The sequence below is a fragment of the Leclercia adecarboxylata genome, assembly GCF_006874705.1.
GTDB classification, from domain to species: domain Bacteria; phylum Pseudomonadota; class Gammaproteobacteria; order Enterobacterales; family Enterobacteriaceae; genus Enterobacter; species Enterobacter adecarboxylatus_C.
Genome location: NZ_CP035382.1, coordinates 4,010,914 through 4,068,584, shown reverse-complemented (window position 1 = coordinate 4,068,584; position 57,671 = coordinate 4,010,914). Strand labels below are relative to the sequence as shown.

At 55.6% G+C, this 57,671-nt stretch carries 54 protein-coding genes and 1 pseudogene (2 of these 55 only partly in view); 16 read left to right on the top strand and 39 right to left on the bottom strand.

All coding sequences use genetic code 11. The features are described from left to right. On the top strand, positions 1–1,825 hold the 3' portion of the coding sequence (locus ES815_RS20400) for a TonB-dependent receptor domain-containing protein (protein WP_142489445.1). 170 nt of this gene lie to the left of the window's left edge; 1,825 of the gene's 1,995 nt are visible here — the last part of the coding sequence; the start codon falls outside the window, past its left edge; its stop codon occupies positions 1,823–1,825. 99 nt (positions 1,826–1,924) lie between these two features. Beyond that, positions 1,925–3,106 (top strand): PLP-dependent aminotransferase family protein, encoded by a 1,182-nt coding sequence (locus ES815_RS20395; RefSeq protein WP_142489444.1) that lies wholly within the window; start codon positions 1,925–1,927, stop codon positions 3,104–3,106. Between the two features lie 40 nt (positions 3,107–3,146). Here ES815_RS20395 and ES815_RS20390 read toward each other — a convergent pair whose 3' ends face one another. Next, positions 3,147–3,983, bottom strand: a complete 837-nt coding sequence (locus ES815_RS20390) for an alpha/beta fold hydrolase (RefSeq protein ID WP_142489443.1) — start codon at positions 3,981–3,983, stop codon at positions 3,147–3,149. 91 nt (positions 3,984–4,074) lie between these two features. After that, the gene (locus ES815_RS20385) at positions 4,075–5,505 is read right to left on the bottom strand and encodes an MFS transporter (protein ID WP_142489442.1); all 1,431 of its coding nucleotides are present in this window, start codon (positions 5,503–5,505) and stop codon (positions 4,075–4,077) included. A 126-nt stretch (positions 5,506–5,631) separates the two neighbouring features. Between ES815_RS20385 and ES815_RS20380 the strand changes: the two genes are divergently transcribed. Further along, positions 5,632–6,540 (top strand): LysR family transcriptional regulator, encoded by a 909-nt coding sequence (locus ES815_RS20380; protein ID WP_142489441.1) that lies wholly within the window; start codon positions 5,632–5,634, stop codon positions 6,538–6,540. A 44-nt stretch (positions 6,541–6,584) separates the two neighbouring features. Here the strand turns inward: ES815_RS20380 and ES815_RS20375 are convergent, their stop codons facing one another. Further along, positions 6,585–7,562: an NAD(P)H-dependent flavin oxidoreductase gene (locus tag ES815_RS20375; protein ID WP_142489440.1), complete on the bottom strand. Its 978-nt coding sequence runs from the start codon at positions 7,560–7,562 to the stop codon at positions 6,585–6,587. A gap of 150 nt (positions 7,563–7,712) precedes the next feature. On the opposite strand from ES815_RS20375, the gene ES815_RS20370 reads away from it, so the two are divergent. The 3 genes from ES815_RS20370 to ES815_RS20360 all read left to right on the top strand — a co-directional run bounded on the left by ES815_RS20370 (position 7,713) and on the right by ES815_RS20360 (position 10,901). Then, positions 7,713–8,609 carry a LysR family transcriptional regulator gene (locus ES815_RS20370; RefSeq protein WP_142489439.1) on the top strand — a complete coding sequence of 299 codons (897 nt, stop codon included), beginning with the start codon at positions 7,713–7,715 and terminating at the stop codon, positions 8,607–8,609. A 21-nt stretch (positions 8,610–8,630) separates the two neighbouring features. Beyond that, on the top strand, positions 8,631–9,251 hold the full coding sequence (locus ES815_RS20365; protein WP_142489438.1) for a histidine phosphatase family protein: 621 nt from the start codon (positions 8,631–8,633) through the stop codon (positions 9,249–9,251). Positions 9,252–9,677: 426 nt separating this feature from the next. After that, a complete protein-coding gene (locus ES815_RS20360) occupies positions 9,678–10,901 on the top strand; it encodes an MFS transporter (protein ID WP_260609636.1) in 1,224 nt (407 codons plus the stop codon). Positions 10,902–10,990: 89 nt separating this feature from the next. On the opposite strand, the gene ES815_RS20355 is transcribed toward ES815_RS20360, so the two are convergent. The 6 genes from ES815_RS20355 to grxB all read right to left on the bottom strand — a co-directional run bounded on the left by ES815_RS20355 (position 10,991) and on the right by grxB (position 16,409). After that, positions 10,991–11,308: a YebG family protein gene (locus tag ES815_RS20355; RefSeq protein ID WP_142489437.1), complete on the bottom strand. Its 318-nt coding sequence runs from the start codon at positions 11,306–11,308 to the stop codon at positions 10,991–10,993. Positions 11,309–11,418: 110 nt separating this feature from the next. Further along, positions 11,419–12,672, bottom strand: coding sequence for an MFS transporter (locus ES815_RS20350; protein ID WP_142489436.1), 1,254 nt, complete (start codon positions 12,670–12,672; stop codon positions 11,419–11,421). A 248-nt stretch (positions 12,673–12,920) separates the two neighbouring features. Beyond that, positions 12,921–13,781: a diaminopimelate epimerase gene (gene dapF, locus ES815_RS20345; RefSeq protein ID WP_142489435.1), complete on the bottom strand. Its 861-nt coding sequence runs from the start codon at positions 13,779–13,781 to the stop codon at positions 12,921–12,923. A 48-nt stretch (positions 13,782–13,829) separates the two neighbouring features. Next, positions 13,830–14,897, bottom strand: coding sequence for a bifunctional transcriptional activator/DNA repair enzyme AdaA (locus tag ES815_RS20340; protein WP_142489434.1), 1,068 nt, complete (start codon positions 14,895–14,897; stop codon positions 13,830–13,832). Then, positions 14,878–15,657 carry an isocitrate lyase/phosphoenolpyruvate mutase family protein gene (locus tag ES815_RS20335; protein WP_142489433.1) on the bottom strand — a complete coding sequence of 260 codons (780 nt, stop codon included), beginning with the start codon at positions 15,655–15,657 and terminating at the stop codon, positions 14,878–14,880. Before ES815_RS20335 ends, ES815_RS20340 begins: the two co-directional genes overlap by 20 nt. A gap of 116 nt (positions 15,658–15,773) precedes the next feature. Next, entirely contained in the window at positions 15,774–16,409 is a 636-nt protein-coding gene (gene grxB, locus ES815_RS20330) for a glutaredoxin 2 (protein ID WP_142489432.1), read from the bottom strand. A 171-nt stretch (positions 16,410–16,580) separates the two neighbouring features. On the opposite strand from grxB, the gene ES815_RS20325 reads away from it, so the two are divergent. Continuing rightward, positions 16,581–17,129: a GNAT family N-acetyltransferase gene (locus tag ES815_RS20325; RefSeq protein ID WP_142489431.1), complete on the top strand. Its 549-nt coding sequence runs from the start codon at positions 16,581–16,583 to the stop codon at positions 17,127–17,129. A gap of 28 nt (positions 17,130–17,157) precedes the next feature. On the opposite strand, the gene ES815_RS20320 is transcribed toward ES815_RS20325, so the two are convergent. From ES815_RS20320 to ES815_RS20305, 4 genes are all read right to left on the bottom strand, one after another. Then, positions 17,158–18,162 carry a fimbrial protein gene (locus ES815_RS20320; protein WP_185902354.1) on the bottom strand — a complete coding sequence of 335 codons (1,005 nt, stop codon included), beginning with the start codon at positions 18,160–18,162 and terminating at the stop codon, positions 17,158–17,160. Then, positions 18,150–20,633: a fimbria/pilus outer membrane usher protein gene (locus tag ES815_RS20315; RefSeq protein WP_142489429.1), complete on the bottom strand. Its 2,484-nt coding sequence runs from the start codon at positions 20,631–20,633 to the stop codon at positions 18,150–18,152. The genes ES815_RS20320 and ES815_RS20315 overlap by 13 nt, the downstream gene beginning before the upstream one ends. A gap of 9 nt (positions 20,634–20,642) precedes the next feature. Continuing rightward, the gene (locus ES815_RS20310; RefSeq protein ID WP_142489428.1) at positions 20,643–21,338 is read right to left on the bottom strand and encodes a molecular chaperone; all 696 of its coding nucleotides are present in this window, start codon (positions 21,336–21,338) and stop codon (positions 20,643–20,645) included. A gap of 82 nt (positions 21,339–21,420) precedes the next feature. After that, a complete protein-coding gene (locus tag ES815_RS20305) occupies positions 21,421–21,978 on the bottom strand; it encodes a fimbrial protein (protein WP_142489427.1) in 558 nt (185 codons plus the stop codon). Positions 21,979–22,382: 404 nt separating this feature from the next. On the opposite strand from ES815_RS20305, the gene ES815_RS20300 reads away from it, so the two are divergent. Then, positions 22,383–22,688, top strand: a complete 306-nt coding sequence (locus ES815_RS20300) for a hypothetical protein (RefSeq protein ID WP_142489426.1) — start codon at positions 22,383–22,385, stop codon at positions 22,686–22,688. Between the two features lie 8 nt (positions 22,689–22,696). Here the strand turns inward: ES815_RS20300 and ES815_RS20295 are convergent, their stop codons facing one another. The 8 genes from ES815_RS20295 to ES815_RS20260 all read right to left on the bottom strand — a co-directional run bounded on the left by ES815_RS20295 (position 22,697) and on the right by ES815_RS20260 (position 29,795). Continuing rightward, on the bottom strand, positions 22,697–23,107 hold the full coding sequence (locus tag ES815_RS20295) for a DUF6691 family protein (protein ID WP_142489425.1): 411 nt from the start codon (positions 23,105–23,107) through the stop codon (positions 22,697–22,699). An 8-nt stretch (positions 23,108–23,115) separates the two neighbouring features. Beyond that, positions 23,116–23,547 carry a YeeE/YedE family protein gene (locus tag ES815_RS20290; protein ID WP_142489424.1) on the bottom strand — a complete coding sequence of 144 codons (432 nt, stop codon included), beginning with the start codon at positions 23,545–23,547 and terminating at the stop codon, positions 23,116–23,118. Next, entirely contained in the window at positions 23,537–23,875 is a 339-nt protein-coding gene (locus ES815_RS20285) for a metalloregulator ArsR/SmtB family transcription factor (RefSeq protein ID WP_142489423.1), read from the bottom strand. The genes ES815_RS20290 and ES815_RS20285 overlap by 11 nt, the downstream gene beginning before the upstream one ends. A gap of 123 nt (positions 23,876–23,998) precedes the next feature. Further along, positions 23,999–26,560, bottom strand: a complete 2,562-nt coding sequence (locus tag ES815_RS20280; protein WP_142489422.1) for an autotransporter domain-containing protein — start codon at positions 26,558–26,560, stop codon at positions 23,999–24,001. Positions 26,561–26,919: 359 nt separating this feature from the next. Then, a complete protein-coding gene (locus ES815_RS20275) occupies positions 26,920–27,255 on the bottom strand; it encodes a hypothetical protein (RefSeq protein ID WP_142489421.1) in 336 nt (111 codons plus the stop codon). Between the two features lie 67 nt (positions 27,256–27,322). Beyond that, positions 27,323–28,585 (bottom strand): type II toxin-antitoxin system HipA family toxin, encoded by a 1,263-nt coding sequence (locus ES815_RS20270; RefSeq protein ID WP_142489420.1) that lies wholly within the window; start codon positions 28,583–28,585, stop codon positions 27,323–27,325. Continuing rightward, on the bottom strand, positions 28,578–28,892 hold the full coding sequence (locus ES815_RS20265; RefSeq protein ID WP_197090584.1) for a helix-turn-helix transcriptional regulator: 315 nt from the start codon (positions 28,890–28,892) through the stop codon (positions 28,578–28,580). Before ES815_RS20265 ends, ES815_RS20270 begins: the two co-directional genes overlap by 8 nt. A gap of 147 nt (positions 28,893–29,039) precedes the next feature. Next, the gene (locus tag ES815_RS20260) at positions 29,040–29,795 is read right to left on the bottom strand and encodes a DeoR/GlpR family DNA-binding transcription regulator (RefSeq protein WP_142489418.1); all 756 of its coding nucleotides are present in this window, start codon (positions 29,793–29,795) and stop codon (positions 29,040–29,042) included. An 87-nt stretch (positions 29,796–29,882) separates the two neighbouring features. On the opposite strand from ES815_RS20260, the gene ES815_RS20255 reads away from it, so the two are divergent. Both ES815_RS20255 and tam read left to right on the top strand, forming a co-directional pair. Beyond that, positions 29,883–30,467 carry an NUDIX domain-containing protein gene (locus ES815_RS20255; protein ID WP_142489417.1) on the top strand — a complete coding sequence of 195 codons (585 nt, stop codon included), beginning with the start codon at positions 29,883–29,885 and terminating at the stop codon, positions 30,465–30,467. 87 nt (positions 30,468–30,554) lie between these two features. Next, positions 30,555–31,313: a trans-aconitate 2-methyltransferase gene (gene tam, locus ES815_RS20250; RefSeq protein ID WP_142489416.1), complete on the top strand. Its 759-nt coding sequence runs from the start codon at positions 30,555–30,557 to the stop codon at positions 31,311–31,313. On the opposite strand, the gene ES815_RS20245 is transcribed toward tam, so the two are convergent. The 14 genes and pseudogenes from ES815_RS20245 to sad form a co-directional block, all read right to left on the bottom strand. Then, the gene (locus ES815_RS20245) at positions 31,314–32,504 is read right to left on the bottom strand and encodes a cytochrome c biogenesis protein/redoxin (RefSeq protein WP_142489415.1); all 1,191 of its coding nucleotides are present in this window, start codon (positions 32,502–32,504) and stop codon (positions 31,314–31,316) included. 240 nt (positions 32,505–32,744) lie between these two features. Continuing rightward, complete coding sequence (locus ES815_RS20240; protein ID WP_142489414.1) at positions 32,745–34,046, bottom strand: ATP-binding protein; 1,302 nt, start codon at positions 34,044–34,046, stop codon at positions 32,745–32,747. Next, positions 34,043–34,783: a response regulator gene (locus tag ES815_RS20235; protein ID WP_142489413.1), complete on the bottom strand. Its 741-nt coding sequence runs from the start codon at positions 34,781–34,783 to the stop codon at positions 34,043–34,045. Before ES815_RS20235 ends, ES815_RS20240 begins: the two co-directional genes overlap by 4 nt. Positions 34,784–34,830: 47 nt before the next feature. Continuing rightward, positions 34,831–35,826, bottom strand: a complete 996-nt coding sequence (locus tag ES815_RS20230) for an alpha/beta fold hydrolase (protein ID WP_142489412.1) — start codon at positions 35,824–35,826, stop codon at positions 34,831–34,833. Positions 35,827–35,958: 132 nt separating this feature from the next. Continuing rightward, positions 35,959–36,873 carry a bestrophin family protein gene (locus tag ES815_RS20225; RefSeq protein WP_142489411.1) on the bottom strand — a complete coding sequence of 305 codons (915 nt, stop codon included), beginning with the start codon at positions 36,871–36,873 and terminating at the stop codon, positions 35,959–35,961. A 230-nt stretch (positions 36,874–37,103) separates the two neighbouring features. Next, positions 37,104–38,555 (bottom strand): tagaturonate reductase, encoded by a 1,452-nt coding sequence (locus ES815_RS20220; protein WP_142489410.1) that lies wholly within the window; start codon positions 38,553–38,555, stop codon positions 37,104–37,106. A 118-nt stretch (positions 38,556–38,673) separates the two neighbouring features. Continuing rightward, on the bottom strand, positions 38,674–39,201 hold the full coding sequence (locus ES815_RS20215; protein ID WP_142489409.1) for a GNAT family N-acetyltransferase: 528 nt from the start codon (positions 39,199–39,201) through the stop codon (positions 38,674–38,676). 81 nt (positions 39,202–39,282) lie between these two features. Further along, on the bottom strand, positions 39,283–40,248 hold the full coding sequence (locus tag ES815_RS20210) for a sensor domain-containing diguanylate cyclase (protein ID WP_142489408.1): 966 nt from the start codon (positions 40,246–40,248) through the stop codon (positions 39,283–39,285). 52 nt (positions 40,249–40,300) lie between these two features. Next, a pseudogene (locus tag ES815_RS20205) lies at positions 40,301–41,294 on the bottom strand (diguanylate cyclase). Between the two features lie 181 nt (positions 41,295–41,475). After that, the gene (locus ES815_RS20200; protein WP_142489407.1) at positions 41,476–42,927 is read right to left on the bottom strand and encodes a GGDEF domain-containing protein; all 1,452 of its coding nucleotides are present in this window, start codon (positions 42,925–42,927) and stop codon (positions 41,476–41,478) included. Between the two features lie 162 nt (positions 42,928–43,089). Continuing rightward, positions 43,090–44,016, bottom strand: coding sequence for a glutaminase B (gene glsB, locus ES815_RS20195; protein ID WP_142489406.1), 927 nt, complete (start codon positions 44,014–44,016; stop codon positions 43,090–43,092). Between the two features lie 63 nt (positions 44,017–44,079). Beyond that, positions 44,080–45,657, bottom strand: coding sequence for a methyl-accepting chemotaxis protein (locus ES815_RS20190; protein ID WP_142490095.1), 1,578 nt, complete (start codon positions 45,655–45,657; stop codon positions 44,080–44,082). Between the two features lie 120 nt (positions 45,658–45,777). Then, the gene (gene fic, locus ES815_RS20185; protein ID WP_142489405.1) at positions 45,778–46,854 is read right to left on the bottom strand and encodes a protein adenylyltransferase Fic; all 1,077 of its coding nucleotides are present in this window, start codon (positions 46,852–46,854) and stop codon (positions 45,778–45,780) included. A gap of 214 nt (positions 46,855–47,068) precedes the next feature. Continuing rightward, positions 47,069–48,451 (bottom strand): succinate-semialdehyde dehydrogenase, encoded by a 1,383-nt coding sequence (gene sad / locus ES815_RS20180; protein ID WP_142489404.1) that lies wholly within the window; start codon positions 48,449–48,451, stop codon positions 47,069–47,071. Between the two features lie 99 nt (positions 48,452–48,550). On the opposite strand from sad, the gene ptrR reads away from it, so the two are divergent. Next, the gene (ptrR, locus tag ES815_RS20175) at positions 48,551–49,429 is read left to right on the top strand and encodes a putrescine utilization regulator PtrR (protein ID WP_142489403.1); all 879 of its coding nucleotides are present in this window, start codon (positions 48,551–48,553) and stop codon (positions 49,427–49,429) included. Here the strand turns inward: ptrR and ES815_RS20170 are convergent. Next, the gene (locus ES815_RS20170) at positions 49,383–49,865 is read right to left on the bottom strand and encodes a GNAT family N-acetyltransferase (RefSeq protein ID WP_142489402.1); all 483 of its coding nucleotides are present in this window, start codon (positions 49,863–49,865) and stop codon (positions 49,383–49,385) included. The genes ptrR and ES815_RS20170 overlap by 47 nt on opposite strands. Positions 49,866–50,016: 151 nt before the next feature. Between ES815_RS20170 and ES815_RS20165 the strand changes: the two genes are divergently transcribed. Further along, a complete protein-coding gene (locus tag ES815_RS20165; RefSeq protein WP_142489401.1) occupies positions 50,017–50,961 on the top strand; it encodes an L-lactate dehydrogenase in 945 nt (314 codons plus the stop codon). 4 nt (positions 50,962–50,965) lie between these two features. On the opposite strand, the gene ES815_RS20160 is transcribed toward ES815_RS20165, so the two are convergent. The 3 genes from ES815_RS20160 to dtnK are packed head-to-tail and all read right to left on the bottom strand — an operon-like array spanning position 50,966 to position 53,922. After that, a complete protein-coding gene (locus ES815_RS20160; protein ID WP_142489400.1) occupies positions 50,966–51,727 on the bottom strand; it encodes a DeoR/GlpR family DNA-binding transcription regulator in 762 nt (253 codons plus the stop codon). 1 nt (position 51,728) lies between these two features. Then, positions 51,729–52,715: a D-threonate 4-phosphate dehydrogenase gene (locus tag ES815_RS20155; protein WP_142489399.1), complete on the bottom strand. Its 987-nt coding sequence runs from the start codon at positions 52,713–52,715 to the stop codon at positions 51,729–51,731. Next, positions 52,708–53,922 carry a D-threonate kinase gene (gene dtnK, locus ES815_RS20150; protein ID WP_142489398.1) on the bottom strand — a complete coding sequence of 405 codons (1,215 nt, stop codon included), beginning with the start codon at positions 53,920–53,922 and terminating at the stop codon, positions 52,708–52,710. Before dtnK ends, ES815_RS20155 begins: the two co-directional genes overlap by 8 nt. A 174-nt stretch (positions 53,923–54,096) precedes the next feature. Here dtnK and ES815_RS20145 point away from each other — a divergent pair, with 174 nt between their 5' ends. The 4 genes from ES815_RS20145 to ES815_RS20130 form a co-directional block, all read left to right on the top strand. Continuing rightward, the gene (locus ES815_RS20145; protein WP_142489397.1) at positions 54,097–55,242 is read left to right on the top strand and encodes an iron-containing alcohol dehydrogenase; all 1,146 of its coding nucleotides are present in this window, start codon (positions 54,097–54,099) and stop codon (positions 55,240–55,242) included. Positions 55,243–55,259: 17 nt separating this feature from the next. Beyond that, positions 55,260–56,144, top strand: a complete 885-nt coding sequence (locus tag ES815_RS20140; RefSeq protein WP_142489396.1) for a dihydrodipicolinate synthase family protein — start codon at positions 55,260–55,262, stop codon at positions 56,142–56,144. A gap of 77 nt (positions 56,145–56,221) precedes the next feature. Then, positions 56,222–57,634 carry a sodium:solute symporter family protein gene (locus ES815_RS20135; protein WP_142489395.1) on the top strand — a complete coding sequence of 471 codons (1,413 nt, stop codon included), beginning with the start codon at positions 56,222–56,224 and terminating at the stop codon, positions 57,632–57,634. Between the two features lies 1 nt (position 57,635). Further along, positions 57,636–57,671 carry the 5' portion of a sialidase family protein gene (locus tag ES815_RS20130; protein ID WP_142489394.1) on the top strand. The gene runs 1,134 nt beyond the window's last position, so only the first 36 of its 1,170 coding nucleotides appear in the window; the start codon lies at positions 57,636–57,638; the stop codon falls past the right edge of the window.

The window sequence follows — 57,671 nt, the reverse complement described above, 5'->3', positions numbered from 1 at the left end:
TGAAAAAGAGCTGAACACCCGCTCGAATCAGAACGTTACCGAAGCCCTGCGCGAGATGCCGGGCGTGCTGGTCGGTAACGGCCACGGCAGCCTGGCAACAGGCGATGTGCAGATGCGCGGGATGGACTCCACCTATACCTCGTACATGGTAAACGGCATCAAGCAGGCGACCCGCGAATCCCGCCCTTATGGACACCATATCGGCACCGAAGCGGCCTTTATGCCGCCGCTTGCCGCCATCGAGCGGATCGAGGTGATCCGCGGGCCAATGTCCTCCCTGTATGGCTCTGACTCCATCGGCGGCGTGGTCAACGTGATCACTAAGAAGGCCTATAACCTGGAGAAGTGGACCGGGGTTCTGGAGGATAACTACTTCCTGCAGGAGAAGAGCGAGTACGGCAATACCAACCAGACGAATGCCTTTGTGATGGGACCGGTGATCCCGGGCAAGCTTGGGGTGAGCCTGGCCGCGGACTATCTCGATCGCCGCGACGATGACAGCATCAACGATGAGCGTTTTGTGAAGCATCAGTCCGGGAATCTGGATGCGACGATCTCCATGTCGCCGACCGATACCCAGCTCTGGGATCTGAATGCCACTAAAGGCAACCAGGAGAAAACCCATAACGACAAGCAGTGGTACTGGGGCTTCGATCGCGATGCGGCATCGCTGTCGCAACATGCCTGGTATGGCGACATCCTGGAAGTAAAGAACTTCGTCAGCTACGAAAAAGCCAAAACCGAGTACCGCGTTCCGGGAATGTCATCGCAGTTTATTACCCAGAAGAACTACGAAGCCAACAGCGCCAACACCTTTACCCTGGGCGATCACAAGCTGACCCTGGGGGTGAACTTTACGCGCAACGAGCTGGATGATGAGTTCGGCATTAAGGATAAGGAAGCGCCGGGCGTCACGCCGGTCAGCGAAATTACGCGCGACGGCTGGGCAGTGTTTGCCGAAGACGCCTGGATGATCGTGCCGGACTTCACCCTGACCACCTCGGCGCGTCTGGATCATGACAGCTATTTTGGTTACCACGTCACGCCTAAGCTCTACGGCAACTGGACCATCGATGAAAACTGGGCGCTGAAGGGCGGTGTCTCTGCTGGCTATAAGAAGCCGGATCTGCGCCAGAATAACCAAGGCTTCACCAGCGTGTACGGCGCTTATCCGTATTCGGAAATCGGCATCGGTAATGACGATCTGAAGCCGGAAGAGAGCGTCAACACCGAGCTGGGCATCTACTGGCAGCAGGACGCGCTGGCGCTGGATGCAACCCTCTTCTACACCAAATTTAAGGACAAAATCAGCGACCATCTCATTTGTACCGCGTCGGACACGCAGAAGTGTACCTACAACGGGTATGTCGCGGATACCGTCTTCCAGTACGCCAACGTCAGCGATGCGGAGATCTACGGTCTGGAGCTGAACGGCGACTGGCAGGTCACGTCCTCCCTGAGAGCCAACGCCAACTATACGTACACCCACAGCGAACAGCAGAGCGGGGAGTATAAAGGGTATGCGCTGAGCGATTTCCCGGAAAGCATGGCCAACGTCTCCCTGACCTGGAACGCGGTAAATGACCTGGAGCTGTGGACCAAAGCCAGCTGGCGCAGCACGTCGCCGGACATTGGTAAATCCAGCGAAACGGAAGCCTATGCCCTGGTCGACCTGGGCGCGCGTTATCATCTGAACAAGAACGTGACGCTGATGACCGGCATCTATAACCTGTTCGATGCCAACCCGATCTACCGCACCTCTTACAACCAGTCTTCAATGCTGGAAGGTCGCCGCTATAACTTTGGCGCCCGTATCGAGTTCTGATATCTCTGCCGGGGCCTGCGGGCTCCGGTCTCTTCGGCTGGTTAAAACGTTCTACTTGTGATACTTAACCTGGGATACAACAAACCAGGATAATAAAAGATGTCGCAGAACAAAATTGCCCACAAAGTACAAAACCTCCAGTCATCCGCGATCAGAGAATTATTAAAACACAGCAAGATGGAAGGGGTGATTTCACTTGGCGGGGGCATTCCCAACCCGGATCTTTTCGATCGCGAAGGGCTGGAGCTGGCTATGGAGAAGGTGCTTTCCAGCACCTGGAAAGAGGCGTTTCAGTACGGTCTGAGCGAGGGCAGCCCGGAGCTGCGCGGGGCCATCTGTCAGCTGCTGAGCGGCAGGGGGATTACCTGCGGCGTGGATGACGTGGTGGTGACCTCCGGCTCCCAGCAGTCGCTGGATATTCTGGCGCGGGCGCTGATTAACCCGGGCGACATCGTGGTCGTCGAACGTCCGACCTATCTCGCTGCGCTGCAGGTTCTGCAGTTAGCGGAGGCTAACCTGATGTCGGTGGGTACCGACGGCGACGGGATGATCATCGATGAGCTGGAAGCCCTGGTTAAGACCACGCCGGTGAAAGCCGTCTATATTGTACCGACGTTCGGCAACCCGGGCGGCGTTACCCTGGCAGAGCAGCGCCGCAAGCAGTTAGTGGCCTTATCCCAGCGCTACGATTTCGTCATCATCGAGGACGATCCCTATGGCGAAATCAACTTCACCGACCAAACCTTCACGCCACTCAAGGCCTGGGCGGCAGAAATGGGCTGTGGCGATAACGTGATTTATACCTCCACCTTTTCCAAAATCCTCGCGCCGGGCGCAAGGGTTGGCTGGTTAGTACTGCCGGACTGGATAAAGCGTCAGGTGGTGATCCTCAAGCAGGCGACCGATCTGCACACCAGCTCGTTATCGCAGTCGCTGACGTATCACTACCTGGAGAGCGGCCGCCTGGCCGGGCAAATCGACCTGATCCGCGAAGCCTATAAACACAAGTGCCAGATCCTGTGCCAGCACGTGGAAAACGAACTGAGCGAACATTTGACCTTCCATAAACCGATGGGCGGCATGTTCCTGTGGGCCAAATTTAAATACGAGATGAATACCACGGCGTGGTTGAAAAAGACGCTCAGCAACGGCGTAGTCTATGTGCCTGGGGAGTTCTTCTACTGCAACGAGCCGGATCATGCCACGCTGCGCATGTCGTACGTCAGCGTCACGGATGAGAACCTGAAAGAAGCGGTGGCGCGGTTAAAAGCCTCGCTGTAAGTTCCCGGAACGGGTGGCACAAGCCACCCGTTTTTAGTTATCAGCTGCGAATAAATTCCAGTAAATCTTTGTTGATGGTATCAGGGTGAGTGGTGTGCATCCCGTGAGGATACCCCGGATAGACTTTCAGGGTGCTGTTGCTGAGAAGTTCATCCTGGAGCAGGCTGGCGTTCTTATAAGGCACCACCTGATCGTCATCGCCCTGCAAAATAAGCACCGGCAGGGTGATCGCTTTCAGATCGGCGGTCTGGTCCGTTTCTGAAAACGCCTTAATGCCTTCATAGTGCGCCTTCGCGCTGCCAATCATCCCTTGTCGCCACCAGTTCTGGATGGTGCCCTGCGAAATTTCAGCCCCGTCACGATTGAAGCCGTAGAACGGACCGGTCGCCACGTCGAGATAGAACTGAGCCCGGTTTGCGGCCAGCGCTTTCCGGAATCCATCAAACACTTCTATTGGTGTACCGCCTGGATTGTCGGGCGTTTTCACCATCAAAGGCGGTACGGCGCTGATCAACACGGCTTTCGCCACGCGACCCTGCGGTTGTCCGTATTGCGCCACGTATCGCGCTACCTGTCCGCCGCCGGTAGAGTGACCGACATGCACCACATTGTGCAGGTCCAGATGTTCAACGATGGCGGAGACATCGGCGGCGTAGTGGTCCATATCATGGCCGTCGCTGACCTGATCGGAGCGGCCATGACCACGACGGTCCGAGGCGATGACACGGAAACCTTCCGCTAAAAAGAACAGTAACTGGTTATCCCAGTCATCCGCGCTTAATGGCCAGCCGTGATGGAAGAAGACAGGTTGTGCATCTTTGGGACCCCAGTCTTTATAGAAGATACTGACATTATCTTTTGTGGTGACAAATGACATGGTGAACCTCTCGGGGAGTGAAAGAACCTGAGTGAGATGAGTGAGTCAATAGGTGACGATGTACAGCCGCTTAGAAGTCTAGTTGAGATAATTAACGGCTGCCTCCAAAAGAGAACGTAACCGTTTTGCGAAGCCGGCTCAGGCTAAACAGCATCGACGCGACAGAGGCTGCGACGGCGACCCACAGGGCAATATGGACGGCATGTTCATTGAACGTCTGGCCGGATTCAGTCGACATGACGGAAAGCAGGATACCCACCACGGCGGCGCCCAGGCATTGCCCAAACGTCCGCGCGATAGACAAGATCCCGGAGCCATAGCTGGCGTACTCACGAGAAACATTAGACAGCATCTCCCGGTTGTTGGGGCTCTGGAAGCAGCCAAACCCGATGCCGCACACCAGGCTGCGCAGGCAGATATCCCACACCGCAGGCGTGGCGGGCAGCATCGCCAGCAGGATCAATCCCACAACAAAAATAGCCAGCCCGATGGTGGAGATCAGCGGCGCAGAAAGGGTATCGGCCCAACGGCCGGCATGGGGCGCAATCAGTACAATGCCAATCGGCCAGGGAATAAACAGCAGGGCGGACATGACAGGGCTATAGCCATACACGCTCTGAAAAAGGAAAGGCAACGCAATAAAGGTAATGCCCTGGCTGATAAAAGAGGCCAGCGAGGTTAAGGCTGCCAGGGTAAAACGTCCATTTTTGAAAATGGCAGGCGGCAGTAAGGGGGCCCGGACACGGCGGATATGCCAGATAAACGTCATAATGCTGATGATGGCGAGGAGCCCCCAGCTGACGGTCTCGTGGTGGCTCGCAGTCTGATGGCTGGAAAGGCTATTCGCCGCCATGATGGTTGAACCTAACAGCGTCGCCGACAGCACCGCCCCGAGCGTATCTAACGCAGCGTTGCCGGAGGTTGGTTTTCCGGGTAATGCCTTGCCAGCCAGCACCAGTGCGAGCGTTCCCGGAGTCAGGTTAATGGCAAACAGCCATTGCCAGCTGAAAGTGTCCAGAATTGTGCCGCCCAGTACGGGAGCAATAGCCGTACTGGAAGCAATCAACAGGGCATGCAGTCCCAGAACGCGCCCGAGCAGTCGTCCCGGGAAAACGGATCGCAGGATCGCCGGGGCAATACTCAATGTGGCCGCGCCGCCGATCCCCTGCAAAATACGCATTCCGATCAGCGTCTCCGGCGTTTTTGCCAGCGCGCAGCCCAGGGATGTCAGCGTAAACGTAGCCAGTCCTCCCAGAAAAATGGGGCGCGTTCCGTATCGGGCCGCGAGTGAGGCGAAGATCAGTAACGTCATGGCAGCCGAAAGCAGATAGCCGTTGGCGAACCAGACAGCAATATTGGCGGGCACCCGCATCGCTTGCGCCATGGAGGGCAGGGCAATGTTGATCATGGTGCCATCGAATACCCCCATCAACGTGGTGATCATCACTGCGATCATAACCCTGGCGCGTTCCTGACCTGGCAGCCCTTCGTCACCGGGTTGGTTTGAAAATAATGTATTCATCCTGACTCCTGGGGATGGTGTTTTGATGAAGAAACTATAATCATGGGGCATAGAGTGCGGAAGACGCATCGTCCACACTGAATCATTGCACCGAACGCCTTATCTGATTTCGCCTCGAGGTTAATCATGTCTGACCCTGATTTTAACTTGCTTGTCGCGCTGGACATCCTGCTGGCAGAGGCCAGCGTTGCAGGGGCCGCGCGACGCTTAAACCTGAGTACATCAGCCATGAGCCGAACGCTCAGCAGGCTACGGGAAGTAACGGGCGATCCGATCCTGGTGCGGGCCGGACGCAACATGGTGCTGACGCCCTGGGCTGAAGCGTCCCGGGACCGCGCCCGGAACGCGGTGCATGAGGCGAGGGCGGTACTGCAACCCTCACTGGAGACGCTCAAGGTGGAAAATCTGGCGCGGCTTTTCACCATCAGAGCCAACGATGGATTTGTTGTCGCGTTCGGTCCGGCGCTGATTGCCGCCGTAGCTGAGGCCGCTCCTGACGTGTGTATCCGCTTTGCGCCGAAGCCTGAAAAAACGTCGCGCTATCTGCGTGAGGGCCTGGTCGACCTGGAGATTGGCGTACAGAGCAACATGGGCCCTGAAATTCGCCTTCAGCGGCTTTTCCAGGACAGATTTGTGGGTGCGGTCCGTAAGGCGCATCCGCTGGCGACGTTACCGCAGATCGGCGTAGAGGATTATACCGCCTGGGGCCATGTGGTGGCCGCGCCCGACGGTTCCTTACACGGCTTTGTGGATGACGCGCTGGCAGAGTCAGGCATGAAACGTAAGGTGGCAAGCGTGGTGCCTGGCTTTCCAACGGCGTTATCCGTAGCGCTTGCATCCGATCTTATCGCCATGGTGCCGGCGCTCTATTTAATTAATCAGCAGATGACAGAGCAGTTGCACGTTTTTGAACTGCCATTTAAAACCCGGACCATAACGGTTTCGCAGATGTGGCATCCCAGAATGGAAAAGGATCCCGGCCATCGCTGGCTGAGAGAGAAGATTAAAGCGGTGTGTCAGACGGCGGGTAGGTGAAACTGCGCTCCGAATGGCAACCAGGCAATCCGGAGCGCTATCCTTTATACGTGCAGTTCTGCGACGACCTCGGCAACGCTTTTCACGCGGCGAATGCTGCCGATGCCTGTGCCGAGAGAGATATAGCCCTCGTCAGTATTGCCTTCAAGCATTCCCAGGCGCAGACCGCGTAATCCGCCCATCACCTTCGCCAGCTCTTCCTTACTGGCACCCGCTTTATCCAACGCAACCAGTTTATCGGCGAGCTTACCCGGCAACGAACGGTAGTAATCGGGAAGGGTGCGGAACAGGCACATATCCAGCCCGTTCGCGGCGATAATTTTGTCTTTTACTGATTGCGGTACGCGGCTTTCAAGCGTGCTGATAAATACCGAGCCGGCAAACACACCCTGTGCGCCCAGGGCATGTGCGGCTCTGGCGGTTCGGTTGTCGGTTATCCCGCCCGCAGCCATAACCGGGACATTTTTCACCGCGTCGGCGATCAGCGGCACAATGGAGAAAGTGCCCAATGTGACGCCGGGCAAGGTGCCGCCTTCATCAAACCCCGTCGCCACAATAATATCGGCCCCGGCGGCTTCCGCGAGTCGGGTGTTTTCCGGAGAAGGGTTGATATCCCGGAAGATGATTTTGATCCCTGCGGTTTTCAGCTCATCAAACAGGGCAGGGATAATGGAACCTTCGCCGTAGCCGGTGTAAACCACTGCATGCACAGCTTCCTCTTTGATGACGTTGAGGATGGACGGTGTCCAAATGTCATTTTCTGCCGTCGGGATCAGATTGACGCCAAAAGGTTTCTCGGTGAGCATTTTGGTTTTGCGGATCTCTTCGCGCATTTTCTCGGCTGTCGCTTCCGGCGTTGAGACCGCTGTTTCGGCCGTTAATCCGGCATTGGGTCCGAGTACCCCGAGACCTCCGGCGTTACTTACCGCCGCCACCAGACGGGCATCGGTGAGCCATGACAGAGGCCCCTGAATGACATTTTTTTCGATACCCAGAATATAACTAACACTCTGATTTTGCATGAGACATTTCCTTTAACTAAGACGGTTCGTAGACCGGAATAGGCTGAGTCTACTCGCCGCTTTTGTTCTGAAAAATAGCGAATATCCTTCATCACTTTTACAAAATCAGTAACAATGGGCGTGTTATCTATTTCGGGATGAAGGCGTGCTATGCAAATCAACGTGTATGAACTGATGCGGATCTTTATTGAGATCGTCGAGTCGGGCAGTTTTTCCCAGACGTCAGAAAACCTGCAAATTCACCGGCCCGCAGTGACCAGAGCCATCAAACAGCTGGAGCAGCACACGGGGGTGCGTTTGCTGCACCGTACAACCCGGCGAATCACGCTGACACCCGAAGGGGAAGAGTTTTACCGCAGCAGTAAGCCCTTGCTGGAACAAACCGATGCTTTATTAGGCTCTTTTGTCGCGGGCCGTTCATTATGCGGGCAGCTGCGTGTGGATATGCCCGTATCGATTGCCGCAATGCTGGTTGTACCCAGGTTGCCGGATTTCTATCGCCATTATCCCGGAATTGAAGTGGTGCTCAGCAGCTCCGACAGGCGTAAAGATATGCTGCGTGACGGCCTGGACTGCATCGTCCGTGTCGGTCCGCTGGAAGACGGTGACTATGTGGCTCGCTCGCTGGGTAAGATTCAACTGGTCACCTGTGCCAGCCCGGCATACCTTGCGGAGTATGGCGTGCCTGAAACGCTGGACGATCTGCAGAATCACCAGGGCGTGAACTGGTTTAACATTAACAGCCGACAAATTATGCCGTGGGTGTTTCAGTCGCCGTCTGGCATTGAGGAACTTAATCTGGCAGGCAAACTGGTGCTGGATAATTCAGAAGTCTATATTGCGGCGGGTCTGGCCGGGCTTGGGTTATTGCAGGGCATGGATTTCTTTTTACGCCCGTACATCAATGACGGACGTCTGGTAGAAGTGTTGCCTGGTCATCCGGTTCCGGCGCGACAGTTGTCCGTGCTTTATCCGCACCGGCATATTTCCCCGAAAGTGCGGGTCTTTACGCAGTGGCTGGAGACGGTTTTGAAGGCGTATACCTAAAATTGGGGCAGGGTGGACTGAATGAAAGTGATACTGGTGCGGCACGCGGAAACAGAGTGGAATGTGCGGGGAATTATTCAGGGGCACAGTGATAGTGCGTTGACCCGTCGGGGATTGCATGAAACATCGGCCTTACTGGCCGCGCTTGCAGCAAGTGATTACCGTATCGAAGGTGTTTACGCATCTCCGCTTGGCCGTGCATGGCAAATGGGCCAGAGCCTGGCTAAGGGCTTTCGCTGCCCATTGACAGCAGAACCAGCTCTTAAAGAACAAGCCTTTGGTCAGTTTGAAGGAGTGTCATCAGAGCTGCTCATCCAAAACTATCCAAACGATGCCCGTGCATTATTCGAACTTGATGCAGCGTATTGCCCACCAGGTGGTGAATCTCTCGCGCAGGCTTCTCAGCGGGTTATGCATTTTTTACATCACCTGGAATCAACGTCACATCATCAAACAATTTGTATTGTGACACACGGGCATGTCAGTCAGGGCGTTCTGGCGATTCTTAAAGATGGGGTAATCGATTATTTCCCACGATATGCACAACCCAACGCGAGTTACTCCGTGTTCGATCTGATAAACGGGAAATGTACTGATGTCAGATGGGGAATTGCCACACACTTGCTTCAACTTCGTTGGTGAACAACACGAGAATGAAAACTCCTCTGTGATAAATGGCTGGATAGGAAAGGGAAGGTTGTGGTGCACGCGTATTGGGTTATCTGCATAAGGATAAGGAACAGGATGGTGTAGGTCTATATATTGCATTTAACATAATATACATTATGCGCATTAAGGTAGTAACAGCACAATTATCAGATTTAGTTCAGGCTAGACCTCATCTTTGTGGGATTCTGATAACGACACATGCCGCGGGTTTTTAACGGTGAATGACGGTCATCGGCCTTAACTCATCTAAGCCACAAGACTATCGTGAAAGACATCGCGTTCTGGCGCCACTCTTTCATCACCAAAGGAAAAAGATTGCTTTTGCAGGCAGCGTGAAGCTACGTTGAATACTTTGATTTCTGGATGTGGCCTTCTCTTATAAATACGGAAAACCTCCAAATGACTGATGCACATCAGGATGGCGCAATGATTAACCGGTCTGCCAGAAATAGCTGGTTGATCATTTCCGCCCGTTTTATCTCTGACTTCGGCGCTTTTCTAAACATGGTGGCGTTATCCACCTATGTTTACTTGCTAAGCCAAAGCGTGACGCAAGTAAGTATTTTTCTGGCCTGTCGCGTCACCGGGGGAATCTTAGCAAGCCTGTTTGGCGTCCCTTACTTCAGACGCTTTACCGGGCGCTTGCCCCTGGTAATACTGGATATTCTTCGCGCTGCGCTGCTGGCATTATTGTTAATTTTCCCTTCTTCCGTACAACTTTATCTTTTACCTTTTATCGCTCTGGGAATTGGTATAGGTAATTCCATGTTCGCAATTGGGTTAAACAGCCAGTTGCCCTCTTGGGTGGATGATTCCCGCCGGGTTGCAACGAATGCCTGGTTGACGTCGGCCTCTGCGACAGGTGCTGTGACGGGCAGTATGGTGTCAGGTATATTGCTGGCTACAAACGGTTATGAGCTGGTATTCGTCACCAATATTGTCACTTATCTCCTGGCCGGTTTATGTATTCTGCCTTTACGCTTTCTGATTATCCCGGCGGGAGCCGAGATAAAAAATCAGCGTAAAGAGTGGCGTGATCTTGTTAAGGGGCTACGGGCGGCACCGCTGATGGCTGGAATGTTGCTGATAACAATGGCTGATACTCTCGGTAGTGCTGCCCATAACGTCGGCTTTCCAGTCATTTCAGAGCTTCTGACGTCGGCATCTCCAGGCAAAACCATGGGTCTTCTGCTGGCGGTCTGGGCCGGTGGGAAATTTGCAGGTGCAAGATCGTCGAATTATTTTCTGCTTAAGCGAGGGATACCAGCTGAGAGTCTATTTTTTTATGGTGTGGCCTTAATGTCCCTGGGATTTATTTTAACTTTCCAACAAAATACCGTTTCTCTGGCATTATTTTTTATTTTATTTGCGGGTATTGGAGATGGACTTGCGGATGTGAGTCTGATTTCACGAATTCAAAGTGAAGTTGAATCTTTACGGCTACCTGTTTTTAGTTTGATGACTCTGTTACAGATGACAGGTTTCGGTGTTGGAATGCTGATAGTCGCCCCCTTTTATATCTGGTTAGCCCCCTCGTTGGTCATTATTATTTTTCATGGCATCCCATTACTGACGTTGATCTTCGTATGGCTATACAGCCGACGTGGACACGCCTCACGTTAGACAGGAATTGCCAGCGACACTGAACAATAAAAAGCCGTAAGCAGCTTCCCGCTTACGGCGACAGGATCGGTGATAACCTGTTATGGCAATCAGGCAGCCTTAACTGCTCTGATTTTTTTACTGCCATCTGCATCTGACTCTGCTTTATCTGTTGCAGTTGCGGCATTAAGATCAGGGACCTTGCTGGTACGCAGAATATGCTGCACGGCCTCTTTCTGCTCGGCAAGAAACAGCCCAAGATTCTCAGCCTGCGTTTCATCCATCTGCATTTCGCTTTGCAACAGCCAGTCGGTGAACGCTTCTGCCATGTCCAGCAGTTTGTCGTGAGCGTCAGCCTCTTTCTTACTGGCAAATGTCATTTTCTCTTCACCTTTTCTTACGACAACAAATTTTGTTTCAACAGCCATCATATGCCCCCTATACTGTAATTATATACAGTATAGCAGTTTCGGATGAGTGTTGCAGCCAAAATGTGCTCACGTATGACGGCATGGTGCGACTCCCGGTCGCAGGATTATTATGAATCCTGCAAGCGTGCCAACATTCTGACCCGGCAGGCATAAATAATCGCGCACAACAGCAGACTCAGTAATGCGGTGCAGATAAATACCCCCGCTCCGGTCATGGCCAACATCACGCCACCGATTAACGGCCCGGCAGCGATCCCTAGCGTCGTCAAGGTCGAGGCCCCCAGATAGGCACCGCGATGCTCTGCCGGTGCCAACTGATCGAGCAGAATGTTCAGGTTCGGCATCAGAATCGCCTCCCCCATGCTGAACACGGCGGTCACCGTCAGCCAGGCCCAAACTTCCGTCGAACGGGTGGCAAACATGCAGAGCTGCGACAAAGCGAAAATTAATCCCCCTATAAGAATGCGTCCCGGCAGGCCGATCTGCGCCAGAAACCGCATAATAAAGCTCTGGAACACCAGCACGGTACAGGCATTGGTAACCAGTATCAGGGTAATCAGCTTAACCGCCGCATTGCTATCCAGTAACATCAGGTACTGGGGTAATACGGCTTCGTAATGGATGAAAACAATGCTGCACAATATGCTGCACAGCAGTGCCGCAATGTAGATTCTGTCCCTGGCGATAATTCCCATTACCTGGTGCAGTTTAACCGCCGGCGCGTCACCGCCCTGCTGTTCGCCCAGCAGTTTTCCCGCCGGGATAAACAGCAGCACGTAGACAAAAAACGGCAGATAGGTCAGTCCGGTGATCAGAAACGTCCCCTTCTGAGATGTCAGACCAAAGACTAACCCCACCAGCGGGCCAAACACTGCCGCGACGTTGATCAGGTAGTAGCGCATCTGGAGCGCAAGCGCGCGGCGGCGGCGATCGCCCAGCAAATCACTCATGAGTGCACGCACAGGAGGATCAACCCATGCAAAGCAAACGCCGATGATCATCAGGCCGGTAATAAACAGCCCCATCCCGGTAGCCTGCGCCAGCGTGATATAACCCACGGCGGAAAAACCACAGCCCAGCAAAAGAATTATCCGGCGTCCCAGCCGGTCCGAAATCTGCCCGCCATACATACCGAGTACCACCGACAACAGCGCGCTGCTGGTCATCGCCACGCCAATAGCAATCGGCGACATATGATAATTCTGCGTCATGATTACGGCGATAAAGGGCCATGCCATAAAATAGCTGAAGCGGATAACGAAGGTAAAAAAGAGCAGCGCATGAACAGTCGCCGGGAAGGTTTTAAGCGTCTGAAATAGACCCGGTGCCGCACTAACTTCAGCGGCGGGTTTTATCGTCATAAGTCATCCTAATGATTATATTCATTAACATATAAAATCGCTATGCACTATAAGTGACTAAATATTAATATGATTTTTTGACGACAACCGCAACGCAAATGTTAAATAAATGTTTAATTTACCAACTTATGACGTGAGGTCTATTTGTCGCAGAGAAATATAAGGGAAAGAAGGATTGAGGAGACAGAATGCGAAAGTTAATACTAAAATCACCGGCAGCTCGTTGCAGGCTGCCGGTCTGAGAAGCTTTAAAATCTGCTGGCGTCGTCCCCACCAGCAAAACAGTCTTCGTCCAGCGTCAGGCTACCTATTTTATGCACCGGGCCACACATGCTGACCTGAAACTCATCACCGAAGGTGATTTGCAGTTGCCCACCCGGCATATTCACGCTGACAGCGTTATCAACCCGACCTAATTTGCGCATGACGCTGGCCGCCGCGCAGCTGCTGCTACCGGATGCCATAGTAAAACCGGCGCCCCGCTCCCAGATGCCAATACGCAGCGTATTGCGATCAACAACCTCCACCAGCTGAACATTGGTGCGTTTGGGAAACAAGGGATGATTTTCAATCTGCGGCCCTAAACGGTGAACCAGCGCCAGATCGAGCTTATCCACCAGCACAACACAGTGAGGATTGCCCATAGAGACCAGCGAGACCAGAAGGGTTTCGTCCGCCAGCTTCAGGGGATAATTCAGCGCTTCGGGTTGTTCAATCAGGGCAGGCAATGCTGCCGGACTGAAGTTAGCCCGTCCCATCTCCACCGTGATTTGATGGGGATCTTCATGGACCCTGCAATGTACGTCCCCGCCCGCGGTGTGCACTAAAAATGGCGCGTGTCCGACGCGGCTGATATCAAAAAGATAACGGGCATAGATGCGCAGACCGTTACCACTTTTTTCGGCTTCTGAACCATCGGGATTGATAATTCGCAATGTGGGATCGTGCCGATCGCCACTGTCAACAAGCAGACCGTCAGATCCTAACCCATAGTGGCGATGGCATATGAGACGAACCTGCTCGATGCTCAACTGCTCTGCGACAGAACGATGGCACACCAGGTAATCATTACCGAGTCCGTGATATTTATGGAATAACAAAGAAGTCATGGATTGCGTTCTGAATTTGATTATTTAACAAATACATTACCGTATTTTTCATTCCGCAGGACAAAAAAGTGAACGCTGTTTTCGTTCATGTTCAATAAGCCATTCTTTACGTGCAATCCCTCCCCCGTAACCGGTCATCGCCCCCTCTTTGCCAATAATCCGGTGGCATGGAATAACAATAGCTATTCGGTTGGCACCGTTTGCTGCGGCCACCGCGCGTACGGCAGCGGGTTTCCCAATCTGCCCGGCAAGAGACTGATACCAGGAGGTTTGCCCGTAAGGAACCTCGCGTAGTGCCTGCCAGACAGCACGCTGGAAATCAGTGCCGGGCATATCCAGCGAGAGATCAAAAAGTTGGCGCGTACCGGAAAAATACTCATTCATCTCCTTCTCCGCCTGGCGGGTATGGTGATTTTCCCCGGACATGATCCGCGCCTTCAACAGACGCTGGAGATCGCGAAACTCCGTCTCCAGCATACGCCGATCGGTAAATTCCAGCAGACAGACGCCCCGCTCCGTGGCGCACACAAACATGGGGCCAAGCGTAGTCGTAAAACGATGAATAACGATCACCCTACTCTGCTCGGTTGGCGCGACGCCGGTAAGACGCTTACAGCTATAGCCAAAACCGCTTAATGACTCGTAACCACTATCAAAAGCAACATCGGTCGCGTTACGCCCGCCTTTTAACTCCTGCAGGGCAATATTCACCCGCTGCATTCGCTGAAATGCCTGAAAGGTAATCCCGTGATTTTGCAGGAACCAGCGTCGCACCCGCTCGGGGCTGATATTATGCTGACGTAACGTTGTATCGCTTATTCGGGTTTTCGGATCTGCGCGAACAAGTTCAAGCGCCTGTTCAATGAACGACGGAGCACTGTGCGCATTTTCAGTTGGTCGGCACACTTTGCAGGGGCGGTAACCGGCATCCAGAGCAGATTTAAAATCTTTATAAAACTCGACGTTCTCACGTTTTGGTTTACGCGCCCGGCATACCGAAATACAGAATACGCCTGTCGTTTTGACCCCAACATAAAATACCCCCGTATACCCGGAATCACGTTCAAGTAAGGCCTGATACCAGAGATCGCACTGCTTAATATCGAGCACTTTCATCAACAAAGACCCCGGCAAATGACTGTTGCGACTGGATGCGTTGCAGCACATTTTTCAGCTTCGACTGAATGGCCGAATGCACAACGTTTCCCATTGAAATACGGCTTACACCTGCTTTTTTCAGCCTCCCGAAGGTGGTGAGGTCGGGCATACACATGACGTTCAACGGCAGGTTCAACGCTTCAGAAATGATCTCTATATCCTGTTCTGACGTCAGACATGGAACAAAAAGTCCGTCTGCGCCCACCGCTTCGTAGAGCCGACCCCGGAAGAGCGTTTCCTGCAACGCTTGCTCATGATTAAGCAGGTAGGTATCGGTACGGATATTTAGAAATAATTGATGATTACCGGCGTTCAACCGGGTGCGGATCGCTTTTAAGGTTCTGGAAAATGCCAGCGCATCATCAAGCCGTCTGACTCCGTTGACGACTTTACTGTCCTCAAGGTTTATCCCCACCACACCCGTCTCTGCAAGTCGCTTAAGATGCTCAGCTATCTCATCCGCGTTAGTGCTAAACCCGGCTTCGACATCAACACTTAACGGCAGATTACTTACGGACCCGATCCGCGTGACAATATAGAGCAATTCGTCAAAAGACATTGCTTCTCCGTCTTCGTAACCCAGCATTGCGGCCATGGCTGCACTTGAGGTCCCCAGTGCCTGATAACCTGCCTGTTGCGCCGCTATCGCACTGGCCGCATCCCAGACATTAGCGATAAGCAAAGGTGTGTTTTGATGGTGAAGTTCAGCGAAGGTCATGATTATCTCCTGTAATAAGCTACAGGGTGAAACTAGAGCATTCGATGGTTCCCTCACAACCGAAAATCGGACAACCATTTTTTCAGCACGATTAAGGGGCCCAGGCCCCCTGATCGTTACAATGCCTTATCGGTAAACAGCGGTACGTTGCAGGATGTGGAAATATGATCCAAATAGCCGCGCAGCGCCTCTGTATACGGAAAACCTTTCACAATCGTCAGCGAATTGAGAACCGGGAAGAGATAAAAATCCGTGATGCTGACAGGATTGCGAGCGCTCATATACGCCTCGATGTTACTGAGCGCCCCCGACAGCGTATCGATGTACGTCTGGCTATTGGCCATTAACGCATCCAAATCGCCAAACGCCTTAATCTCGCGCTGGGTATAGGCTTCTCGCGCGGCTGGCGTGGCGAGTTCTTTAAAATCGGCGCGGGTGAAACGCGGGATCGCAAGGTTAAATACGGCGCGGGTATTCTCTTTGCACCAGGCTTCAATCGCCGGGTCGCATTCCCCTTCAATAACCGGAGCGCCGTCAAGCTGGTCAACGTAATGAACGATATCCATGCTTTCCGGCATGTAGACGCCCTCTTCTTTCTGCAGGATCGGCACCACCTTTCTACCCACCATGCGGGTTGGCGTTTCGGCGTCGCCTTCCATAATCACACCCAGCTCGACAGGCACCTTTTTAAGACCAAAGATCATTCGCGCACGGATACAGAACGGGCAATGCTCATACACATATAGTTTCATGGCACTCTCTTTTCAGAACAGTTCAATAACGGGATGACTCATACCATAGCATCTGGCAAACAGAGTCACGTTTTCCAGCCTAACTTTAGTAGGTTAATGTCAGAAGCCTGCTGGAAATCAACTTCATAATCAGTACAATCCTTGTGACAATATTGTTAATGAGATTTAGATATGAAGTTATTTTCCACCGCGCGTACGGATGTGTTGCTGCTGACTACGGATCTGGCTGACAACCTCCAGCTTTTCCTGCTGGAGAACCGGGCGTATTTCGCGCCCTTTGAGCCATTGCGTAATGAGGACTATTTCACGCTAAACAGTATTACTCAAAGAATTGAAAGTGCGCAGAGCGATTACGACGCGAGAAAATGTCTGCAATTGGTTTTCACTTTAAAAGACGAACATAAGATCATCGGCAGTATCAATTTCACTAACTTCATCTTTGGCGTTTTCCATGCGTGCTATCTCGGATTCTCGCTCGATCCTGCTTATCAGGGAAAAGGACTAATGCACGAGGCGCTGAAGGCATCGCTGAACTATGTGCAGGCGAATTATGGTTTTCATCGGATTATGGCAAACCATCTTCCTGATAACGCCCGCAGCAGTAAGACTCTGGCCAGGCTCGGGTTTGTGAAGGAGGGATATGCGCACTCCTATCTCAAAATAAACGGGGTCTGGCAGGACCATGTGCTCAATTCACTTGTTCTGCCAGAAGTAGAGTGAGTGGCCTCTGTCACTGAAACACGCATCACTAATAATACGTCAGCGTATAAGTCGCCACCGCGTTAACCTCCCCGGCCTCTACGCGGCGTTGCGTCTGGTAATAACGTGCCAGCAGAGGGATCGCATATTGTCCCTCTGCTGCGGTTCCCATATCCATTTCTTTGTGGAACATTACCGGCGCATTCTGGTAAAGCAGCTGAACCCCAATACCGCGCGCCTGATTATGACGGGCATCGTTTTTTAGCACGCCCTTGTCTTTGATGGATGCGGATTCATTACCCTCCAGGCGCAGCTTCACTCCCACAGCGCTATTGCAGTCGAGCTGTAAAGCAAACGGCATATCACCTGCGGTATCGCCTACTCGCTCAAATTTATTCAGGTTGGTCGGGGGGAGTTGGACCGTGGTAGGCGTGGATGCGCTCAGGGTACAGGCCCCCACTTTGATTTTTCCTTTAATGTCGATGGCTGCCACAGAAGTATCGCCAGCGAACAGAAAATGGTTATCAAGATAATCCAGATTACCAGAAGCCACTGCGGCCGCCGTTTTCACGAGTTCGACTTTTACCCGCAACGTTCCCGTCCGAAAAGAATCATCAGATTGTCCCGCACGGGTGCGAACCCTTGCGGTAAAAGGCACGGTCGTCATCCGTGCCGGAAAACCGCCAAAGCCGCTGATGGCTCGTAACGATATTCTGACGCCCACCCCATTCAGGTTTGTATGGTAAATTTCAGGGGATTGCGCCAGGCCCGACATAAAAGCGTTAAAATCAAAATCACGATCATCAGAATGTCCGTTATTACAGGCTATCCACTGCTCACCGCCATCACTGATCTCATTCCATGAAAACGTTTTGCTGTAGACCGGCGTCCCGGGCAGGGCATTAGCGTGAACCACCATGTTGCCAACGTCCACTCGCAGGGTTGAGGCTTTTCCCTGCGCTAAAAAAGGGGTGCATGCCATGGCCGGTGCGGTATGAAGCAAAACAAGGAATAACCACCCTTTTAACCGGCTGGCGAGGGTTAAGACGCACATGAAAGACTCTGCTGTAAAATAAGAGGTGAAGAAGACGTCAGTACGGGTGATAAATCGTACCGGGCAATACATTGCTGATTAGCGGCGGCTCCCCACTTTGCTTTGAGACGCCCTGCTTTTCGAAGACCCGCTAAATAAACCTGCCCGTCGTTCGCGACAATCCCCTCAGACATATCATTATCAAGGGCTGTTACCTGAGTGCCAAACGGCAGCGGCTGGCTATTTTTTTGTAAAATAAATAACGCTTTATAACCAACACGGGCGCTGAAATACGCCATCACAATGGCATCTTTTGTGGGAACCGCCGTCACCGAACTGTTGGATAAATCAACGTTGGCAGGCAACGCATGGCTATCCAGTGAAACCGTATTGCGATGGTAGGCCGTGGCAAAAGGCAGTACGGCATATCCGGAGGCGTTTGTCCTGATAGTCTTCTGATTTTCCAGCGGCACATCACCCGCACCATTCGCATTCACTAATATCACCGGGCCATCCATTTCCTGAGAGAGCACCAGCCCATGCCGATGCAGCAGCACGCCGCCGCTGGCACCGTAACTGACCCGTTTCATCTGGCTATCTTCGCTATAGCTGGCATTAAGCGCGCCCTGACTGCCGGTGTATCCCAGCGATACATCACCGCTTTGCCCTTGCTGGCTATCCGTACTTTGCTCCACGGAATAGCTCAGAGAACGGTCGTCCAATAACGCGCCATTAATACCCAGCGTCTGGGTGGCTCCTTTCTTTTGCGATGAGGAGGTGTTGTAGCTGACATAGCTGTCCGGGAGGAATTTCGCCAACGGAATCGAAAGTGACAGTGACAACACTTTGTCGTTATCTTCCTGCTCTGAAGAGTGAGTATCACTGTAACCGAGGGACCATGAGACGCCGTGAAATTCGCTGCTGATCCCCATGTTCGCCGTGCGTTGCGCTCCCTGTGTTGACCAGTAGCTGTCCTGATTCAGGCTGAGATATAACGACAAGCTTGAGGCGATTGTCTGGTTTAACGTCACCTGAAGCGTCGATTTTTTGTTCTCCTCATCCGAATCATCGCTGTCATCCCCAGAGACATCTGCCAGTGAAGCATAGCGAGCGTGGGAGTAGCGCCAGGCATTGACCCTGACCAGCGTGCCGAGCTGTTCAAGGCCCTTAGTGTATTGCACCTGCCACGCCCGCCCGGCGCCCTGCGCCTCACGAGTACTGGCATCCGATGTGGATAATTGCAGCGATAACGCCCCCCATTCCCCCAGCCCTTTCCCCATCCCTAGCGAAAGATTGCGATACTGTTCTGCCGCCTGAAAGCCGCCAAACCCGGTGACCGCATGGCCAAAGCCGCGCATCAGTGAAAACTGCGTCATCAGCGGCTGACGGGTATTGCCGCTGGCGGCATAGCGCCCGGCGATCAGCGTATATTTCAGATATCCTTCGCGCTGCATCTGGTTTACCGAAGAATAAGGCTGGTAAAAGCGGCGTACCTCACCGCTGGATTCTTTAACCGATACCTCAAGATCGCCGCTGTTAGCCATGGGATAGAGATCGTTGATCACAAAGGCGCCCGGAGTAACATACGTTTGATACAGAACGTAGCCATTTTGCCGAACGGTGACCCGGGCATTACTTTTAGCAATGCCGTGAATGGTGGGCGCAAAGCCTTTTTGAGAGTCTGGCAACATCTCATCATCAGAGGCGAGGCCCACCCCCTGCACCTGTATCGGTTCGAAAACATCACCAGAGGTAAAGGCGTCGCCCAGCGTTAACTCGCTTTTCCAGCGCACAATATCGCGCTCCAGCCAGGTCGCCGAACTGCTCCAGTGCGTTTTTTCATCGCTATTACTGGTCAGACTCCCATCCGAACGCAGGCGCCATGCTCCCAGGTTAGCGCCATTCTTCATCAGCAAATAGTTGTCATTTTCCTTTCCGCCCTGCCGATCCCGCTGGCTGGCACCGGAATAACGATAGTTAAGCTCAACCGCATTAATCCCCTCGTCCCATTGGGTAACGGGGACATCACCGCGAGCATGTTGGCTCATCAGCGCCTGAGGGATTGAGAGCTCCAGCTTTTGCTGCTGAAAGTCAAATGTGGTTCGACTGTCTGGCAACACCTTCGTCAGGTCGAGACAGGCAGCAGGCTTATCGGTATCCATGTTCCGCGCCAGAACAGCAGGGTTAACACCCGCCTTGCGCAGATCCGCTGAGGTCAGACAGGGAACCAGCGTTCCATGGCTATCATGATGAAACGCGACATCTTTGGGTGATTCAATGCTGACATCATTCACCATCCAGTTGACCAGATAGTGACCTTCCGGTTGGGCATGGGGAGCGTTGAAACTGCTTAAATCAACCGGAGGTAAATTCTCGTTTTTTTCCAACAGATCCATATTAAACGCTGGCTGCGCCAGAGTTGGCTGGCAATATCCCCAAACCGCTATTAACAGATAGCCATAAGGATACAGGGCGATATTCCAGCGGTTCATGGCAAGCGATTAACGTGCAGCGAGGGAGGCGCTGAAATGCTGAGGCGCGCCAAAATCATCCAGCGTGTTCCAGGAAATATTATGCGCAGTACTTCCTGCAGGAACCGTATAATCCTCATGTCCTCCCGGTGCCAGTATGCTATGGTCAACGGAGGTTTTGACATCCTGGCTGCCAATCGTAAATGACGTTACGGTGACATAATAAGGCGATGGGTTAACAGCCTGGAGCTGATTGCCATTTTTGCTCCAGTGCAGATTTTTGGCTGCTTCCAGCGACGAGCCCGATAAGCCAACGGGACGATAAATCAGCTTCAGTTGATTCTTAATCGCAAACTGCAAGATATTTTCGTTCGACTTGCTTGTATTTTCCGGAATCACCTTGATATTGAGCATAAATAGCGACTCTTTATTTTCGACAAGATGACCGGAGGTCTGGATCACCCGTAAGGCGTTAGTATTTCCCGGGTCAAGGCGAAACAATGGCGGTGTGACAATGAAGGGGGATTTATTCCGATCCCCAATGTCGCTTACCCAACTTTGGATCAGAACGGGAGCATCTGAATTCGTGTTCTCAACAGAGATGTCAGCTTCATTTTCGCTTGAAAGATAAATTAAACGGGTTCCTCCGATTGAAACCCCGTCCGCCAGTACCGGGGAGGATAATAGTACCAGAACGGATAATAAGATCAGATTTTTCACTTTCATTGAATGCTTCTTTAAGATGCTTACAAAAACAAAAGAGCAGAATTTCTCTGCCCTTTATAAAACACTACCCATTTAATAATAACTATTCGTAATTAATATCAATGTTAGCTGTTGCATTAATATTACCGGCGGTGACATCAACGTCAGAATCACTCTTCAGATCGGCCAGGAAACCAAAAGTAATATCCCCATTCCCATCAGCCTGTTTGGCGGTGGTTTTTACCTGATGATCAAAGGTGAGCTGTGTGCCCTGTGTCGAGCCATCATCGCTGGAATACACTTCTATTCCAACACCTTGCGCCACACCCTCACCTGCGTTCATAGCAAGTACTCCATCAGCTTTGCCGTGGGCGTGGGTATCAGGCGTCCCCTCCAGACCGATGCTGACGTTTTGTGCCGTCGGACACCCCGTCAGATGGATTTGAAACGGCGTTTGTGCCGTGGTTTGCTCATGTGATTTCAGTGTATCCATGTTAACACTACCGAAATTCACATTAACATTGCCGGAATTATCGGCGATCTGACAGGTTTCACTAATGATTTTACCGGAAAAATTAACGGTATGAGCGTGAGCCGGGACACCGGTAAAACATAAGGTCAGGATAGCGCCCGAAAATAAAAATTTAGACTTAGAATTCATTTTTGTAGCCTGTAAAAAGACAGATTAAATTACTGCCAAATAAACAATGCAAATTGCATTCAATTAATGCGTGACAGCTAAGAAGATTCTTAGGTCTGCACAAGTGGCTGAGGAGTATAAAAAATAAAACTGATTGGCAAAATCAACAAGATGTTCTGATTTGTAAACTTTATAGATATTCCGTGTATTGCAACACTAACGCAACAGCATAATTACAATAATTTCCTCTACGCAGATCAAAGATATATTTCTGAAGAAGATGGAAAATCAACCAGGCATTAACTAATCCATGGGAAATAGTTTACCAGGAAACTATTTTGCAGTAATCTGTCATTCAGACAGGACGTCTGATGGTTAAGGGTTATACCTGCATGTCGATCGCTCAAGGAGAGAGGAAAATGTCCATGCGTCATATCGCCATTATTGTTGAACTACTCGTATTACTCATTCTGCCCGCAATCAGTCATGCCTCATCCTCCGCTAAAATTACTTTTTCCGGACGTGTTTTTATGGTGGGGTGTTTAATCGATCAACAGGGTAAAAGCGTGCAAATGTTATGCGGGAAATCCCCGCATAAGCAACGTATTACTCTCGCGTCACACTCTCCTTCAAATGCTGAATTTGCTTTGCCAGGCAATCGGGGTGAAGCGTACGTCCAGTGGTTAAATAAACAACACACTGAAGCCGATCTGATCGTCCGATATCGCTGAAGGAACGTTTATGAGGGGCGAACGCGGTTAACTATCCACATCCCCGCCAGCATAGCCAAAACAAACAGCAGCCCCTTCCCGACGCCCGCCCCCAACAATATCAGGGACGGCCCGGGACAAATGCCCGCCAGCCCCCAGCCCAGACCAAACAGGATCGCCCCCACCAGCAGCGCGCGGTCTACGGCGTTATTCTTCGGCAGCAGGATGGGCACTCCGCAAAACGCCCTTTCTCTGCCTTTGACCAGCGCAAAACCAACTATCCCCACCGCAATCGCCCCTATCATCACGAAGGCAAGAGAGGGATCCCAGGCCTGAGAAAGGTCAAGAAACCCCAGCACCTTTTCCGGGTTTGCCATTCCGCTTATCAGCAAACCCACGCCAAAAATCAGGCCACACAGAAATGCGCTAATTATCATTATCAGTCCTCCTAACCCAGCCAGAATCCGGTCAGCGTTGCGGTAGCAATGCCGACAGCCATAAAGGTCAGCGTGGCGATCAGAGAGCGCTTAGAAAAACGCGACAGGCCGCAGACGCCATGCCCACTGGTACACCCGGAGCCCAGACGCGAGCCGATGCCGACCAGCAAGCCGGCAACAATAATCATCGGCCATGAGGTTGGAACGTTAATGTCCGGTAAGGGGAAAAACAGGGAGAACAGCAGCGGCGAGCCAATCAGACCAGCCAAAAAAGCCATCCGCCACCCTTCTGTTCGGGTCTGTTTCGTCAGCATTCCCGCCACAATGCCGCTGATCCCGGCAATGCGCCCGCAAAAGTGAATCAGCAGTATGGCAGCGAGCCCGATTAATACCCCGCCGCCGAGGCTGCTCAGGGGCGTAAAGTGAGAGAAATCAATCGTCATGGTCGACTCCTGCCTGTGGGCAATAGAGGTCATATAAGGTGTTGAGCAGCGTGAAGATCCGCGGATCCTCAATCCGGTAAAAAATCTGTTTGCCTGTGCGCCGGGTCTCCACCAGCTTTAAGCGCCGCAGTACCCCCAGCTGCTGGGACAACGTAGGCTGGTGGATCCCCACCGCCTCTTCAAGCTGCGCAACGCTCGCTTCCCCCTGGCTTAACTGGCACATCAGCAGCAGCCTGTCGGCATTGGACAAACCGCGCAAAATCTCCGCGGCACCCAGCGCCGCCTGTTTCATGGCATCCTGAATATCAGTATCGGTCACTGTAGTCATGGTTTCCATCCATCAATATACAATTTTATATAATGTATTTTAGTATATTGTAATCCGGGCCGTGCTGCAAAAAAAAACGGCAGGGATCCTGAGATCCCTGCCGTTTGGTTGGGTCAGACTGGGTTAGAACTGATAGCTGATACCGGCCTGTACGCTGGCATCGTTATCCACATCACCCGTACCGAAGTACACTCCGGTGTTAACGGAGAAGTTGTTACCGATGGTGGTATTAATACCCGCCCCGAAGATACCCATTGAGGTGTTATGACCGTCGGTGTTGTGATAATCCGCCGCTTTGATGTCGGTATTATCGCTAAACTCGGTCTGGTAACGGGCATCGGCCCATGGGTAGAGCTCGACGTTCTTGTTGAGATCCGCGAGCTTAGTGGTCACGTGCATACCGACGCTGGTATTCCACTGCGAAACCTGGTTATCGCTGAAGGTCAGCTCTTTGTCAGAGAAGCCTTTCTCCTCTGCTTTATCCCAGCCTAAAGTCGCATATGGCTGGAGGACGGTCTCACCCGGCAGCATCACGTTGACACCGGTACGCAGCTGGGTGGTATACAGGTTACCATCCGCGGAGCCGCTTAATGCTTCGGTCATGCCGCTGGTGTCCTCTTTGCTGTTTTTCGCCGACATTGAGTAACGCATATCGCCGTAGCTGAAGCTGCCGTCAACGAACATACCCCACAGGTTGTCGTGCAGCGCCTGCTGCCAGCCGGCATAAACGCTGTAGTAGTTGCCATAGACAGTATCGTTGAAGCTGTTAGCGCCGCCGCTGTTGCTCTGGTCGCGGCTGCGGGTCCAGCCCAGCGCCACACCGCCGGTCAGGCTGTCGCCGTTTGTCAGGTGGGTCGTCCAGTCAACGCCGCCCTGCACACCCTGGGTGATGTCCTGGTAATCAACGTCATCGCTGTAATCCCCATGATGGTAGAGGAAGTCGCCCCAGAGTTGCGCCCCATCCGCCGTGTGGCCATACAGATTTTGCAGGTGAACCTGATCCAGGCGGTTTGCCAGATCGTCCGTTATCATGCGGCCTGCCTGTTTGGCGGCATCCAGACCGGCAATCGCCCCCTGGACATCGCTGGCCAGTTCACCGCGCGAGCTGTCGAGCAGTACGTTGTAAGCATTCGGTGTGGCAGTCAGCCCGGCACGTTTACTCAGCTGTGCCGCCTGCTCAATGGTCAGGGAATCATTGTAGTTGTAAGCGCCGCTGCGGCTTTCAACCTGCTGTGAACCGTTGCTGAACTGGGCTTCAACGGCATCGGCCGGGTTACCGGTGGTAGAGAATGTCGCGATCTGAACGTTTTTCTGGTTCAGGGTAGACGGGGAAATCTGGGTTACCGTCAGGTTGTTGTTGGTCCCGGTGACGTTACCAAAATCAACGGTGCTGTCGGAGGTCATTGCCACCTGGACATTGCTGCCGGTGGTTTCGGCCACTAAACGGGAGCCATTCTGGATAGTCCAGCCGGTATTGTCGTTTAACTTATCGATGTCGATATTGTTATCCGAGGTGGTGTTTACCGTTTCAAATCCGCTGATCTGGCCGGTGATGGAGCTGCTGGCATCCATCGACAGCTCATCGGTGCCGGTACCCGCATCCACGTTACCGGTGACAGAGGAGTTATTGGCCAGCACGACCGTGTCATCTCCCGCTCCGGTCGTAATATTGCCGTTGACGGTAGCGTTATTCAGATTCACCGTGGTGTTACTTTCATCGGCGGTAATAATGTTGCCGTTCAGGGTGCTGCTGTCGAGGGAGATCTGCGCCGTAGAGGAGCCATTCCCGACAACCGCAACAGAGCCATTTACCGTGGTGCCGTTGGTCAGCGCAATAGTGGATGCCTGCTGACCATAGATACCCATCGCAATTGTTTGCCCCTGAAGCGCCGAGGTAATAGTTGATGCATCCGCGTTGCCTGCATAGGCCCCTTCGAAATAGCCCTGCAACGTCGCGTTAGTTTCATTTGCCGTCACGGTACTGTTATCAACGCTAATGGTGTTGTTGCTGTTAGTGAAAGCATAAATAGCGCCGTTAACGGTGCTGTTCCCGGCAACATTAATGGTGTTATCCCCGCCGGTCACGGTATAAATAGCACCGCCAAGGGTACTGCCATTTTCGATATTAACGGTGTTGGTACCCTCATTGGCACCGGAGTCAACAAAAATAGCCGCCCCACCCATATAGGTTTTCGCATGCGATGCCGCACCGTAGATGAGGTTGTCATTCTCTCCGGTCAGCGTGGAATTATTGATATCAATGTTAAAGCTGCCGTTATCACCCGGCTTGTTGTTGCCACCCTCAATCATGTCGGTGGTCGCGCCGTTCTGCAGGGTAATATTTTTGGTACCACCATAATTAGCCTGAATAAACGTCCCGCTCATGTCGGTGCCGTCTACGGTCAGTGACTGAGTATCTTCCTGTTTGTTATCCCACAGATAGATAGCGTCATTGCCGTTGCCGGTGCTGTTGGTATTGGCATCATTGGTGTAAGCGGAGCCATTATCATTAACAGCCCAGGTCTCGGTGCCATTAGGACCATGATAATTCGTACTCTTGAATCCGCAGGTGCTGGTTGGCGCATCGGCTGGAGAGCAGTCTGCTGCTAAGGCATAGCCGGAAAAAGCAGTCAGAGAGAACAGGATGCATTGTGATAACAAGGTACGGCGAGTTTTATAGCGCATTTTTATATCCCTAAGATGATTCTGATAAACAATCGATCGAAGAGATTCTTACGCAATAAAAACCAATTAAGAATAGTCTTGCCGCCTGCTATTTGTAATATTAATTTCACGCGCACCATTTTAATAAAAATCTAAAACCCAGCGTAATCAGTGTGTTTTTTATATTAATAGATTCATGTAATGAATGGTTCCGATCGCTTATTCAACACCTAATGCCGCCATAGCCCCCCATTTTTATATATCCCCCCTAGTGATTATAAACATGCAAGAACGAGGAGCGTCAGAGCGCTAAAAATAATGTTTAGGATACTAACATTTTGTTTCATTGGCGGGAGGAAGATGCAGCTCCCGCCCGAAGGTTATATTTTCAGTTCAGGAACAAGGGCTTTTTTGTCCGACATGCAGGTTTGCCACGCCTTGCCCGGCTCGCCATTATCCAGCACCGAGGAGGTTCGATATTCCACCGTGCGGGTACGCTGGTCAGACGCCACGTACTCTATGGTCGTCCAGCGGGTATTGGCATCCTTCCCTTCAGCGGTGAGTTCGATGGTCTGGTTTTTCACAATTTCGGCGCATTCGCTTGCCGCGGCCTCTACTTTGCGAAACTTTTTCTCTTCGGGGGACGTGCCCTCATTGGACATACACCCGGTAAACAGCACACAGGCGAGAGATAACAGGCTGATTTTTTGCAGCATCACGCAGTCCTTTTGTTAAACAAGCATTAGCTGAAGCGTAGCCTATGCAGCTGCGCTCTTCCTGGCTTTAACGGAGCTGCTTGATGTTGGCATCAATTTGCTTTTGCATGGCACGCCGGGTAGCCGGGGTAATTTTGCCCGGAAGCAGCGCTTCGGCATAAACGGAAAATCCACTGGCGACATCGGCAATGCTCGCAATCAGCCGGTTAACCTGCGTTTCACTGAGATCCGCCTCCTGGGTGCCCAACCACAGCAGATGCTGTTTATTAATATTTAACGCCTCGCCCATAATATCCATCTGGTGGTATCCGCCTGGGCCTTCGTTCCAGGTGACATCAAACGCAGGCGCCAGCGACCACGTCCCTTCGGCAGACATTAAATACGCGAAATTTTTTGGGTGATCGTCGCGGTTATTGAATATGACGTTAAAGACAACCCGGGCAAAGGCGCGCGCTTTTTCTCGCACATCGTTGGTACAGAACTGCGTGGCGCGCATAAAGGTGGCGTAATCCAGCGAGCCCGGCGCCCGATAATCCGCTCCGGTAAATGCCGCCAGGCTTTGCATCGGTACACGCATCCCGGCTTGCCGATCGAAGCGCTTGCTGGCAAACGCCGCATAGCCGCCCGGCAGATCAAAATATTCTGTTTGCGGGGTATCAATGCCGCACTCCCGCAGGCACTGGGCATAAACCATCTCAATGGCGCACACTTCGGCAGGCTCATCCCTGGCAGGAAACTTGATCAGCCAGGGTTCATAGCCCATTACGGGGATCGTGGTGAATCTCCCGGTGACAGTGTCACGATAGAGCAAGGCTTTAGGCCTTGCCCCCTGCGGAGAGCCCCCCATCTGCAGCAGCCGGTGTAAAAATGCCCCGCCTTCGCCTTCCAGCACCTCCCTTACCTCTTCTGCAAGCTGCGTCAGGGGGATATCGTTCTGTGGCGCGGCAAGATCGGCCTGAACAGGCACAAAAGACATCGCCCCCATCGCATTACTGCCAATGTAGGTCAGTCTTTCAAGGGGGCCGACACGGGCCGTACTCAGGCCACGCTGCCTGAACAAGCGATCCATCAGCAGCATACCCCAGCCGTCAGGCAGGGAGTCATAGACCGGGCCAGGCAAACCTAACTGGTGAGCGGGAAAATTTTGTCGCAGCTTGTCACCCTTAAGAGGAAGACTAAACGCAGATAATTCAAAACCTTTTTCCAGCGCCTGCGGGCTGTATTCGAAGAAGATCAGCGGCCGCCCGGTCAGTGCGATGGTGGTCGCCAGCGTTCCCCACAACCAGCGTTCACCCCAGCCCTCGTAATAAACCTCTACGCGATCAGGCATCATGACTCCTTTTCCTTATGCGCTGGCGGGACGCGCTGGCTTCGAAGCGCTGAAGATCGTCCAGGCTCTCGAGCTGCGGCTGAAACAGGTTCTCCAGCTCAGGGGTAAGACCCAGCACCATCGCCACACGAACCACAACTTCAAAGCCGACGTTGCGCCCCGCCTCCAGATTTGAAACCGTATTCACCCCCACGCCAGCCCGTTGCGCCAGTTCGGCCTGGGTAAACTGGCGGCGAATGCGCTCCTGGCGTAATCGCTCGCACAGCAACTTAACGATCTCATCAGGCTTTTTGAAGTTTAAATCCATTATTTTGTACCTTAACCGCGATTTTTGGCGTTAACACACAATATTATAGAGTTACTCTCATCGTTTCGCTATCAGCCATAAATCACAAAATAAGAGAATTAACGCGAAGAATCAGGATTAAACAACATAATGCTGGAGTTAAGCGAGTCATGCTTTCACAACCGAAATCCCCTGCTGACTCACCGCATCCACCCAGCGGCTGTCGGTATCCGGTTCAACCACCAGGGTGTTGATCAGCGAAAGCTCGCCGATCGTGAAGGAGGATGCGGTATTAATTTTTTCCGGCGAGGCCAGCACCACCGTTTCTGCAGCTCTGCCGGAAAATGCCCGTTTGATGCACGCTTCTTCATAATCTCCCGTGGTTAACCCGGCCTCAGGGTGGATCCCGGTCACTCCCATGAAAAACAGATCCGCATGGATATGCGCAACGCCTTCAATTGCCGCGGCGCCGACCGTGACAACCGAGTGGCGGAACAGGCGTCCGCCGATCAGGATCACCTCCACCCGGGGATAGGCCACCAGCGCCAGGGCAATGCCCGGGCTGTGGGTCACCGCCGTGAAAGGCAGATCCGCAGGCAGGCAGCGCACCAGCTCGGCGGTAGTGGTTCCGCCGTCGATAATCACCACCTGGCCGGGCGAGATCAGTTCGACGCCCTTCTTCGCCACCCGCTTTTTCGCCTCGATGCCCAGATGGCTCCGCTCGGCAAAGCTGGAGACCGCCTTTGATGCCGGCAACGCGCCGCCGTGTACCCGCTGTAAACGCCCCTCGGCGGCCAGCTCGCGCAAATCCCGACGAATGGTGTCTTCCGACACGTCAAATTCCAGGCTGAGGGTTTTGGATAACACTTGCCCCTCGGAACTCAGTTTTTCGAGGATCAGCTGTTTGCGTTGACGAGTGAGCATGGGACGGTTCCTGAGGCTGCATGTTTGATCTTGATATTGCACGAATGTGCGGTTTATGATGCCCACTCTACGTAAACAGGAGGCACCGTGCAATCAAATCGTGCAGAAGTACGCATTCTCGATAGCCAGACGTTGTCAGATGACTGGTACACACTCAAAAAATACACCTTCGATGTGCGCCGCCGTAACGGGGAGTGGCAGCGCCAGAACCGTGAAGCCTATGATCGGGGAAACGGCGCCACGATCCTGCTCTACAACCGTGAGAAACGAACGGTGATCCTCACCCGTCAGTTTCGTTTTCCGGTGTACATCAACGGTCACGACGGCTATCTGATTGAAGCCGCTGCCGGGCTGCTCGATAACATGGCGCCGGAAAAGCGCATCAAGGCCGAAGCGGAAGAAGAGACCGGGTATCAAATTGACCATGTGGAGAAAGTCTTTGAGGCCTTTATGAGCCCCGGTTCGGTCACCGAGAAACTCTACTTTTACATCGCGGAGTATCGCCCTGGCGATCGCACCAGCGAGGGTGGCGGCATTGAGGCCGAAGGTGAAGATATCGAAGTGCTGGAGTGGCCCATAGAACAGGCGTTGCAGGCCATTGATAACGGCCTGATTGTCGATGGCAAAACCATTATGCTGCTGTATCACGTTGCCCTGAAGGGGATCTTCTAGCCTATTCGCGCCGACAGAAACGGATTTCTGTCATCCTGCAAACCGCATCATCTACACTTCTGAAAAGAGCAAACCGGAGATGCCTGCATGACCGACTGGAACCCCGCCCTGTATCTGCAATACGGCGCTGAACGCACCCGACCCGCCTTAGAACTCCTTTCCCGCATTGCGCTTGACGAGGTTACCGATGTCGTCGATCTGGGCTGCGGGCCGGGCAACAGCACGGCGCTGCTTCAGCAGCGCTGGCCCTCGGCGCGCATCACCGGAGTCGATACCTCGCCCGCGATGCTGGTGGAGGCCAGAGCCGCGCTGCCCGACTGCCGGTTTGTAGAGGCCGATATTCGCCACTATCGCCCGGAACAGGCTCTGAGCGTGATCTACGCCAACGCTTCGTTGCAGTGGGTTGAGAACCATTACGACCTGCTGCCGCATCTGGTCTCGCTGCTGAAGCTGAACGGCGTGCTGGCGATCCAGATGCCGGATAACGATCTGGAGCCGACGCACATGCTGATGCGGGAGGTGGCCTTTGAACAGGATTATCCGGATCGCGGCCGCGCGGCCCTGGCGGGCGTCCATGCGTATTACGATATTCTGACCGAGGCGGGATGCAAGGTGGACATCTGGCGCACCACCTATTTTCACCAGATGAGTTCGCACCAGGCGATTATTGACTGGGTGAGCGCTACCGGTCTGCGGCCCTGGCTGCAGGATCTGAACGAGAGCGAGCAACAGCGCTATCTGCATCGCTATCATCAGCTGCTGGAAGAGCAGTATCCGCTGCAGGAAAACGGGCAGATACTGCTGGCCTTCCCGCGCCTGTTTATCATTGCCAGACGCGAACCCTGATTACGCCTTCGCCTCTTTCAGCAGCTGCTGGATCACCTGCTCCTGCTTGTCGTTATTCCCCTCCCCGAAAGAGGCGTAGCGCAGCTGGCCTTTGGCATCGAAGAAGTAGTGCGCCGGCCAGTAACGATTGCCGAAGGCCGTCCAGATCTTGTAGTTGTTGTCAGTCACCACCCGGTACGGCAGTTGCCATTTGTTGATGGCCTGCTGCACCGACGTCAGCGGTTTTTCCCACGGATATTCCGGGGTATGGACGCCAATCACCACCAGTCCCTGGGCCTGATATTTATTGGCCCATTCGCGAACGTGCGGCAGCGTATGCTGACAGTTGATGCAGTCCCAGGTCCAGAAGTCGATCAGCACTACCTTACCTTTTAACGACGCCGGGCTGACCGGCTCACCGTTCAGCCATCCGGTTCCGCCTTCCAGCGACGGCATAGCGCTGGTGGTGACGGGCTGCGCCACCGGCTGAAGCCTGGGCTGAGGGGAGCTTTCCGGCACCAGCTGCAACAGCGTTTTCTCAAGCCGGTCGGCTACGCCGTTTGCTCCCTGAAAGACGCTGTTCAGACCGAACGCGGTAAACGCCACCGACATCAGCATCGCAACCCCCGCCGCTTTTCGCAGCCCGTCCATCAGCCCAGACTGGGTTTTCAGACGCGCAATCAGCGCCTGCCCGCTAAAGCCGAGCAGCGCGAGCATGACGGCGCAGCCGCTGCCGTACGCTGCCAGCAGGCTACCGGTAGCAATCGGGTTATGGCCTGCGAGACTCAGGCTGAGAATGGCCCCCAGCACCGGCCCGGCGCACGGCGACCACAGCAGCCCGACCGCCAGCCCGGCGAGCACTGCCGAGGCGATGCCCCGGGTGCGGCTGCTCCGGGTATTGATCGCATTGCCGAGACGTAATGCGGGCCCGGCAATGCGCTGCGCAAATGGCGGGAAGATCAAGGCCAGCGCGGCGAGGCTCAACAACGCCAGCGCAATCCAGCGTCCGACAATCGTAGCGCTGACCACCCAGTCGCTGGCGACGGCGATCAGGCTGGCGACCAGGGTAAACATGATCACCATCCCAAACAGCATGGCGATAAGCTGGCGCTTCTGGCCGCGAAAACCGGCGAACAGCAGCGGGATGACGGGAAGCGTACAGGGGCTGAGCAGGCTGACCATCCCACCTAAAAATGCGATTAAAAGAAACATAACACACCTCACTAAAGCGGTTGGCTGCGACTATTGCAGTGAGGCTATTACAGCGTGGGGAGGTATCTGGCATGTGTGGGCAATTGGGGATTTTGTCAGGTGGTGTATTCGTTTAGCGCCGGGATACAGTGCGGTACAAATGGTGCGGCCTGACTGCCCGGCGGGGCTACGCTTGCCGGGCCTACAAGGGCAAAGCAAGGGTTTTGTAGGCCGGGTAAGGCGCAGCCGCCACCCGGCAATTCACATCACCGGCAAGGTAATCCGTGCGCAAAGCCCGCCCTCGGGGCGGTTCGCCAGCTGTAACTGGCCGTCAAGCTGGGCGGTCAGCTGGGCGGCAATCGCCAGCCCCAGCCCCGTACCGCCGGTTTCCCGGTTGCGGGAGGATTCCACGCGGTAGAACGGCTGCAACACCGCCGCCAGCTCGTCTCCGGGAATACCCGGGCCGTTATCCTCTACGGCGATCAACACCGTTTTGTCGTGCACCGTCAGCGTCACCTCTGCGGCATCGCCAAACTTCAGGGCATTATCCAGCAGATTAGTCAGGATACGGTGCAGCGCCTGCGGACGGGTAGCAAAAGGCAAGGCGGTGCGGGCGGCAGTAAACTGCACGTTTTTACCGGTATCGGTGTAATCGCAGATCAGGGTATCGATAAAGTTATAGAGATCGACGTTGCGCACCGGCTCGGGCGAAACCCCGGATGAACGGGCGTAGTCGATCCCCTCCCGCACCAGCCGGGTCATGCTGTCCAGATCCTGGGTCAGTTTGTCGCGCAGCTCGGGCTGGTCGGCCATCTCCACCCGCAGCCGCATCCGGGTGATGGGCGTCTGTAAATCATGTGAGATAGCGGCGAGGATCTGCGCCCTCTCCTTCAGCGAGGTCTGGATCCGGGCCTGCATGGCGTTAAAGGCGCGGGCTGCATGCTGCACCTCCAGCGGGCCTTGCTCGGTGAGCATCAGTGGATTGGGGCTGGCGGGCTCAAGGGTATCGACTGCCCGGGTAAAGCGGGTAAAGGGACGCACCACCTGGCGCACCGCCAGCCAGGCGCAGATCGCCACCAGCAGCAGCTGAATAACAAACACCACCGGCAGCCAGCGGGCCACCGGCGGCATCCGGGGGGTGAGATCCAGCGTCAGCGGCGAGCCGTCGCCCAGGGTCAGGTGCGCCTGAATATGCGAAACCGGCCCCGGCACCGCCGTGAAGCGCAGCGGATACCGGGTTTCCAGGCTCTCTGTTATCGTGCGGACCGCATCCCGGGAACGGGCGTCTGCGGGTGGAGCGCCCGGCTCGCCCGGGCCCAGCACATAGTGATAGTTATCCCGGTCAAGACGCGGAAGCCACTGCGCCCGCTCACTGGCGGGCAGCCGGTCAAGAATCGCCACGCTGGTGGAGACATCGTCCTGCAGATTACCCAGCATCACGTTACGCACGCTGCTCATGCGCTCGGCCATCACCAGCGCCAGGCTCAGGCCGTTGGCAAGCAGCAAACCCAGCAGGACGATCAGCAGCAGACGATAATGCAGCGAACGCGGCCAAAGCCTCATTCTCTGACCTCAAGAATGCTCACCGGCATCGAAAAGACATAGCCTTCACTGCGCACTGTTTTTATATACCGTGGTGAGCGTACATCCTCATTCAGACGCTGTCGCACGCGGCTGACCAGCAGATCGATGGAGCGTTCGAACAGCTCCGCATCCCGGCCCTGTGTAAAATTCAGCAGCTGATCGCGGGTTAATACGCGCTGGGGATGATCGACAAACACCCGCAGCAAACGGTACTCCGCCCCGCTCAGCGCCACGATGGTGCCGGTGGCATCCAGCAGATGACGGGCGCTGGTGTCGAGCTGCCAGTCGCCGAAGGCGATGATCCGTCCGGCTTCGGTCACCTGCAGGTTGGGCGGCAGCGTGCGAAAGCGGCGCAGTATCGCTTTGATCCGCGCCAGCAGCTCGCGCGCCACAAAGGGTTTGACCACATAATCGTCGGCCCCCATCTCCAGACCCAGAATGCGATCCATGTCGTCGTGGCGCGCGGTCAACATCAGTATCGGCAGATCTTTATGTTGCCCGCTGCGCAGCTGGCGGCACAGGGTGAGTCCGTCGTCACCGGGCATCATGATATCCAGCACCACCAGATCGACCGCCTGTTTATCGAGTACGGCACGCATCTCTTTGCCGTTGGCGGCGCCGGTGGCGCGATAGCCCGACTTCAGCAGATAATCGACGACCAGCTCGCGAATATCCCGGTCGTCATCGACGACAAGTATGTGATCGATTGTCTCCACCCTAAGCTCCTGTTTATCAGCAATTCGCCAAAAATAGCATAGTTGGCTTACAACCGATCCGCATCCACCACCGCCTTGACGAAGTCCTGCGGATCTTCCTGCGCCGGATTGTGGCCGATGTTGCCGGTAAAGGTGCGATGCTGATATTTGCCGGTGAATTTCGCGGCATAGGCTTCAGGAGCCGGGTGCGGCGCACCGTTATTGTCGCCTTCGATGGTAATGGTCGGCACGCTGATGGTCGGGCCAGCCGCCAGCTTTTGTTCATAGCTGTCGTAGCGGCGTTCTCCTTTTTCGAGCCCCAGACGCCAGCGGTAGTTGCTGATAGTGACCGCCACGTGATCCGGGTTATCCAGCGCTTTGGCGCTGACGTTAAAAGTGGCGTCGCTGAATTTCCAGCCGGGCGAGGCCAGAGTCCAGATCAGTTTCGCGAAGTCATGGGTGTTGGCGGCATAGCCCTTTTCACCGCGCTCGGTGGCGAAATAGAACTGATACCACCACTGTAACTCGGCCTGCGGCGGCAGCGGTTTTTCCCCTGTCTTCTGATTGCCAATCAGATACCCGCTCACCGAAACCAGCGATTTCACGCGCTCCGGCCACAGTGCCGCCACGATATCCGCCGTTCTGGCCCCCCAGTCGTAACCGGCGAAGACCGCACGTTTGATTTTCAGCGCATCCATCAGGTTAATGACGTCTTTCGCCATGGCCGCTGGCTGACCGTTGCGCGGCGTGCCCGGCGACAGAAAATGCGTCGTCCCGAACCCGCGGTTGTACGGCACAATCACCCGGTAGCCTTTTGCCGCAAGCTGAGGGGCAACCTGGGCATAGCTTTGAATGTCGTACGGCCAGCCGTGAAGCAGGATCACCGGTTCGCCGTTTTTCGGCCCGATATCGACATAGCCAATATTCAGATCGCCCGCGTCAATCTGGCGGATCTGGTTAAAAGCAGCGGCATAATCCGTGCCCGCCGCTTCGGCCTGACAGGCGGAAACGGTCGCGAAAGAGAGGGTCAGCGCCAGGGTTGAATAAGCCAGTTTGTTCATCATGGTGGTATCTCCGGGTCAGTAGAATTTACCCGCTTATCTCACCACCCTGATGTATGCCGAATATGTGCAAAATGGCCCGTTTTGCAAGCCGCTGTATCCTGCCCGCGCCCGGATACACTGGGATACAAACGCTTACGTCAGCTGGTAATATTTGTCCGGCAGTTTGCGCGCCGGGATCTGCTGCTCATCGTTCATCTGCAGCAGATCAATCTCCATCGCGTTGCAGATGGCATCCAGCGGTAAATCGTTATTCTCGGTGCCGAAGGGCTCCTCCAGCTCTTCCGCCAGGGTATCCAGCGAGATAAAGGTGTAGGAGATCAGCACCGACACGAACGGCGTCATGTAGTGCAGATCGCTGACCAGCGCAAACGGCAGCATGATGCAGAACAGGTAGACGGTGCGGTGCAGGATCAGGGTGTAGGCAAAAGGCACCGGGGTGTTGGCGATACGCTCGCAGCCGGCCAGCACGGTCGACATATCATTGAGACGAATATTCAGGCTGTGGAACAGGATATCCGACAACTCCCCTTTCCGGCGTCTTACCGCCAGCCATTCGCCCATGATCAGCAGAATGCGGTTAGCAGGCGAGCTGGAATCCATCGCCACGCGCAGGTTTTCCTCGGAAAGATACGCCGAAAGCTGGTCGGCCTGGGGCTGTCTGCGCAGGGTCATGCGCAGACAATGGGCAAACGCAATCTGCAGGCGGACAAACTCGCCAAGCGCGGGGTCGTCCGGCAGCGTGTTTTTGACTTCGCGGAACAGCGAGCGCGACGCAATCATCAGCTGGCCCCACAACTGCCGCGCTTCGACATAGCGTGCGTAGCAGGCGTTATTGCGGAACCCGAGGAAGATCGCGATGGCGACCCCGAGAATACTGAACGGCGCTACCGTCAGACGAATGCCCAGCGAGGTGTACCAGGGCAACATCAGGATCACGACGATAGAGAGCAAAAAGTTTAGAAACAGGCGGGAAAAGATTTTGGTCAGCACGGAACCGTGCCAGACAAAAATCAGACGCAACCAGTGCTGTTGAGGTCGAACAATCATAGTCAGCTTCATCGGGAAAAAAGAGCGGTGACTATTAAACGTGATCGTCGTCACGGTTGCAAGTATGTTAAAAAATGATGACGTTATTGCGAGGCGAAAGGCAGACCGCACGGTGTTGAGGAGGCGGTAACAGGAATAACTTAAAGTATGTTGTAACTAAAATGGATGATGGGTCAATAACGGTGCGGTGTTTTTCCCCTCACCCTGAGGATGAGGGGAAGTTCAGCGGATTAGCAGAGCGGTTTTACCGCTTCACGCATCCCTTTCTGCAGAATCGCATCCAGATCCTGCGTAACCTGTTCCACCAGGCCAGTAACCTGAGTCAGATCCTGCTCCCAGTGCTCGCTGACGCTCAGTACCGCGCTCACCAGCTCGCGGGTTGTGATCTGTCGATCGTGATGCTGGGTCCACAGCTGCTGGAAGCGGGTGATCCAGTGGGCATCGTCCTGCACCGGGTAGCTTTCACCGTTACGTTCCGCACGGTAGAAGGCAATCAGCGCCGCCAGGGCAAACGTCAGACGCGCCGGGAGTTTGCCGCTGGCCTGCTGCCCTGCCAGAAGCTGCGGCAGAATACGCGTGCGGTACTTGGTCATGCCGTTGAGCGCAATCGACAGCAGCTGATGTTTGATATACGGGTTGCGGAAACGGCCCGTGACTGCACTGGCGAAGGAGGCCAGCTCATCACGCGGCAGATCGAGCACCGGAATAATCTCTTCATGGATGGCTTTTTCGACAAAGGCGCATATCCCGGTATCGTTCATCGCCTCACCCACGGTATCCAGCCCGGCCTGGAAGGCCACCGGCACCAGGGCGGTATGCGCCCCGTTGAGGATCGCCACTTTACGCTCTTTGTACGGTTTGATGTCATCAACAATCAGCACGTTCAGTGCCAGTTTGTCGAGACGCAGCTCTTGCGCCAGCGATTTTGGCCCCTGGATCACAAACAGGTAGAAGTGTTCGGCGGTATCGAGGAAGGCATCATGATAGCCGAGAGAGGCTTCAAGCTGGGCCACTTCATCACGCGGATAACCGGTGACGATACGATCAACCAGGGTTGAGCAGAAGCTGTTAGCGTCGTTCAGCCACTGGGTAAAGGCCGCAGGCAGCGCCCACTCCCGGGCATAGCGCAGCACCAGCTCGCGCAGGGCGTCACCGTTATAGTCAATCAGTTCGCAGGGGACGATCACCCAACCTTTATCGACAGCACCGTTAAAATGGCTGAAACGCTCGAACAGCAGACGCGTCAGTTTCGCCGGATAGCTGACCGCAGGCGCATCCTCGAACTTATCCCCGGCGTGATAGCTGATGCCCGCTTCCGTGGTGTTGGAGAAGACAAAGCGCATCTCCGGGTTGTGGGCCAGCTTCAGGAATTCATCGTACTGGTCGTAAACGCTGATTTCGCGGTTCACCGAGCGGATCAGACGCGCGTCGCTCACCGCTTCGCCCTGCTCGTTCAGGCCACGGATGATGGTGGTGTAGAGGCCGTCCTGAGTGCTCAGTGAAGGCGGGAAATCGCTTTTGATTGGGCGGACAATCGCAATACCGGCGTTCAGGTCGGTATGTTCATTGAGCAGGTCAATCTGCCAGTCAATAAACGCGCGCAGGAAGTTGCCCTCACCAAACTGGATGATACGTTCAGGATAGAGAGCACCGGGGAAATCACGACGGTTCAGTGTGTTCACAATGGGGTCCTTGTAATGATTAGTCATACAGCCTGATAAGATTGGTACGATAACTTATCAAAACTTAACGACCACGAACCCCTGTTTTGATCAAATACGGTGTGAATTGTGACAGGATTTATAAGAATTTGTAGAACACCGAGGTGGCCGTCATCTCACCGTCCGGCATCAAGGCATAGCGCGGGATCTCCCCCACTTTCTGCCAGCCCGCCCGCTGATAGAAGGTCTCCGCCCCGCTGCCGGTTGACGTGTCCAGCACCAGCACTGTTTTACCTTTATCACGGGCCACGTTTTCCAGGGCCTGCATCAATCGTCCGGCATCGCCGTTGCGGCGTGCGTTCTGGTGAACCAGCAGTTTGGCAACGTCCGCCCGGTGCGGCTGGTTGTCGGGCTGATCGGTAATAAGCTGCACGGTGCCGGTGAGTTCGCCCTCTGTGTTAGTCGACACCAGCATGGTACGTTCACCCCGCGCGACGCTGTCGGCTACGCCGCGCCAGAACGCGCCAGCCTGCTCATGGCTGTAAGGCAACATAAAGCTTACCGACGCGCCGCCGGTCACACAGCTGTGCAGGATCTCCGCTAACCGGGGAAGGTGCGCGAGAATATCGTCACGGGAAAAGATCTGAATAGCGGGTGATGTCATCATTATTCTCCTTTTTATCAACGGCATCACCATGCGCTTTACATTTTCGTAACACAAGAGCGACTGTCAGAGGATTTTCTTATCTCAGCAGCCGGTACCGCGCTGCTGTTTCATGGAGTACATCATCTCATCGGCGGTCTTCAGCCAGCCCTCCAGATCGTCGCGATCGTGGTTGAACTCGCTCACTCCCCAGGAGAATGAAAGCGACCACGGATATTCGGCGTGCTCATTCCACACCGCAGCCTGTTCGGTGAGAAACTGCATGGCGACCCATGCGCCCTTTTCGTCGCTGTTGGCAAAGAGGATCGCGAACTCATCTCCGCCGTAACGCGCCAGCACGTCGGCTTCGCGGAAGGTGGAACTCAGCAGACTTGCCATAGCCTTCAGGGCGTTATCGCCGTCGGCGCGGCCAAAGCGAGCGTTGATCTGTTTAAAACGGTCGAGATCCAGCCAGGCGAGGGTCAGCGGCTCTGCCCGCCGGCGCGCGGCGCGAATGGCGTAGGTGGCGAGGTGATGAAATCCCCGGCGGTTATACAGCCCGGTCAGGTCGTCGATGATGCTGGCGCAGATCGCGGCGAACTCCACCTCAACCAGTGCAGCCAGATCGGCCAGCGCCTCGACGTCAGAAGCTGAGAACTGCCGCGGCTGATGATCGATAATGCACAGCGACCCCACCGTGGCACCATTGGGCAGGTGCAGCGGATAACCGGCATAAAAGCGGACAGGATCGTCGTCGGTAGCCAGTGGATTATCGGCAAAACGCGCATCGTCCAGGGTGTCGGGTACCACCAGCGGCGTGTCACTGAGCACGGTATGGCCACAAAAGGAGAGATTTCGCGGCAGATTCGTCGCGTCCGCGCCATCTGCAGATTTGACCACCACCACATGCTCGTCAACCAGATTAATCATCGCCACCGGCACGGCAAACAGGCGTTTTGCCAGCCGGGTCAGCCGGTCATAGGACGGGTGATTTTCGATCTCCAGCAGCCCGGATTCGCGCAAGGCGCTGAGACGCTCCACTTCATTGTTGGGTCGTGAGGGTGATTTCATACGGGGCTCCGGACGTCAGGCTTTTTAAAAGCTTAGTGCATCCTGACCCCGGTTAGTGAGCAAAGATGCGGTTTTTCCCTTCACGTTTCGCCTGGTACAGGGCGGTATCGGCTGCCTGTAACCAGTCTGTAACATTTCCCATCTCCCGGGTGGCAATGGCAATGCCAATACTCATCGTGCAATGGACCGCCTCTTCCGCCACGTCATCGATCACGGCGGCGGCATCCATAATCCGGGTCGCGACAAGATGCGCCTCGTCAAGCGTAGTATCCGGAAGCAGAATCACAAACTCGTCCCCGCCCAGCCGCGCGGGGGTATCGCTCTGGCGGGTAGCGATATGCAATATTTGTGACACTGTCACCAGGAGCATATCCCCTACCTTATGTCCGAAGCGATCGTTAACCTCTTTGAAGTTATCGATATCGATGAACATCAGCGCCGACTCGCGACAGGTCTGCCGCAGCTTATGTAACTCATGATCGATACGCTTCTCGAGCAGACGCCGGTTGGCAATGTCGAGCAGCGGATCCATCATCGCAATGCGTTCCAGCTCGCGGGATTTAAAGCGCAGCCGCATGGCGATACTGTTGGTGAGCACGCTCAGCGCCACGGTATAGATACCGATCAGCGGCAGCGTCGCGTACATCGTACGTTGCGACACCCAGGGGATCAGCGCCATCCCCTGCGTCAGCCAGCTGGCCATAAAAACCGCCAGCATCACCGCACCGGCTTTTTTCATCAGCGGGAAACCGCCCGCTGCCAGCCGGTCGGCCATTAAGATAGTGGCAATGGTGATAGAGGGTAGCGGATTCGCCGCCATCATGGCGATCCAGAAACCGCCCGCTCCGGCATCCAGCACCAGGTTCTGGTGTTCCGTACTGAGCGGCGTTGCGGATCGTCGCGCACGCCAGAAGGCCAGCGTCGGCCAGATAAAGGCGTTGATCCCCAGCAGACCCATAAGCCAGGGTGAACGTTGCTGCTCCACCAGGGCTGAAAGAATGGGGAAAAAAGCAGAGAAATGTTCCAAGCACTCGCATCAGAAACATGCGTTTGATAAACCGACTGCCAGGCACGCGAGGGGGTTTACTGAGTCTGTCAGTTCCGTTCATCACACGAATTTTCCGATATAATCACCCTATTATATTATTGACGGATAAAATACGTATCAAGGCATTTATCAGTTTTGTGAATATATGGTAGGTGCCCTCTCGCCGCGCAGGCAAACGATTACAGCTGTTCCGATGGCGCAGGGTTTTGAGCGGCAGTGGTTAGCTCTGTCATTCGCGCGCTGGTACGATTTCGCCCTGCTTTTTTCGAGCGATACAGATAATCATCCGCTTCGCTCATCAGGCGATTAAAAACGTCCGTTAGCTGCCGCGACTCCGATTTTCCGCTACCCAGACCGATACTGACGGTCAGAAACAGCGCCTGCCCGCGCCAGTTGAACGGATGTTGTTCAATGGTGGAGCGAATACGCTCCGCCAGGGCATAGCCCTGCTGCGCCGACGCGGTGTTCACCACCACGGCAAACTCTTCGCCGCCCATTCGCGCCACCCGTCCCTCGCTCCCTACCGTCTCCTGCACTTTGCGCGCAAAGGCCGCCAACACGGTATCCCCGCACTCATGACCGAAGTTGTCATTAATGCTTTTGAAATAGTCGATATCCAGCAGCATCACGGTCAGCAGCGGGCTTTTACGCATCCCCTCGTCGCTCTTCAGCGCCTCGTACAGCCCTGAACGGGAGTAAACCTGGGTTAAAAAATCATAATCGGCACGCAGGGAGACCTGGCGGATCAGGGAGTTGATCGCCGCCATGCTGACCGACACCATGATCGGGCAGATTGCCATGGTGGCTATCCCCAGGCGCGCCGAGAACATCATCGGGGTGGTGAGCGGTGTGGTCGCCACGATGGTAATGACGGAGTTGGCGACCAGTGTGATCTCCACCGCCCCGGTGACAAAGGTCAGCAGGCAGGTTGCCGGCAGTGAATAGCGCACCGCACACCAGATCAGCGCCGGCATCGGAAACGCCAGCGCACCGGCCCCGCCGATCGCCACCGAGGCCACGACAGAAATAACCAGTAACACCACCGGCATTAAATGCGTGGCGCGCAGGGCCCGGTTGAACGCGGGCCAGGTGATGGTCAGCAGACAGGGAACGATTAACACCCCGGTTGAAAACTGCTCACTAAACCAGTCGGCGACCAGCGGCCAGAAGGTGCGATTGTCCAACCCGACTGACGACAGCGCCCCGACCAGGGCGCACAGCAGCGCGGCCAGCAGGCAATAGTTAAACAGCCGCAGGGCATTGACCGGATCCGGGGTACTGTTTTTCAGCCGCCTGTCGCGCTGAACCAGCAGCGCAACGGTGACAATAAACATCATATTCGAGAGGTTAATGCCCAGCGAGGTGATACCCCAGTTGGTGGTGATAAGGTCGTACAGCAGCATGGCAATGTACGATATCGCATAGTAGTGCAGCCGGTTGAGGTAAGCATAACGGGCAAACACCCCCGCCATCACGCCATTCAGCGGCCAGAACATCGACAGTGACTCCACCAGACGTAGCTGCGCGCCAATAAAATAGAACAGCGTGGTCAGAGCAAATATTCCCGCCGCATTACGCATGGCGCTTTGCGGCTGAAAAAGCGCGAGAGTTCTGGTGGAGGCAGAAGACATGCAATATCAATCCATAGGGTTGCTTTTAACAATGATTTATCACCCGCGCGGGTGAATGTTAAAAGTTTGGGATTAATGTATATCACATTAGGGGTAATACGATCACCACTCCGTTAACGGGGTTTAACGATGTGGCAATAAATACACCGACACAGGATCCCGTTAATAGACCGAACGACCCAGCTTCTGGCTCAGGCGCTCCAGCACCGCGACCCCCGCCAGCGAGTTCCCCGTCTCGTCCAGTTCCGGGCTCCAGACCGCGATCGCCATTTCATGCGGCACAATCGCCACCACGCCACCGCCGACCCCTGATTTGGCAGGCAGCCCCACCCGCCAGGCGAACTCCCCGGCGTTCTGATACATCCCGCTGGTCGCCATCAGGGCATTCACCTGCCGCGCCTGCATTGAGGTGACCACGGGCTCAGACAGATGCGGCGCTTGACCCTGCGCGGCCAGAAACAGAAAGGTGTCAGCCAGTTCAACACAGTTCATCTTCAGGGCGCAGTAGTGGAAGTAGTTTTGCAGGACCGTCGGCACATCGTTATGGAAATTGCCGAACGATTTCATCAGCCAGGCAATGGCCGCATTGCGCGCCGAGTGTTCTAATTCAGACCGGGCGACCGCCGCATCGTAGGTAATATCGCTGACCCCGGAGAGCTGGCGCACAATCTCCAGCATCCGCTGACGGGGCGCGCTAAGACGACTTTGCAGCATATCGCACACCACCAGCGCCCCGGCGTTGATAAACGGATTGCGCGGTTTGCCCTGCTCGATCTCCAGTTGCAGGAGAGAGTTAAACGGCTGACCGGAGGGATCTTTCCCCACCCGCTGCCAGATCTCCTCCTCGTCATACTGGCGCATGGCCGCCACCAGACTGAGCACTTTCGAGATCGACTGAATGGAAAAACGCTCGGTGGCATCCCCGGCCTGGAAGCGCTGGCCGTCGACGGTACGGATGGCAATCCCGAGCTTGTTGCCGTTGACCGAGGCCAGCGCCGGGATGTAATCGGCCACCTTGCCCTGACCCAGTAAGGGACGTACTTGCGCCAGAATGGCTTCCAGCATCTGATTATTGATGTTCGCAGCCATCGGTTGCTCCTTGCTCACAGGCCAAAAACGGCCTGCGAGTATAACAGAGGCTTATGGATGACGTCAGGCCGGAAGTCGGAACCGCGATACCGCCTGTAACAGCAGGCCGGATTCATCATGTAGCCGTTGCGAGGCTTCGGACGCGGTGTTCACCAGGATATCGGTCTGGTGCGCCACCTGATTCAGCGCCTGTAGCTGGCCGGTCATCCGGTGAATGCTCTCCCCCTGGCTGAGGGTGGCGACCGAGATCTCATTCAGCAAACTACAGAGGTTGCCGACCAGGCCGATGACCTGCTGCAGGTTATCTTCAAGCCGGGTGACCGCTTTCGAGCCATCTTCGATGCCCTGCAACGAGTGGTTAATCAGCTGCTGGATGGTCTGCGTCGAGTGGCTGCTTTTGCGCGCCAGCAGCCCTACTTCCCGCGCCACCACGGCAAAACCGCGCCCCTGATTCCCGGCATGCGCCGCCTCGATGGCCGCGTTCAGCGCCAGAATATTGGTCTGAAACGCCACGTTATCGATGATTGCCACAATGCCGCGCATCTCGGCAGATCGCTCCACGATCGCCGCCATCGAGGCATTCACCGTCTCCATCATCCGATCCCCGCCTGCCGCCATCGCCCGCGCCTCGTCCGCCCGCGAGCTTGCAAGCCTGGCGTAGCCGCTGTTGCCCTCGACGTGAGTCTCCAGGTCGGCAATGTGTGCAGTGACCTCTTTCAGCTCCTGCGCCTGACGCGCCGACTGGTGATACAGCTTTTGATTTCCCTGCACCAGCGATCCGATATTGGTCACCATCGAGGTGGTCGCCTCGCTGACCTGGGTCACCAGCTGCTGCAGGCCCTGCTGGAGGGTGTCGACGCTGTCGCCAAGCTGCGCGATCTCACGGTTGAAACGCTTAACGCCTGGTGGCTGCGCGGACAGATCTCCCGCCGCCAGCATGTTGATATGGGCGATAAGGCGACGCAGCGGCACGATCACCCAGCGCGACATCGCAAACCACACCGCCACGGCGATGGCCAGCAGGACCACCGGAGCCAGTAAGAACAGGAATTGCAGGCTGGAGAGACTGGCGGTCAGCAGTTGACGCCCCTCAGCGGCGCGCTGGGCGCTTGCCTGCTGATAGCGGGCGTAGTTGTCATTAAAGTCCGCCTGAAAAGCCTGGGCGGGTACGGCGAAGAAGGCATCGATCGACTGGCTGTTGACCAGCCCGTCGGCCTGTTCCCGGATGGCATCGAAGAACAGCTGATAGCTGGTGAGCAGGGCCTCATCCCGCGGCGGCTGCATTGCCTGCCACGCCTGCCACGCCTGCTGAGAATCCCGTAACGCCTGCTGCGCCTCATCCATCAGGCTGTGCCAGCTCCCGTCCGACCCGGTCTCTTTATCCTGCATAAAGTAAACCCCCGCGCGGTTAAGCAGATCGCTCGCCGCCAGCAGCGAGATCCGCGCCTGATCGACCTTCGCCTGTTGCAGGTACGCCATCTGGTTACGCTGTTCATTGCGCTGGGCATCACGCAGCGAGACGGAGAGTAAAACCGAAGAAGAGATTTGCAGTGCGGAAAAGAGCCCGATAATGCAGAAGATCCCCGCCAGCAAACCAAACTGCCGGGGAGTAAAGCGGCGGAAAATTTTGCTTAAGTTCATAATTGTATTCATTAACAATGCCTTAGACGTGGGCGAGTCTACGCAGTGAAAATGACAGAACTATTTCAGGGAGATGACAAGGGACTGTAGGTTAAAAACTCGCTAACCCCTTTTAAAATACTAATGATTTAATTCGAGTAATAATCGGGTATTGATATACAACTTCTCACGCCCAACGTTCATTTCCTCCAGCACACCAATCTCAACTAATTGCTTGAGGTAGGATGAAGCCGTCTGCCGTTTTGCAACGCCAGCCTCTACAAGGTTTTCAATCCGACAATAGGGCTGTGCAAAGAGGGCCCTCACCAGTTCGTGTGTATAAATCTTGGGTAATTCCTTACGTACATAGTCAGTAGTCTCCGCCATCAACGCTCGGACCACTGCGATCTTCTTCGTTGTCCATCTCGCCGTATTCTCTATCGCTTCGAGCATAAAAAGGATCCATGCCTGCCAGTCCCCATTCGCAGTCACACTACGCAATAAGGTGTAGTAATCGTTACGTCTTTCGAGGATGAAGCGAGACAAATACAGAATGGGTAATGACAACAATCCTGCCTGAATTAAATAGAGGATATTCAGGATCCGTCCCGTTCGTCCATTACCGTCGGGGAAAGGATGAATGCATTCAAACTGATAGTGTGAAATAGCCATTTTGATCAACGGGTCGACATCATCCTCGGCATGGAGGAAGCGCTCCCAGTTAGCCAGGAGATCGCGGATAGTTGTTTCGCCAACTGGCGGCGTATAAACCACCTCCTCGTACTGGTCGCGCAAGACGGTACCCGGCGTCTTACGAATATCGGTTTGTACGGCTCGTAGTGCAGTACAAATTTTTATCGCGGTATTGGTGCACAAGTGATAGCTGTTGAGATGGAGATATCCATCGTATAACGCAGTGCGGTAGCGTAGCGCTTCCTTTGTAGCGGGATCGGCATTTTCGGCACGATCAACGTATTGAAAAAGCCGATCGCTGGTGGTCACAATGTTCTCTATACGGGAAGAGTCTTTTGCTTCCAGCATCGGTAGGATATTAATCAATAAACTTTGATCGGGTATTAACTCACCCGCAGTTTTTAACTCAGCAATCGCTGCGCGCGCACTGATACAGGCTTTGAGTACACTACGGGTTTCAATGCTATCCAGATCCGGAGGTAACACCGGAAGTTCATTATAAGGTACGACGGGATCCCAGCTCATATGTTTAAAAAAACCGTTTTTATCGACATATGACCATTTTATGTCGATGGTATAAACATGTCACATCAATATGTTTAAAAAAACGCATTTTATCGACACATGTCGCAAATATGCCGAATTGCCCGGCGGCGCTGCGCTTGCACGGGCCTACGGGCTAAGGGGTTCATGTAGGCCGGGTAAGCGCAGCGCCACCCGGCAAAACACCGGCGCTAGATCACACCCGGTCTTTCCACACCGTCTGCGCATTGCAGAACTCATGCAGGCCAAAGTGCGACAGCTCCCGGCCAAAGCCGCTCTTCTTCACGCCGCCGAACGCCACGCGGGCATCGCTGGCGCTGTAGCCGTTGATAAACACCCCGCCGCACTCGAGCTGGCGGGCAAAGCGATCCGCCATTGCAGCATCGGCGGTAAACACCGTTGCAGAGAGGCCGAAATCGCTGTCGTTGGCAAGCTGAAGGGCGTGATCGGCATCGGTTGCCACGATGATGGCCGCCACCGGGCCAAACAGCTCCTGCCGAAACGCGGTCATATTCGGGGTGACGTTACCCAGTACGGTCGGTGCATAGTAGTTCCCTGCCCCCGCCACCTTCTCACCGCCCAGCAGCAGCGTTGCCCCTTCGGCCAGCGTGGCCTGCACCTGCTGATCCAGCTCGTCGCGCAGATCGAAACGCGCCATCGGGCCGAGATAGTTCTCTTCTGCGTCAGGCGCGCCCATTTTCAGCGCCGCGGTCGCCTCCACAAAGCGACGGCTGAACGCATCCGCAATCCCCGCCTCAACGATAAAGCGCTTGGCCGCCGCGCAGACCTGTCCGGTGTTCTGATAGCGTCCAGTCACCGCCGCTTTCACCGCCAGATCGAGATCGGCATCATTCAGGACGATAAAGGGATCGGAGCCGCCCAGTTCAAGCACGCATTTTTTCAGCGCCGCCCCGGCCTGAGCCCCAATCGCCGCCCCGGCGCGCAGGCTACCGGTGACGGTCACCGCTGCAATGCGCGGATCGGCAATCATCTGGCTTACCCCGTCGTTGGTAGCATTCACCTGACTAAAAACCCCCTGGGGGAAACCGGCATCGTTAAAAATCTGTTCGATCAGGTTCGCGGCACCCAGCACGTTCGGGGCGTGTTTCAGCAGATAGCTGTCGCCCGCCAGGATAATCGGCACCGCGCCGCGCAGCACCTGCCACAGCGGGAAGTTCCACGGCATCACCGCCAACACCGGCCCCAGCGGACGGTATTCGATCACCGCGTCCGCTACCTGCGTCGCCTCGGTATTCAGCATGGCCGGGCCGTGATCGGCATACCAGTCGCAGAGACCGGCGGATTTCGCCACCTCCCCACGCGCCTGGGCGATGGGCTTGCCCATCTCGCGAGTGATCATCCGGGCCATCTCTTCGCCACGGTTGCGCAGCGCGGTGCCCAGGTCACGTAATTTTTGCGCACGCGCCGCCACCGGTACGCTGCGCCACTGGCGAAAGGCGGCATCGGTCTGTGCGAGGGCATGTCCAACCTCGGTGGCGGTCGCCCAGGGCCACGTACTCAAGGTTTCGCCATTTGCCGGGTTGATGGACAGGGCATGGGTAGCAGAAGGTGTAGTCATGATCGGCTCCGTGTAATAACAGTTGCTACAGTGTGGCCCGATCTGCTATTTCTTAAAAATGAATAATAGTAACCACCTTATTCACGTTACGAGAATGATATGGATCTGACCCAGCTGGAAATGTTTAACGCCGTCGCCCAGACCGGCAGCATCACCCAGGCCGCGCAGAAGGTGCATCGCGTCCCCTCTAACCTCACCACCCGCATCAAACAGCTGGAGGCCGACCTCGGCGTGGAGCTGTTTATCCGCGAGAACCAGCGGCTGCGCCTCTCCCCGGCGGGTCACAATTTTTTGCGCTACAGCCGGCAGATCCTCGCCCTGGTAGATGAAGCCCGGATGGTGGTGGCGGGCGATGAACCCCAGGGGCTGTTTACCCTCGGGTCGCTGGAGAGCACGGCGGCGGTGCGCATCCCGGCCTCGCTGGCGCAGTTTAACCAGCGCTATCCGCGCATTCAGTTTGCGCTGGCGACCGGCCCTTCGGGGACGATGATCGATGGTGTGCTGGAGGGGACGTTAAGCGCAGCCTTTGTCGACGGGCCCTTAACCCACCCGGAGCTGGAGGGGATGCCGGTCTACCGGGAGGAGATGATGCTGGTGGTACCGGCCGGTCAGCCGAAGGTCGAGCGGGCTCTGGCTATTAGCGGACACGATATCTACGCCTTTCGCGCCAACTGTTCCTATCGCCGCCATTTTGAGAGCTGGTTTCATGCGGATCGTGCCACGCCAGGGCGCATTCATGAGATGGAGTCCTATCACGGCATGCTGGCCTGCGTGATCGCCGGCGCCGGGATTGCGCTGATGCCGCGCTCGATGCTGGAAAGTATGCCCGGTCATCAGCAGGTGGAAGCCTGGCCGCTGGCAGAGAACTGGCGCTGGCTCACCACCTGGCTGGTGTGGCGCCGGGGGGCGATGACCCGCCAGCTCGAGGCGTTTATAGCACTGCTAAACGAAGATCAGCCACCAGCGCCTTCTCCATAAACAGGCTCAGGGGATCGGGCGCGTACGGAGGGAATGCCTCGCACAGCTGATAGCCACAGCGCTCATACAAACGAATAGCCAGCAGTTGCCTGATGCCGGTCTCGAGGCGCAGGGTATGACAGCTGCGGCTCAACGCTTCATCTTCCAGCGCCGCCAGCAGTTTTTCACCCAGCCGCTGCCCGCGATGGGTCGGGTCGATCCAGACCCGCTTCATCTCTCCGCTGCCGTCGCCGTTCAGCACGATGGCCCCACAGCCGACGGCGTTGAGCTGGCGATCGCGGATCACCATCATGATCAGGCTGTGTTCCGGCAACCCGGTCAGATCCAGCAGATGATTGCTTTCCGCCGGATAGAGCGTGCTCTGGTAGCTGTCGAGATCGGCAATCAGGTTAGTGATATCCGGATGGGCGGGCGATTCTGAGGTAATGGAATACATGGCAGGCTCCTTTTGTCGTTTTTCTCCACCATAACGCCGCCTGACGAGCGAGCAGGCATATTTTTAACTTATAGCTGCCGCCAGCCATTGCGCCCCCTGCGCCTGCGGCGTAAGTTTGGGCACAGTCACGGTTAAAATCTCAGGAAAAACAATGAACACCAAAGCCCGCAAAGTGATGATTATCGGCGCCGGAAACGTCGGTACCTCCGCCGCCTACGCCCTGCTGAACCAGAATATCTGTGAAGAGCTGCTGCTGGTGGATATCAACCAGCCGCGCAGTGAAGGCCACGCCTGGGATCTGTCGGATGCCGCCGCCTTTATGCCCGGGATGATGACCATCTCCACCCGTGAGGCGAGCGACTGTGCCGATGTGGATATCGCGGTGATCACCGTCTCCGGCGGCGCCCTCAAACCGGGGCAGACGCGGCTGGATGAGCTGACCGCCACCGCCAGCATTGTGAAAAACATTGTCCCGCAAATGATGGCGGGCGGGTTTAACGGCATTTTTCTGATCGCGACCAACCCGTGCGACATCATCACCTGGCAGGTGTGGCAGCTCTCCGGCCTGCCGCGTCAGCAGGTCATTGGTACCGGCGTCTGGCTGGATACTACCCGCCTGCGACGGACCCTGGCGCAGGCGCTGGATATCGGCGCGCAGAGCATCGACGCCTTTATTCTGGGTGAGCACGGGGATACGCAGTTCCCGGTCTGGTCGCATTCGGCGGTCTACGGCTCGCCGATTGCTGACGTTTATCAGCGTCACACCGGCAAAACCCTGGATTTTGATGAACTGGCCGAGCGCGTGCGCAAACAGGGCTTTGAGATCTATGCCCGTAAGGGCTGCACGGAGTACGGCATCGCCGCCACTATCGCTGAAATCTGTCGCAATATCTTCACCGGCAGCCACCGGGCGCTGGCGATCTCCTGCATTCTGGAGGGTGAGTATGGGGTGGACGGCGTGGCGATCGGCGTGCCGGCGGTGCTGGCCCAGAGCGGCGTCCAGCAGATCATTGAGCTGAAGCTGGCAGAGGATGAACTGCAAAAATTCCGCCATTCGGCGGAGGTGATCAAAGCCAATATCGCCCGCCTGCCCTGAGCCCTTAAGGCGCTAAGGTCAGGGTGGCATCCAGCTGGCTTAGGGTCTGTTGCACCCCTTCGTCCAGCCGTTTGTCGGTGACAATATCGGTCAGGGTGTTGAGGTGAGCCACGTTAAACAGCGACCAGGCGCCATATTTCGAGCTGTCGGCCAGCAGCACCCGGCGGCGGGCGTTGGCGATCAGATCCCGCTTCAGGGCCGCTTTCTCTTCCGTCGGCGAGGTGATGCCGCGCTGCAGATCCCAGCCGTTACAGCTGACAAAGGCGATATCCGGCCAGACGTTTTGCAGCAGGCGGCGACCGTGCTCGCCAATGCAGGACTGGCTCGAGTCGTCGATGCGCCCGCCAATGATCGTCACCTCAATCTGCTTAAACTCGGACAGAAACAGGGCGATATGCAGATCGCTGGTGATGACGCGCAGCGGCAGATGGGTCAGCTGGCGCGCGAGTTCAATCATGGTGGTGCCCGCATCGAGCACCACCGCGTCGCCGGCCTTAACAAAGCTGGCTGCCGCGCAGGCGATGGCGTGTTTCTCCGCCAGGCTGCGCTGCATCTTTTCGCTGGTGGTGGGCTGTGAAGGGATGAACCGGTTCAGGGTCACGCCGCCGTGGGTGCGGCTGATAACCCCCTCCTGATCGAGCTTAATCAGATCCCGGCGAATGGTCGCGGGCGAGGCGTCCGTGGCCGCCACCAGCTGATCTACCGTCACCAGATTGTGCCCTTTCAGGTAGTCCATTATCTGTTCTAACCGGCTATAGCCCTTCATATTATTCCCGTGTGATTTGCATCGCTAACTGGATAGAGACCGTCATGCTCTCAGACTTCGCTTTACCTGTCCACGCAATGTCGAACGCGGTGCCATGGTCGGCAGACGTGCGAATAAACGGCAGCCCGGCGGTGATGTTCACCCCGTCGTAAAAGCCGAGTAATTTTAACGGAATATGCCCCTGATCGTGATACATCGCCACTACCATGTCGTACATTCCTTCGTGACACTGCATAAACACCGTATCCGGCGGGCATGGCCCTGACACATTCAGACCCTGGGCCTTCATCGCTTCCACCGCCGGACCGACAATCTTGATCTCTTCGTCGCCAAACAGACCGTTCTCCCCGGCGTGCGGGTTGACCCCGGCCACGGCGATACGCGGATTCTTATACCCCACGCGCTTGAGGAAGGTATCCGCAATGCCAATCACGGTTTTTACCCGATCCTGGTTAAGGGTATCAAGGAATTTGCGCAACGCGATATGGGTAGTGATGTGGATCACCTTCAGCTGGTCGGTATAGAGCACCATCGCGTAATCTTTGCTGTCGGTGAGGTGCGCCAGCAGTTCGGTATGGCCCGGATAGTGATGGCCCGCCAGGTGCAGCGCCTCTTTGTTGAGCGGCGCTGTGGCAATGGCTTTCACCTCGCCTGCCATCGCCAGCTCGGTGGCGCGACGCACGCAGCGGTAGGCCAGATCGCCTGCCTGGGCCTGCACCACGCCGGGCTGCAACGCCTCGGGATCCGCCAGCGGCTCGTCCAGCACGTTGATGATGGCCGGGCCGAACTGCGCCTCGCTGACGCGGGTAATCACGCGTAACTCCGCCGGGGCGGTGATGCCCTTCTCCAGCACCCGTTGCAGGGTACGGGCGCAGCCGACCACCACCAACGGCGCGCCGGACAGCTCGCCTCCGGTCAGGGATTTGATAATGATCTCCGGGCCAATGCCCGCCGGGTCGCCCATGGTTACAGCAATGATATTAGTCACTCATCTTCTCCTCGATAAAATGCAAAACCTCAAGCAGCGTGGTTTCAGTACCAAAACCACCCGCTTTGGTCATGACTGGCCCCTGCCAGCGACAACCCAAAAACCGACCAAACGGCACGCACTGCGCCACTTGTCCGCGTATGGCAAATCCTTGCGCGTTGAGCGCGCTGGCGACCGCCATTGCCACGTCGCCCCCGGAGACGTACAGCGCCGCCGGGCTATGGCTCTCCAGCACCCTGCGCGTGAGCTCGCCAAGAAACGCGCTGATGGTCTCCCCGAGCGCGGCACGGCTTAACCCGCGCTGCTGACACAGGGTGTCGATCTGATGCCGGGCCTGTGTATCGGCGCAGGTATGCACCACGCAGTGCTGGCCTGCCGCCAGCGCAGCAGCGATTTGCTGCTGATAGCCCGCCAGCGCATCGCTGAACACATCATTGATATCTATAAGTACCCTGCTGACGTTATGCTGAGTGCCCACCCGCTGGATCTGCTGCTGAGCAATCTCACTCATCGAACCGATAACCGCCAGCAGCTGACGCGGCGTCGCCAGACGGCGCGCCAGGGCATCGCACAGCCCGGCGGAGCCCACCAGCAGCGGGCGTTCATCGCAGGTAAAGGCCGCACTGATAATCTGATCCAGCTCGTCGTCGCTCTGCGCATCGACAATCACCAGCTGCGCATCACTATGTAGTGCTGCCGTCAGCTGCTGCGGGGTGACGACCACGCTGTTAAGCCGGGTTTGCTCCGCCAGCACCGCCGCAATGTGGGCATGACGCACCGGGGTTTTCGGGTCGCTGGCAAATTCGGTCTCTGTGACCGGCACGCCGTTAACCAGGCATACGCCGTTTCGCGTGGTGCGCCCCGCCGCCGGGAAGGCCGGGGCGATAATGGCCTGACGCTGACCGCTGAGACGCAGCAGCGCCTCCACCTCTGCCCCCGGGTTGCCGCGCAGGGTGGAGTCGATTTTCTTCACCAGCCATTTCGCGGCGTTAATCTCGGCAGCGTAGTGCGTCAGCTTTTCAGCGGCCTCTGATGCCCGAAGCGCACGACTCTCGCTATTAATAACCAGCGCATCGGTGTCGCCGGTAAAGGGAGTCTGAAACGCCACGCTGACTTTTTTACCGCTTAATGCCAGGCTAACCCCCGCGTCGTTCGCACCGGTAAAGTCATCGGCGATCGCCACCACTTCTCTGTTCAGGTTGTTCATTCCATCCCCAAAGGTTCGCATTTCCTGATAATGATTATATTCAATCACGTTTGATTATGTGTGAGCAAGATCAAGGTATTCAATTTGCGAATAAATTATAAATTTAGACACACGATGAGTGTGATTGCCGGGTTTGAGCGAAATCAATCACAGACACAGCAACAGGAGAGCAATGTGTTAACCATTAACAGTACAATTATCAGCGGTGCGGGTGCGATCCCGGCCCTCGCGCCACTGCTGGCAGGCAAGACGCGCCTTTTACTGGTCACCGACGGCAATATCGCTCGTCTGGACGCCGCTCGCGCCATCCGCGCCTTGCTGGAAGCCGACAACCGTAGCGTCAGCGTGATCGAAAGCGTGCCGCCGGAGCCCACCAACCATGACGTTCGCGCCCTGCTGGCGGAGATCAACAACACCGACTTTGATCTGGTGGTAGGCGTGGGCGGCGGCAGCGTACTGGATGTGGCGAAACTGCTCTCCGTGCTGTGCCATCCTGCTTCACCGGGGCTGGATGCCCTGCTGGCGGGTGAAAAACCGACCCTGCGACTCGCCTCATTACTGATCCCGGCCAGCGCCGGCACCGGCTCTGAAGCCACGCCGAACGCGATCCTCGCCATTCCTGAGCAGAGTACCAAAATCGGCATTATCTCTCCGGTGCTGCTACCGGATTACGTGGCGCTGTTACCCGAACTCACCACCAGCATGCCGCCGCACATTGCCTCCTCCACCGGGATCGATGCCCTGTGTCACCTTATCGAATGCTTTACCGCCACCGTGGCGAATCCGGTGAGCGACAACGCGGCGCTGATTGGCCTGCGCAAGCTGCTGAACAATATCGAAACCGCCTGCGCCGAGCCGCATAACCTGGCTGCGAAGCTGGAGATGCTGTGGGCCTCGTACTACGGCGGCGTAGCCATTGCCCATGCCGGAACCCATCTGGTGCATGCCCTTTCCTATCCGCTGGGCGGCAAGTATCACCTGCCGCACGGGGTCGCGAACGCCATTCTTTTAGCGCCCTGCATGCGCGTGGTGCGCCCGGATGCCGTCGAAAAATTTGCGCAGGTGTGGGATCTGGTGCCGGGTGCGGATACCTCCCTGTCGGCAGAAGAGAAATCCCACGCGCTGGTGGCGTGGTTTGCCGCCCTGGTGCGCCGCCTGAACTTACCGGACAACCTCGAAACGCTGGGCGTACCGCGGGATGACATCGCCTCCCTGAGCGATGCCGCCCTGAACGTAAAACGCCTGATGAACAACGCCCCGCGTCAGGTCAGCCATGCCGAGGTGCAGGGCATTTATCAGACCCTGTTCCCCGAAATTTAACATCGAAGGAGTGAGAAATGCGTAACAAGATTGAAGGCGTGCTGACGGCAATCGTCACCCCTTTTACGGAGGATGGCGCGCTGCATCTGCCGGGACTGAAACGCCAGATCCAGCGCCAGCTGGCGGCGGGAAACGGTATTTTCTGCGGCGGTACCAACGGTGAGTTCTTTGTGCTGACCGAAGAGGAAAAGGTGGCCGTCACCCGCACCTGCGTGGAAGAGGTCGCAGGCCGTGCGCCGGTGGTGGCGCACATCGGGGAGATCTCCACCCGCGCCACTATTCGTCTCGGCAAGCAGGTCGAAGCCCTGGGCGTAGATGCGGTCTCGGTGATCACCCCATGGTTTGTGCCCCTGACCCAGGCGGAGCTGATCGCCCATTACACCGCCATCGCCGATGCCCTCACGGTGCCGGTATTTCTCTACAACATCCCGGCGCGCACCGGCAACACTATTGAACCGCACACCGCGCGGGTGCTGGCTTCGCACCCGAACATCATCGGCATTAAGGACAGCGCGGGCAGCTATGAGAGCCTGAGCGGTTTCCTGAAGGCTGCCCAGGGCATCGAGGATTTCGCCGTGCTGAACGGCCCGGACTCGCTGATCCACCAGGGCTTTGTCGAGGGCTGTTCCGCCTGTATTTCCGGGCTGGCGAACGTCGCCCCGTCGGCGATCAACGCCATCTGGGCGCGTTACCAGGCGGGCGATATTGACGGCTCGCGTCAGGCGCAGGAGAGCGTCACCGAGCTGCGAACGAATTTATATAAAATTGCCTTCTCTCCGGCCGCCGTGAAAAAGGCGCTGCAGGTGATGGGCGAAGAGGTGGGTGAAAGCCGCTACGCGGTGGCTTTTGATGCGCAACAGACTGAACAGATCCGCCAGATAGTGACGAAGTCACTGCAGTAACCGACGTTTGATTTCGTCCATAAGAATACCGGGTGCCGCGGGCGCCCAGGTTTCCTACGCCCTGAAGAGAGGCAAAGATGAACAATTTTACCGCTGAAGATACCCTGATCATCGTAGGCATTGTGATTGTCTACATCCTGTTTACCACCTGGCTGACCTTCCGGTTGCGCAGTAAAAACTCCGGCGATTTTATGGAGGGCTCCCGGGCGATGCCGGCGTTTATCGTCGGGATCCTGCTGATGTCCGAATACATCGGCGCCAAATCCACCATTGGCACCGCCCAGGCGGCGTTCGAGGATGGTTTTGCCGCCTCCTGGTCGGTGATTGGCGCGGCGATTGGCTTCCCGCTGTTTGGCCTGTTGCTGGTGAAGCGCATCTATAGCACCGGCAAAATCACCATCTCCGGGGCGATTGCCGAGAAGTACGGCACCAGCACCAAAAACATTATCTCGATCATCATGATTTACGCCCTGCTGCTGGTGAACGTCGGCAACTATGTCTCCGGCGCGGCGGCCATCTCCACCGTGCTGAAGGTCAACCTGCCGGTCGCGGCCTTTATCACTGCGGTAGTCAGTACCTTCTACTTCGCCTTTGGCGGCATGAAGGGCGTGGCCTGGGTCACGCTGCTGCACAGCGCTCTCAAGTATTTCGGTATCCTGGTGATCATGGGCTTCGCGCTCTCCAAAACCGGCGGCTTTACGCCAATGATTGAGCAGATGCCGTCGTACTACTGGACCTGGGATGGCAACATTGGCGCCAGCACCATCTTCGCCTGGCTGATCGGCACCATCGGCTCCATCTTCTGTACCCAGTTTGTGATCCAGGCCATCTCCTCCACCAAAGATGTGAAGTCGGCCAAACGCTCCACCTGGGTGGCGTTCTTCTTCTGCCTGCCGATTGCCCTGGCGATTGCGGTGATTGGCGTGGCGGCGAAGTATCTGCACCCGGAGATCGACAGCCTGTACGCCATGCCGATCTTCCTGCAGGACATGAACCCGTGGCTGGCCGGTCTGGTGACAACGTCACTTGTAGCGTCAATCTTCGTGAGCGTGAGTACCGTGGCGCTGGCTATCGCCTCGCTGGTAGTGAAAGATTTCTACGTGCCGTACCGCAACCCCACCCCGGAGCAGGAGTTTAAAGCCACCCGCTGGATGTCGCTGCTGATTGGCTTCCTGCCGCTGATTTTCGTCCTGCTGGTGCCGGAAGTGCTGAAGCTGTCCTTCTTCACCCGCGCCATTCGTCTGTCGATTACGGTGGTGGCGGTCATTGCCTTCTATGCCCCGTTCTTTAAGAGCACCCGGGGTGCCAACGCCGGCCTGATTGGTGCCTGCGTGGTGACCTCCCTCTGGTATCTGCTGGGCGACCCGTTTGGCATTAACAATATGTATATCGCGCTGATCACCCCGGCGGTGATTATGGTCCTCGACCGTCTGATCCCGAATAAAGCGGATCGCAAAGCGCCTGCCCCTGTTCAACATAATGGAGTCTGATATGTCTGTAACCGTAACCCGTGACGGGATTGTTCGC

Excerpts from the sequence above, each read along its gene's own strand:
- ES815_RS20325 (WP_142489431.1), top strand. The coding sequence starts at position 16,581 with ATGAAGTTATTTTCCACCGCGCGTACGGATGTGTTGCTGCTGACTACG.
- ES815_RS20290 (WP_142489424.1), bottom strand. The coding sequence starts at position 23,547 with ATGACGATTGATTTCTCTCACTTTACGCCCCTGAGCAGCCTCGGCGGC.
- ES815_RS20320 (WP_185902354.1), bottom strand. The coding sequence starts at position 18,162 with ATGTGCGTCTTAACCCTCGCCAGCCGGTTAAAAGGGTGGTTATTCCTT.
- ES815_RS20165 (WP_142489401.1), top strand. The coding sequence starts at position 50,017 with ATGAACACCAAAGCCCGCAAAGTGATGATTATCGGCGCCGGAAACGTC.
- grxB (WP_142489432.1), bottom strand. The coding sequence starts at position 16,409 with ATGAAACTATATGTGTATGAGCATTGCCCGTTCTGTATCCGTGCGCGA.
- ES815_RS20170 (WP_142489402.1), bottom strand. The coding sequence starts at position 49,865 with ATGTATTCCATTACCTCAGAATCGCCCGCCCATCCGGATATCACTAAC.
- ES815_RS20160 (WP_142489400.1), bottom strand. The coding sequence starts at position 51,727 with ATGAAGGGCTATAGCCGGTTAGAACAGATAATGGACTACCTGAAAGGG.
- ES815_RS20350 (WP_142489436.1), bottom strand. The coding sequence starts at position 12,672 with ATGACGATAAAACCCGCCGCTGAAGTTAGTGCGGCACCGGGTCTATTT.
- ES815_RS20300 (WP_142489426.1), top strand. The coding sequence starts at position 22,383 with ATGCGTCATATCGCCATTATTGTTGAACTACTCGTATTACTCATTCTG.
- ES815_RS20315 (WP_142489429.1), bottom strand. The coding sequence starts at position 20,633 with ATGAACCGCTGGAATATCGCCCTGTATCCTTATGGCTATCTGTTAATA.
- ES815_RS20200 (WP_142489407.1), bottom strand. The coding sequence starts at position 42,927 with ATGTCTTCTGCCTCCACCAGAACTCTCGCGCTTTTTCAGCCGCAAAGC.
- dapF (WP_142489435.1), bottom strand. The coding sequence starts at position 13,781 with ATGACTTCTTTGTTATTCCATAAATATCACGGACTCGGTAATGATTAC.
- ES815_RS20230 (WP_142489412.1), bottom strand. The coding sequence starts at position 35,826 with ATGATGAACAAACTGGCTTATTCAACCCTGGCGCTGACCCTCTCTTTC.
- ptrR (WP_142489403.1), top strand. The coding sequence starts at position 48,551 with ATGGATCTGACCCAGCTGGAAATGTTTAACGCCGTCGCCCAGACCGGC.
- ES815_RS20280 (WP_142489422.1), bottom strand. The coding sequence starts at position 26,560 with ATGCGCTATAAAACTCGCCGTACCTTGTTATCACAATGCATCCTGTTC.
- ES815_RS20370 (WP_142489439.1), top strand. The coding sequence starts at position 7,713 with ATGCAAATCAACGTGTATGAACTGATGCGGATCTTTATTGAGATCGTC.
- ES815_RS20215 (WP_142489409.1), bottom strand. The coding sequence starts at position 39,201 with ATGATGACATCACCCGCTATTCAGATCTTTTCCCGTGACGATATTCTC.
- ES815_RS20340 (WP_142489434.1), bottom strand. The coding sequence starts at position 14,897 with ATGAAAGTGCTCGATATTAAGCAGTGCGATCTCTGGTATCAGGCCTTA.
- ES815_RS20210 (WP_142489408.1), bottom strand. The coding sequence starts at position 40,248 with ATGAAATCACCCTCACGACCCAACAATGAAGTGGAGCGTCTCAGCGCC.
- ES815_RS20390 (WP_142489443.1), bottom strand. The coding sequence starts at position 3,983 with ATGTCATTTGTCACCACAAAAGATAATGTCAGTATCTTCTATAAAGAC.
- ES815_RS20135 (WP_142489395.1), top strand. The coding sequence starts at position 56,222 with ATGAACAATTTTACCGCTGAAGATACCCTGATCATCGTAGGCATTGTG.
- ES815_RS20375 (WP_142489440.1), bottom strand. The coding sequence starts at position 7,562 with ATGCAAAATCAGAGTGTTAGTTATATTCTGGGTATCGAAAAAAATGTC.
- ES815_RS20365 (WP_142489438.1), top strand. The coding sequence starts at position 8,631 with ATGAAAGTGATACTGGTGCGGCACGCGGAAACAGAGTGGAATGTGCGG.
- ES815_RS20245 (WP_142489415.1), bottom strand. The coding sequence starts at position 32,504 with ATGTTTCTTTTAATCGCATTTTTAGGTGGGATGGTCAGCCTGCTCAGC.
- ES815_RS20190 (WP_142490095.1), bottom strand. The coding sequence starts at position 45,657 with ATGAACTTAAGCAAAATTTTCCGCCGCTTTACTCCCCGGCAGTTTGGT.
- ES815_RS20355 (WP_142489437.1), bottom strand. The coding sequence starts at position 11,308 with ATGGCTGTTGAAACAAAATTTGTTGTCGTAAGAAAAGGTGAAGAGAAA.
- ES815_RS20360 (WP_260609636.1), top strand. The coding sequence starts at position 9,678 with ATGACTGATGCACATCAGGATGGCGCAATGATTAACCGGTCTGCCAGA.
- ES815_RS20335 (WP_142489433.1), bottom strand. The coding sequence starts at position 15,657 with ATGACCTTCGCTGAACTTCACCATCAAAACACACCTTTGCTTATCGCT.
- ES815_RS20285 (WP_142489423.1), bottom strand. The coding sequence starts at position 23,875 with ATGACTACAGTGACCGATACTGATATTCAGGATGCCATGAAACAGGCG.
- ES815_RS20225 (WP_142489411.1), bottom strand. The coding sequence starts at position 36,873 with ATGATTGTTCGACCTCAACAGCACTGGTTGCGTCTGATTTTTGTCTGG.
- ES815_RS20265 (WP_197090584.1), bottom strand. The coding sequence starts at position 28,892 with ATGGATTTAAACTTCAAAAAGCCTGATGAGATCGTTAAGTTGCTGTGC.
- ES815_RS20270 (WP_142489420.1), bottom strand. The coding sequence starts at position 28,585 with ATGCCTGATCGCGTAGAGGTTTATTACGAGGGCTGGGGTGAACGCTGG.
- sad (WP_142489404.1), bottom strand. The coding sequence starts at position 48,451 with ATGACTACACCTTCTGCTACCCATGCCCTGTCCATCAACCCGGCAAAT.
- ES815_RS20305 (WP_142489427.1), bottom strand. The coding sequence starts at position 21,978 with ATGAATTCTAAGTCTAAATTTTTATTTTCGGGCGCTATCCTGACCTTA.
- fic (WP_142489405.1), bottom strand. The coding sequence starts at position 46,854 with ATGAGCTGGGATCCCGTCGTACCTTATAATGAACTTCCGGTGTTACCT.
- ES815_RS20260 (WP_142489418.1), bottom strand. The coding sequence starts at position 29,795 with ATGCTCACTCGTCAACGCAAACAGCTGATCCTCGAAAAACTGAGTTCC.
- ES815_RS20380 (WP_142489441.1), top strand. The coding sequence starts at position 5,632 with ATGTCTGACCCTGATTTTAACTTGCTTGTCGCGCTGGACATCCTGCTG.
- glsB (WP_142489406.1), bottom strand. The coding sequence starts at position 44,016 with ATGGCTGCGAACATCAATAATCAGATGCTGGAAGCCATTCTGGCGCAA.
- dtnK (WP_142489398.1), bottom strand. The coding sequence starts at position 53,922 with ATGAACAACCTGAACAGAGAAGTGGTGGCGATCGCCGATGACTTTACC.
- ES815_RS20240 (WP_142489414.1), bottom strand. The coding sequence starts at position 34,046 with ATGAGGCTTTGGCCGCGTTCGCTGCATTATCGTCTGCTGCTGATCGTC.
- ES815_RS20275 (WP_142489421.1), bottom strand. The coding sequence starts at position 27,255 with ATGCTGCAAAAAATCAGCCTGTTATCTCTCGCCTGTGTGCTGTTTACC.
- ES815_RS20310 (WP_142489428.1), bottom strand. The coding sequence starts at position 21,338 with ATGAAAGTGAAAAATCTGATCTTATTATCCGTTCTGGTACTATTATCC.
- ES815_RS20395 (WP_142489444.1), top strand. The coding sequence starts at position 1,925 with ATGTCGCAGAACAAAATTGCCCACAAAGTACAAAACCTCCAGTCATCC.
- ES815_RS20385 (WP_142489442.1), bottom strand. The coding sequence starts at position 5,505 with ATGAATACATTATTTTCAAACCAACCCGGTGACGAAGGGCTGCCAGGT.
- tam (WP_142489416.1), top strand. The coding sequence starts at position 30,555 with ATGACCGACTGGAACCCCGCCCTGTATCTGCAATACGGCGCTGAACGC.
- ES815_RS20140 (WP_142489396.1), top strand. The coding sequence starts at position 55,260 with ATGCGTAACAAGATTGAAGGCGTGCTGACGGCAATCGTCACCCCTTTT.